Source organism: Candidatus Methylomirabilota bacterium (genome assembly GCA_036005065.1).
In the GTDB taxonomy this organism is placed as follows: Bacteria; Methylomirabilota; Methylomirabilia; order Rokubacteriales; family DASRDR01; genus DASYQW01.
The window spans coordinates 1-56,903 of record DASYQW010000062.1 but is presented as its reverse complement, the minus strand read 5'-3'; the positions used below and the strand labels follow the sequence as shown (position 1 = coordinate 56,903).

The following is a 56,903-nucleotide window of genomic DNA, read 5'->3' as shown; positions in this document are numbered from 1 at the left end:
CATCCACACGCTTGGCGACATGTGCGGCCGGGTCGAGCGGCTGATGAACGTGCGGGAAGAGGACGAGATGCTGCTCGCGGAGCGTCGCGTCCGCAACGACCACCAGCTCGAAGAGACGCTCGTGAGAACCAAGGTCGAGATCCTTTTAGGATCGAAGGACTCGCCGGTGTCCCGGGTGGTCCAGTTCGCGCCCCACTCGGGCTTCAATCCCGCGCTCCTCGAGCAGATTCTGCGAAGCCACCCGGACATCGACACCCTGATCGCGGCCAAGGGCCGGCTCCGGCGCGACCACCCGCTGGTCCGGAAGGCCAAAACGCTGGGACTGAACGTCCTCAACGGAAACTCGCACGGCTACGAGATCTACGAGAACTGGATGCCCCTCGCCGCGGCGCTCGAGTCGCTGCTGCCGGGGATTCCCCTCTATCTGCTCCGAGAACGGGTGACCGCGACGCTGACCACCGGGGTTGGGACTCCCGAGCTCCGGGAGTATGCCCGTCTGATGGCCGACACCCACCTGCTCACGAGCAAAGCCCCGAAATGAAACTCCGCACAAGGAGGAGCGATGGCCCGACGCGCCGCGACCCGCGCGAATCCGGCCGCGCATCGTCTGAAGACGATCCGCGATCACATCCGGCAGGAGAGCACGCAGGACATCGATGGCCTGCTGGCCGGCATGACCAAGGATTGCTCCACGATCGTCATGTGCGCGCCCCGGCCTTACATCGGTCCCAAGGCCGTGGAGCGGCGCTATCGCGAGCAGTGGACGGGCTTCCCCGATTTCAAGGTCCGGATCCGGCGCATCATCGCCATGGGGCCGAAGTACGCGGTGACCGAGAACGAGTGGACCGGCACGCACCTCGGCCCCTTCATGGGGAGAGAGCCGACCGGCAAGCGGGTCCGGGTGCGGACGGCCGTCATCTGGGAATTCAGGGGCGACAAACTCCGCGGAGAGTACATCTACTTCGACCTGGCGACCGTGCTGCGCCAGATGGGAGCGCTCCCCAGGTAGACGGAGGGCCGCGGTGAGCGCGCGTGGCCTGACGCTCGCCCTCGAGGAGACGGACCTCACCCGGGCGCTCGTCTCCGGGCGCGTTACCCGGCCGGACTGCGCGATCCGGGTCGTCGTCGTCCCGACCGAAGAGCGCCACGAGCGGATGCTCCGCCACGAGTTCGACGTGGCCGAATACTCCATCTCTCAGTACCTGGGCCTCCGCGACGCGGGGGACTGCCGGTTCACGGCGATTCCGGTCTTTCCGCGCCGGATGTTCGTCCAGCAGCTACTCTTCTGCCGGACCGATGATCGTATCACCGAGCCCCGGGACCTGTCGGGCAAGCGGGTGCTGATCAGTCGTTACCAGAACAGCGTGGCCCTGTGGTTACGCGGGTACCTTCAACATGAGTTCAGCCTCCCACCGGAGGCCATCGAGTGGATCCGGCTGCGGGACGAAGCCCTGCCCTTCGTGCCACCTCCCGCGGTCCGGCTGCGGTCGGCCCCGGCCGGCAAGGGTCCCGACCAGCTGATCCTGGAGAAGGAGGTGGACGTCCTGGCGCTTCCCATCGTCCCGGACGCGTTCCTCGAGGGCGCCGCCCACATCCGCCGGCTCTTTCCCGATCCCAAACGCGTGGCGATCGACTATTTCCGGCGGACGGGAGACTTTCCGATCCTCCACACCGTCGTCATCCGGGACGCCCTGCTCGAAGAGTTCCCGCGACTGGCCGCCCTCGTCCGTGACCTCTTCGAGGAGTCCAAGCAGTGGTACTTCCGGTACGCGGCCCAGCCGGCCCGGCTGGGTCAGGCGTTCGGCAGCCTGGAGCGAGAAGAGGAGCGGGCGGTGCTCGGCCGCGATCCCTGGCCGTACACCGTCGCCGACAGCCGGCCCTCCCTCGATCGGCTGACGCGCTATGCCTGGGAGCAGGGCCTGACGCGCCGACGCCTCACCGTCGAGGAGCTCTTCGCGCGCGTGTGAGCCGCGGCTCCCGCGCCGGACCCGAGCAGCGCCGGGCGCCGTTCAGGGGCCCTCGAACTGGAGGATGTGGAGGCCGGCGTTGGTGTCGGTCAGGTACATGACGCCGTTCGGGTCGACGTAGCAGTCGCAGGACTGGATCACGCGGGGCCGGTTGGGGCGCGGGTCCATCATGCGCTCGGGATCGGGCGGCACGTAGTACCCCACCTCGCGCGGCTGGAACGGATTGTCGAGGTCGAAGACCCGCACGCCGGCGTTGTAGAAGGTCTCGAAGACGAAGCGGGAGCTCTGGAACGCCCCCGGCCGATTCTCGTGCAGATTGTGGGGGCCGAAGTTCCCTCCCTTGGCGCAGTAGTCGGCCTCCGAGGGCATGGGGAAGGTCGCGATGCTCACCGGATTGCCCGGCTCCCGCACGTCGAAGACCCAGGTGTACCGCAGACCCTGGCTGCAGTCGGCGAAGTTGGCCTCGTCGGCGACCACCAGCAGGTTCCGATCGGGCAGCGGCAGCGGTGAATGCGTCGCCCCGCCGAAGGGCGGGTCCCAGTTCCGGTGGGCGAGGAGCGTCGGCCGGGTCGGGTCGCCGACGTCGAGGACGGTGAGGCCGCCGTCGCGCCAGGCGCCGTAGGCGAGCGGACCGGCCACCAGGGCGTGGTGAAGCGCGTACCGGCGGCCCGGGCGCCAGGTCGGTGTCTCGCCCCCGGCCCGCCACATGCCGGGGAGCCACCACCGGCCGACGACCGAGGGGCGGGTCGGCTCCGACACGTCGACGATGGCGAGGACGTGGTCGGTGAACTCGGCGAAGTGCGCGGAGAGGTAGGCGTAGCGGCCACCGACCCACCAGATCCGGTGCGGGCCCATCCCGTCGATCGGCATGAAGGCGATCTCGCGGGGCTTCTCGGGCCGCGAGATGTCGAACACGCGCAGCCCGGCCGTGAAGTCGGCGCCCCGCTCCCGGAGCGTGTCGGCGGGCGACCCGGCGAAGTACTCCTTCTCGCTCAGGACCTGCATGGTCCACACGCTCGGCAGGTTGGTGGCCAGCAGCAGGTCGTCGTGGGTCTGCAGGTGAATGGCCCGGGTGTTCGGCGGGCAGGGGATGAACTCGACCGCCCTCGGGCGCCTGGGATCGCGCACGTCCAGCACGGTGATGCCGTTGCTGAACGTGTGGCCGATGTAGGCATAGCCGCGGTGGACCATGATCTGGACGCCGTCGCCCCGACCGCCCTGGTCCGAGTGGCTGATGAACTTGATGTTCCGCGACGTGACCGCGTTCATGACGAATGTCCCCTCAGCGCCTGCGAAGGAATGCGCCGGTTGTGGCTCTCGAGCTTACCCTTACCACTCCGCCGCCGGATCTTCCGCTCCGAGCGGCGGCTTCGCCGCCGCGACGATCCTTGGGGTCCCGGAGGGAGTGTTCCGACACCCCCTCCGACCTTCTCAGCGCCCCAGGTAGAGGCGCTTCACCCGCTCGTCGTTCCGGATGGCCTCCCCCGACCCCTCGTAGCGGTTTCGTCCCAGCTCCAGGACGTAGGCGTAGTCCGAGATCTCCAGCGCCTTGGCCGCGTTCTGCTCCACCATGAGGATGGTCTGGCCCTCTCGCCGCAGGCCTTCGATGATCCGGAAGATTTCCCTGAACACCAGCGGCGCCAGGCCCAGGGTCGGCTCGTCGAGGAGGATCAGCTTGGGCTGGAGCAGGAGTGCCCGGCCCATCTCCAGCATCTGCTGCTGGCCGCCGGACAGGTCTCCCGCCCGCGCCTTCCGCCTCTCGCGCAGGACGGGGAAGGTCCCGTACACCCGCTCGACCGCGTCCAGGAGCTCGGGCGAGCGCCGGCGGATGTAGGCGCCCAGGAGGAGATTCTGTTCCACCGTCATCAGGGGAAAGACGTTGCGTCCCTGGGGCACGAAGGCCATCCCCTGGCGGAGGAGCGCCTCGGGGGGGCGATTCGTCACCTCGGCCCCCGCGAACAGCACGCGCCCCCGCCGCGCCGGCAGCAGCCCGAAGACGGTCCTGAAGACCGTGGACTTGCCGGCCCCGTTGGGCCCGATGATGGAGACGACCTGTCCCGCCTCCACCGCGAGACTGACGCCGTGGAGGATCTCCATCTTGCCGTAGCCGGCGTGGAGGTCGCGCACCTCCAGCAGCGCCATCTAGCCGCCTGGTCGGGCCACGGCCCTAGCGCCCGAAGTAGGCATCCATGACGGCCGGGTTGTCATGGATCTCCGCCGGTGTGCCCTCCGCGATCTTCTCGCCCTGGCAGAGGACCACGATGCGGCGGCAGAGCGCCATCACCACTTCCATGTTGTGCTCGATGACGACGAAGGTATATCCCCGGCGGTTCAGATCCCGGATGTGGCTGACCAGGGCCTGGATCATGGTAGGATTCACCCCGGCCATGGGCTCGTCGAGCAGGATCAGCGGCGGGTCGGGCATCAACGCCATCCCGAAGTCCAGGAGCTTCTGCTGCCCGTAGGAGAGGTTCGCCGCCATCTGGTCCTTGACCCCGGAGAGCCCCAGGTAGTCCACCAGGCCGAGCGCCCGGTCCCGCTCCTCCCTCTCGTCCCGCCTGATCAGGCGGCTCCACAGCGTCCCCTTCTGTTCCTGCGCCGCCATGAGCAGATTCTCCAGCACGGTCATCTCCGGGAAGAGCTGGATGAGCTGAAAGGTGCGGGAGATCCCCCGATGGCACACGGCGTCGGCCCTGAGCCGGGTGATGTCCTCGCCCTTGAAGCGCACCTGGCCCGCCGAGGGGCGCAGGACCCCGGTCACGCAGTTGAAGAGGGTGGTCTTGCCGGAACCGTTCGGCCCGATCACCCCCAGGAGATCACCCGGCTCGACGCTGAGGCTCACCAGGCTGAGCGCCGACAGATGGAAGAAGCTCTTGCTGAGCTGGTCGATCTCCAGAAGCGACACCGTGTTGGCTCCGGTCCGCGATTACTTCGGCTCGACGATCGTGGCCGGCTCCGGCGGGGCCGGCGGGTGGGCCGGACCGAGCCCCCGGCGCGTCACCCTCGCGATCAGCCAGTCCCAGACGCCGACCAGCCCTCTCGGCATGAAGAGCATCATGAGGATGACCGACAGCGAGAAGATGATGAGGTAGAGCCCCTCGGAGGCCCGGAGCGCCTCGGGCAGGAGGGTCACCACGGCCGCCCCGATGAACGGCCCCTCGAAGCGCCCCAGCCCACCCATGACCACCATCATCAGGAACTGGATGGACCGGTCCAGGCTAAAGGCTCCGGGGTCGATGTAGCCGAGCAACGGGGCGAACAACGCACCGCCGACCCCGGCGTAGGCCGAGCCGATGGCGAAGGCCATGACCTTGTAGTTCCGCAGACTCACGCCGACCACCTGGGCCCGCATCTCGTTCTCCCGGATGGCCCGGAAGGCCCGCCCCCACCGGGAGTGAAGGATCCAGTGGGCCGAGGCGACCACCAGCAGGGTCCAGCCCAGGATGTAGTAGTAGTACGCGCGGTCCGACTGGAACCCGACGGGGCCCCATCGGGGTCGCGCGATTCCCGAGATCCCGAAGGAGCCGCTGCTGAGCGACTCCCAGTTCCGGAGCACCAGGAACACGATGATGTTGAAGCCCAGGGTCACCATGGCCAGGTAGTGGTGCTTGACCTTGAGGGCCGGGAACCCGAGCAGGCATCCCCAGAAGAACGCGATGAGGGCGCCGGCGAGGAGGCCGGCCTCGAACGGCACGCCCAGGGGGCCGAGGATCGCCACCGCGTAGGCCCCGAAGGACATGAACGCCGCGTGGGCCAGGGAGATCTGTCCCGCGTAGCCCAGGGTCAGGTTCAGGCCGATCGCCATGATCAGGTAGACCAGCGTCAGGCTGGCCAGGTAGAGCTTGTACTGCTCGAGCGCCAGCGGGACCAGCAGGAGGACCGCCGCTCCCGCCAGGACCCCCAGCGTCCGCCAGGCCCGCATGCGCGATGCCGGCCTACGCCCACTCTTCCCGGACGCCCCAGAGCCCCTCGGGCTTGAACAGGAGGACGCCGATCAGGATGACGAGGGCGAAGGCGTCGCGGAACTGGTTCGAGATGTAGGCCGCCGAATAGGTCTCGACCAGCCCCACCAGCAGCCCGCCCAGCAGCGCGCCCCGGATCTGGTTGAAGCCGCCGATGATCGCCGCGTAGAACGCCTTCAGGCCGAGCCCGATGCCGAGGTCGTACTTCACGAGATAGACGGGGGCGATCAGGATCGCCGCCACCGCGGTCAGCGCCGCGTTCAGCATGAAGGTCAAGGCCACCAGCCGGGAGACATTGATCCCCAGCACCGACGCGAGGCCCCGGTTCTGGGCCACGGCCTGCATGGCCCACCCCAGCTTCGTCCGCCGGATGAAGAGCTGCAGGGCCCCGATGACGAGGGCGGCGGTGAGGACGTTCATCAGCTCCTCGGGGGAGACGATCACGCCGCCCAGGCGGATCGGCACCCGGGAGAAGATCGCCGGGAACGGCAAGGCCAGCGGGGTCCAGAACTGCTGGAGCGAGTAGCGGATCAGCATGCTCAGGCCGATGGTGGCGATCACCAGAGGCAAGACCCCGGCCCGGAGCAGCCGGTCCACCAGCACCTTCTTGACCAGCAGGCCGAGAAGCAGGGTCGACACGAGCAGCGTGGCCACGAACGCGGCGGCGAAGGGCAGGCGGAACACGGTCAGGAACAGGACCATCACGAATGCCGGGAGCACGACGAACTCGCCCTGGGCGAAGTTGATGGTGTTGGAGGTCTGCCACAGGAGCACGAAGCCGATCGCCGCCAGGGCATAAATGGCGCCGATGGAGACACCGGCCACGAAGAGCTGGAGGACGTCCGTCATGCTGAAACGCTCCCTGTCACCGGGCGCCGCGGACGAACCGGGCCTGGCGCGGCGACCGGTCCCAGAGGAAAATAACGCACTTCAGGAGGAAAGAGGAGCCCTTTCGTGGCTCGAGGCGCGATGCGCGAGTGACCACCCTCGCCGGCGGACCTCGAGCCGGTGGGCGCCCGGCCGGCAGGGGCCCTTGACCCAAGATTTGATAAAAGATAAAGTGCCGCCGTGATCGCCCTCCAAATCCCTCGGGTCAAGCGATTGAGCCTGGCCGGCCAGGTGTACGGCCGGCTGAGGCGGCTCATCACCCACCATGAGCTGGAGCCGGGCCAGAAGCTGGGTTTGGTCGAGGTGGCCGAGAAGCTCGAAGTGAGCCTGACCCCCCTTCGCGAGGCCCTGTTCAAGCTCGAGCGGGAAGGTTTCGTCGTGCATCAGCCCAATCGGGGTTATTTCGTGGCCGAGATCACGGCCGACGAAGCCCGAGAGCTCTTCGAGGCGCGCGAGGCGATCGAAACCTACGCCGTGACCGTCGGGATCCCGCGCGCGAGCGAGGCAGACCTCAGGGCGCTGAGCCAGGCGACCGAAAACTACGGCCGTGCGGTCGACAAGCCCGAGCGGGATCGGTTCCTGGAAGACAAGAGGCTCCATCTCAGTCTCGTGGCTCTGGCCGGCAACCAATTGCTCCTCCGCATGCTCGAGCAGATCTTCGACCGGATCATCATGAAGCTCCGCATCAGTGAGCTGCCGCGGGAACGGGGTCCCGCCGCCCACAAGGAACACCAGGCGATCCTGGCGGCGGTGACGAGGCGGGATCCCGAGAAGACGACCCGGCTGCTCCGCGCTCATCTGGCCACGTCGAAAGGGTACATCCTGGCGTTCCTCACGCGCCCGGGCGGCGGGCGGCCGCGGGAGCAAGCCTGAATGCCCTCCGCAAGCGGTTGGCCGGTGATCGACAGCCACGGCCACATCGGCGTGAGCTCCACGTGCACGTTCATCGCCGAGGAGGAGCTCATCCCCTGGATGGATCGAGGCGGCATCGACATCCAGTTCGTCTTTCAGGTGAACCAGGGTGCCTGCCACCGCTCGCCGGACTGGAACCCCTACATCGGGAATGATTACGTCGCCAGGATCCAGCGGATGTTCCCCGGTCGTGTGGTCGGTCTCGGAACCATCAACCCGTGGCTCCAGCCGCCGCGGGCCTACAGCTATCCCTGGGATCGACGGGGCCAGGCGTTCGATCGGGTCACGCGCAACATCGCCCTCGAGGAGTGCGAACGGATCATCCAGACCCTCGGCCTGCGGGGCATCAAGATGCATCCGCGCGAGCACGGATACCCCGTCAACCACTGGACCGTGCGGCAGATCATGGAGAAGCTCACGAGCCTCCAAAGCCAGACGGGAACGCCGCTGGCGATCGTCGTCCATGGCGCGGCGGATTCGACGTACAACACGCCGGAGGCGATCGCTGACTTGGCGAAGGACTTTCCGGAGCTGCTCTTCCTGATGGCGCACGCCGGGTATATCTGGGGAGGGAAGACCGTCGCCCACGTGGTGGGGCCGTACCCGAACGTGTTACTGGACCTTACGGCGTGTCCTGAGTGGGCGACCGTCAAGGAAGCCCACGAGTGTTACGGGGCAGCCCGGTTCGTCGCCGGGAGCGATTGCCCGTTCGCGTCACCGGCGGTGAAGCACGCGATCGTGGAGAGCATCTTTGCCGACCCCGACGAACGAGCCCTCGTCCTCGGCGGCAACCTCGCCCGGCGGCTCGGCCTGAAGACCTGAAAGGTCCGGGACTTGGCGATCGACCGTGTAGCGCCCGAGTAGCAGTCTCAACCAGCATCTCTGACGTGGAGGGTGGCATGGGGAACGTGCGGCATCGACCGAAAAAGTGGCCAGCGGGACTCCTTGGCCTCAGCATCCTGGTCTTCTGGGCAGTGTCGCCTCCCGGCGTGAGCTCAGCCGCGGAGAAGATCGTGATCAAGCTGGGGCACGTCGTGCCGGTCGAAAACCCGTATCACCTCGGCGCCGCGGAGTTTGCCCAGAAGGTGGCCGAGAAGAGCAAGGGACGCATCGAGGTCAAGATCTTCCCCAACAGTCAGCTCGGAAACGAGCGCGACCTCGCCGAAGGCCTGCAGCTCGGCACCCTGCAGATGGCGGTGACGGCCAATGCGCCGCTCAGCCGGTACGCGCCTCGCGTGTTGCTCTTCGACCTGCCGTTCATCTTCCGCGACGACGACCACTGGGACAAAGTCGTCGGGGGGCCGCTCGGCAAGGGGCTCCGTGACGAGCTGACCGGCAAGGGCCTGCGGCCGTTGGCGTACTGGGACGGGGGATGGCGCGGCCCCTACGCCCGGCGGCCGATCAAGAGCCTGGACGACATCAAGGGGATGAAGTTCCGGACGATGGAAAGTCCCATGCACATCTCGATCTACACGGCGCTCGGCGCCCGGGGCGTGCCGATGAGCTCGGCCGAGCAGTACTCCGCGCTCCAGCAGGGCGTCGTGGACGGGGGTGACAGCCCGCCCGTCTTCTACAAGCAGTTGAAGCACTACGAGGTCGCGAAGCACCTGACGCTGCTCCCGCTCTTCAAGCTGACGGTGGAGCTCCTGGTGAGCGAGAAGTTCTACAGCGCGCTCAGCCCTGACCTGCAGCGGGCGCTCCAGGAAGCGGCCGATGAGGCCACCCCGTCTCAGCGGCGGGCTCAGCGCGAGCTCGATCAGCGGATCATCGACGACCTGAAGAAGGAAGGCGTCCAGGTCTATACGGTGAGCGCGGCCGAGCGAGAGAAGTTCACGCGCGCCATGGCGGCGGTCTGGAAGGAATACGAGGACAAGGTCGGAAAGGACAAGATCCAGGCGGTGCTCGAGACGAAGTAAGGATCGCCATTCCGCGCCGCGCGCCACGCGACGCGGGCGTCCGGTGGAGGGAGGATTGTGGAGGCCCTGCTTCGCGTCAAGCGCCGGGTGGACGTGGCCGTGGACGGACTCGTGCGGCTTCTGCTGGCGTTGTTTGCCTCGGTGATCTTCGTCGGCGTCATCACGCGGTACTTCTTCAACCTCCCGCTCGCCTGGTCCGAGGAGGTGTCTCGCTTCAGCTTCGTCTGGCTGTCGCTGCTGGGGGCGGAAACGTGTCTGAGGGAGCGCGGCCATCTCGGGGTGGACCTCTTCATGCAGTATGTGCCGGCGTCCCTCGGCCGGGCGGTTGGAGTCGGCGTCCTGGTCGCGATGGGCGTGCTCCTCGGCGTGCTGTTCATCGGCGGGATCGAGCTCACCCGAGTGACCCACGCGCAGGCATCGCCGGCCCTCGGCATGCCCATGAGCTACGTCTACGCCGCGGTGCCCCTCGGTGCGGGGCTGATGCTCCTGGAGATCGGCATTCAGGCCCTGGGCGGCCAGAGCCTTGCCGGGGAACCGACGGGTCCCGGTGAGCGCCGGGCTCCACACGCCTAGGCCCGCGTCACACCCGAGACAGGCGCGATGATCGGGCTGATTCTCTTTGGTGGGATGTTCACCCTCGTCGTGCTCAACATGCCGATCGGCTTTGCCCTCGGGGTGGCGTCCGTCGCCGGGATGCTCTACATCGGCGACCTGCCGATGACCCTGGCTGCCCAGCGGATGGTCGTGGCGCTCGACAGCTTCCCGCTGCTCGCGGCGCCATTGTTCATGCTCACGGGTGAGCTGATGACCGTCGGAGGATCCGCCCGGCGGATCGTCGAGTTCTCGTCGGCACTCGTAGGCCACATCCGGGGCAGCCTGGCCCACGTCACGGTCTTGTCGTCCATGCTATTCTCCGGCATCTCGGGCTCGGCCACCGCGGACACGGCGGCCGTCGGCTCGCTCATGATCCCGGCCATGATCCGGAAGGGGTACGACCCGGATTTCGCCACCGCGATCCAGGCGTCGGCCGGCACGATGGGGCCCATCATTCCCCCGAGCGTCCTGATGGTGATCTTCGGCTATCTGAGCGGCGTGTCCGTGGGGGCGCTGTTCCTGGGCGGCGTGATCCCCGGAATCCTGATCGGGTTGTCGCTCATGCTCGTGACGTACCTGTACGCGCGGACCGGGGGCGCGGCCTATCGGGGTGACCAAGCCGCAAGCCTCCGCCATGTGGTCCGGACCGGGATCCGGGCGCTCCCCGCGCTGGGGCTGGTGCTGATCATCATGGCCGGGATCCTCGGCGGCGTGTTCACGCCGACCGAGGCCGCCGCGGTCGCCGTGTTCTATGGGCTCTTCGTCGAGTTGGTCCTTTACCGTGAGCTCAGAGTTCGCGACCTGCCCGCGATCCTGCGCCGAGCGGCCACCGTCGCCGCCATGGTGATGTTCATCGTGGCGATCTCGGGGTTGTTCGGCTGGGTCATGACGAGTGAGGAGATCCCCCAGGCCTTCACCCGGATGCTCCTGTCCATCTCCTCCAGTACGGCGGTCACTCTGCTACTGATCAATGTCCTGGTGTTGATCGCCGGCACCTCGCTCGAGAGCACCGCGACCCTGCTGATCATCACGCCGATCCTGATGCCCGTCGTGCAGGACCTGGGACTGGATCCCGTCCACTTCGGGGTTGTGCTCGTCGTGGGACTCTGCATCGGCATGGTCACGCCGCCCGTCGCGGTGACCCTGTTCGTGGCGTGCGGGCTGTCGGGCCGGTCGGTCACGACGGTGCTTCGTCCCTTGGCGCCACAGTTGTTGATCATGATCGTCGTGCTTCTGCTGATCACCTACGTGCCCACGCTCGTCACGTTCCTCCCGCGCCTCTTCAACTGACCGAATGCGCAGGCCGGCGGCCCTAGCGGCAGGGCCGCTTGGTGTAGGGCCCGCCCAGCATGGGCACGACCTTGATGACCTTCGACTGCCGGTTCTGCACCTCGACGATGAAGCTGGCCCGGTCGGCGTCTCCCTTCTCGTCCACGTACACGTCCATGAGCAGCCCGGGCTCCTCGGCCGCCGTGAACAGGTTGTTGTGAAGGCAATCCCGGACCTTGGCCTGATCGAATGCGCCCACCCGCTCGATCGCCGCTTTGAGCATGTGGGTACCGATGTAGGCCTTGAATGCGTTGTGATCGGGGACCCGTCCGTACTTCTCCTGGAGCCGCCGGCCCACCTCCACCATGCTCGGGACCGGGGAGAGCGCCGTCATCGGGACGTGGCACTTGGCGCCGTTCATCGCCTCGCCGCCCGCGTCCACGGTGGTCTGGGCGCAGAGGTTGTCACCGACCGCCTCGACGTTGAGGGCCAGCTTGCGGAGCTGGATCATGATCCGCGCGTTCTCCTCCTCGTGGTTGTAGACCATGAGGTGCGTGGCCCCCGAGGCCCGCACCCGCGTCAGCTCCGGGGTGAAGTCCGCCTGCTGCACCTCGGTGGAGATGTCGGCCAGCACCGACTTGCCGCGGTCCTTGAGGAACTTCAGGAGCATCTCCCGGCCGCCCCGGCCGAAGGCGTTGTTCACGTAGATCAGCGCGATCTTGTCCGCCTTGAGATCCTCCACCAGCCAGCGAACCAGCTTGGCGAACCCGACCTGCTGGCTGAAGGACGTCAGGAAGATGTTCGGATTCCCCTTCTGCACGACGAGCACCGACTCCGACCCGCTGATCTGCGGGATGCCGGCCTGGCGGGCGATCTCCATGTTGGCCACGGTGCTGGAGCTGTACACCGTGCCCATGACGGCGAGGGGGTGCTCGTTGATGGCGCGGCGCATCACCGCCACCGAGGTGGGGGGATCCGACTGGGTATCCATGACGAGGCTCTCCAGGCGTCGCCCCAGGATGCCCCCCTTCTTGTTGATGTCCTCCACCGCCAGGATGACCCCGTCGCGCCACATGGTTCCCGAGGGCGCCCCGCCGCCCGTGATCTCGGCCACGATGGCGAGCTTCACCACGTCCTGGGCCGACGCCGGCGGCATCAGGGCCACGAGGATCAGGGTCAGTCCGAGCGCTCCCAGCATCCGTTGCCATCGCATGGCGTTCCTCCTCGGGGCCCGCAAGGCCCCCTCCCACCTCGGTCGTCCCGGGTAAGCCCAGACGGAAAATACCCCGGTTCAAGACGAAAGGGGAGGCCCTTCGTCTCGCCCCACGTCGCCGGCGCCGACGCGGCTCACGCCGGCGCCGGCGCGCCCCGGGGCCCGGCGTGCCGCGGCGTCACGGCGATCGACAGGACCGGAAGGCCCAGGGGCCGCGGGTCCGGGGGCCGCCCCTGCGCGGCGTCCAGCGGAGAACAGACGAGGACCGTCCCGTCGCGCGCCGCCGCCGACCAGCCCGACGGGAGCCGTATGACGAGCCTGCCGTGCTCGTCGGCGTCCAGCAGTGCGCGCGGGAGCACGCGGCCGCCGACGACCACCGCGACCACGGCGTCCAGCGGGCAGCCGCGCAATCGACCCGTCTCGATGTGCAGCTCGTGCTCGCCCTCGGGCGGGGCCAGCCGCAGCAGCACGACCGGCTCCGTCCAGCGGAACGGCCGGTCCCCCAGTTGCTCGAGCCCGTGCACACCCACGATCGTCTCCGGACCGAGGGACTCGACCGGCCATCGGCCGACGGCACGGCGGACCGGAGGGGACCCGTCCTGGCGGCGGACCCAGTCCAGCTGCGCGAGCCGGACAACCCGGGCGTGCGCGCGGAGGAAGCGTGACCACCGCCACGCCGCGGGCAGCGGGAGTCGCCCGACCGCGAGCTCGTCGAAGGCGACGGCGAGGCGGTGCAGCATCATCTGCGGGGTCACGCCCACGACGGCCGGGCTCGCCAGCGATCGTAGGCGGGCGGCCAGCGTCCCGAGCCGGCCAGGCGACGCGACGGCCGCCGCCACGACGGCCCGGACCATGACTCGCGCGGACGCGGGCCGGCAGCGGAGCTGGTTGGCCCAGAGCGGCGCGTGGCCGAAGTACCGCTCGAAGAACACCGGGTCCGTGCGCGAGCGGGCTTCGAACTCACCGCGGGCGTGATTGGCGGAGTCGGCGTGGTGGCTTCGCATCCGCTCGCTGTCTTCGTGCACGATCGCGGCGTCCAGGATGTCTCCGATGGCGACCCCCCGCGCGTGGAGCCGGGCGGACAGGAAGGGAGGAGCGAACTGTCCGTACCGGGGCTCGAAGCCACCAACCGCCTCGAATACCTCAGCGCGGATCGCGAACCCGGCGCGGTGCACGCGGCGCCAGGCGCCCGGCGCCCGCCATTGAGCGTCGATTTCGCCGAACCAACGTTCGCTGAGGCGGGAGAGCAGGGAGTCGCCATCGTGCCGCACCACGAAGTTCGCGGCTCCTTCGACGGGGCCGGTGGTGACCCACCGGGCGACCGCCTCGAGACAGCCGGGGTCAGCCCGGCAGTGCCCTTCGGTGAAGACGAGCCAGGGCGTGCCGGCCCGGGCCGCGCCGGCATTCCAGAGTGCCGCGTCGCACGCGCCCGGCACACGCATCAGCGCGTCCTGAGGGCCGAGCAGCGCCTCGACCTCGCGTTCCTGCGAGGGATCGGCGCCCTCGGAGGCGACCACGACGCGATAGCGCCTGCGTGCCAGCGTCTGTCCTTCTGTCCACGTCCGCACCCGATCCGCGGCGCGCCCCCGGACATCGGTGATCGGGTAGACGACCGTCAGCAGAGCGGAGCGGTGCGGTTTCAGCGTCGTGTCCCCGGCCGGCGTCGGCCGGCCCTCACCCGGGCCCGGATCACGCGCGGGCAGCCGTCGCTCTCCACGAACCCGAGGGTGACCCGCGCGCGCCGGCACGCCAGGACGGCGAGCGCCGCCGCGCTCACCATCCACTCGCGATGGCGGCGGAGCACGTCGGGCGGCCAGTGGCACGACCTTCGGGGCTGAACACCACAGGGTCAGGCGCGTAGTCGGAATAAAGCATCATTTCGAAAGCGCGTCAAGACACAGCCGGGCGGGCAGAGCGCGGCAATGTGGCTGCGGGCCTATGGGAAGGGAGATGCCGAGGCCATGGACCGGCTACATCGCCACCCGGATCAGGTCACACCCGCCTTCCCGATGGCCGGAATCCTGGCACCGAAAGGTCGCCGCTGCAGCTCACGGACGCGCGACAATGAGGTGGGGGTGGCCATGACCTCTCACGACGCAGTGATCGTCACGACTCGGGTCGCAGACGGAGTCGCGGGCCGAATGGTCGCCACCGAACCGCCGTCCCGGGCCCGCCCGCGTATTCTCCGTACAGCCCTGATCGTGGCCACGTGCCTGCTCGCCGCCTTGGCGCGGCCCGGCTTCACCCAGCCGCCCGAGACGGTCTTCCTCGAGGAGTTGACGTGGACGGAGCTTCGGGACCTCGTGCGGACCGGCAAGACGACCATCATCCTGCCGATCGGGGGCACCGAACAGAGCGGACCGCACGTGGCGCTGGGGAAACACAACGTGCGGGTCAAGGCGCTGGCGGGGCGGATCGCGCAACGGCTCGGCACCGCGCTGGTCGGCCCGGTGATGGCGTACGTGCCGGAAGGGGCCCTCGATCCGCCCAGCGGCCACATGCGCTTTCCGGGGACGATCAGCGTGCCCGACGACGTGTTCCGGCGTGTGCTCGAGTCGGCGGTGCGAAGCCTGCGGCTCCATGGCTTTCGAGAGGTGGTACTCCTCGGCGATCACGGGTCCACCCAGGCCGGCCAGCGGGCGGTGGCGACGCGGCTGAACCGTGAGTGGGCGGGGACGCCGGTTCGGGTGCACGCCGTCGAGGAATACTATCGGGCGTCGACGGCCGGAGTTCATGCGCTGCTCAAGGCCCGCGGGCACCGGGACGAGGAACTCGGCCGCCATGCCGGGCTCGCGGATACGGCGTTGATGCTGGCCGTCGACCCTCGCCTGGTGCGGATGGGCCGGTGGCCGGGTGGAGCCGGCCGGCCCGACGTGGATGGGGTCGACGGCGATCCGAGCCGGGCGAGCGCCGAGCTCGGCCAGCCCGCAATCGAGCTGATCGTGACCCGCACGCTCGACGCGATCCGGCAGTCGATCGCGCACCGATGATTTCAGTGACGCCATCGTGTGAGGGAGCAATGCAGAGAACGAATCCGGCTCGCAGTCGCGTGCTCGAGGTCGCCGGGGTCGCGGTCGCGCTCGGGCTTGCCATCATCCTGGTGGCCGCGTCCCGGGCGGTCCCGCAGCCCGCCGCTCCCGTCGCGGTGGTGCCCGGGATGCCCCCGGTGCCCGACCCGGCTAACCTCTACAGCGAGACGCGGGCCGGGAAGCTGAGCCCGGCGGTCGTGACCGCCCTCGCGCGCGTCTACGTGCCCAACCTGCAGTCGAATGAAGTGTACGTGATCGATCCGGCGATCCGCCGGGTGGTCGATCGGTTCCGGGTGGGCGTGAACCCGCAGCACGTCGTGCCCTCGTACGATCTCAAGACCCTCTGGGTCACCAACAACGCGGAGGGGCGGACCGACGGGAGCCTCACGCCGGTCGACCCGACGACCGGCCGGCCGGGCAAGGCCATCCCGGTCGACGACCCGTACAACATGTACTTCACGCCGGATGGCCGGTCGGCGATCGTGGTCGCCGAGGCACTCAAGCGCCTCGACTTCCGCGACCCGCAGACGATGGCGCTCCAGGCGTCACTAGCGGTGCCGCAGTGCGGGGGCATCAACCACGCGGACTTCTCGATCGACGGACGCTTCGCGATCTTCACCTGCGAGTTCCAGGGCAGCCTGGCGAAGGTCGACCTCGTGAACCGCGCGGTCGTCGGCTATCTGAAGCTCTCGAAAGGCGGCATGCCCCAGGACATCCGGATCTCACCCGACGGCCGGACCTTCTTCGTCGCCGACATGCGGGCCGGCGGAGTGTTCCTCGTCGGCGGCCAGGCCTTCACCGAGCTCGGCTTCATCAAGACCGGGGTCGGCACGCACGGCCTCTACCCGAGCCGGGACGGGACCAAGCTCTACGTCACCAACCGCGGCTCGACGCACGTGCACGGGCCCCGGCGCGGCCCGGGCACCGTCTCCGTGCTCGATTTCGCCACCCGCGCCCTCGTGGCCACGTGGCCCATCCCGGGAGGCGGCAGCCCGGACATGGGGAACGTCAGCGCGGACGGCAAGACCCTGTGGCTCTCGGGCCGGTACGACGACGTCGTCTACGCGATCGATACCGAGTCGGGTGAGGTCACGAGTATCCCGGTGGGCAAGGAGCCGCACGGTCTCACGGTATGGCCCCAGCCCGGCCGCTACTCGCTCGGCCATACCGGCAACATGCGTTAGCCCTTCACGCTATCATCCAGGGCGTGGCCCGGGGCCGGTGGGGCGCCGCAGCTTCGTCGCCGGCGAGGAGTGGCGGATGATGGTCGTGGGGATCGACGTCGGCGGCACGTTCACCGACGTGACCGCGGTCGACGACGCGACGGGAGCGGTCCGCCTGACGAAGATCCCCTCCGCTCCCCGGGACGAGGCCCGCCCGGTGCTGAAGGGGCTCGCGGAGCTCGCCATCGCGCTCCCCGCCGTGCGTCGGATCGTGCACGGCACCACCGTCGGCACCAATGCCATCCTCGAGCGCCGCGGCGCGCGGGTGGCGCTGGTCACGACCGCGGGCTTCCGCGACCTCATCGAGATCGGCCGGACCAAGCGCAACATCCCGGCCCTTTTCGACCCCACCTTCGTCCGCCCCAAGCCCCTGGTGCCCCGGCCGCTCCGCTTCGAGGTCGACGAGCGGATCCTCCACGACGGGAGCGTCGCGCGACCGCTGGGCCGGGCCGAGCTCGAGAGCGTGGTGGCCCGCCTGGCGCCGCTCGAGCCCGAGGCGTTCGCCGTGTGCGGTCTCCACGCTTACGCCAACCCGGCCCACGAGCAGGCGGTGGGCGAGGCGCTCCGCCAGGCGTTCCCCGGGCGGCCGGTCTCGCTCTCCTCGGAGGTCGTCCCGGAGTACCGGGAGTTCGAGCGCTTCTCGACGACGGTCCTGAACGCCTACGTCCAGCCGCTCATGGACCGCTACCTCGACGCGCTCGAGCGCGAGCTGATCGCCGCCGGCTCCCGCACGGGCGTCCTGACCGTCGGCTCGAACGGCGGCGCCCTGACCCTCGCCATGGCGCGGCGGCTGCCGATCAAGACCGTCGCCTCGGGCCCCGCGGCCGGGGTGAGCCGGGCGGTGGCCGTGGGGCGGCGGGCGGGGATCCGGGACCTGGTCACCTACGACATGGGCGGGACCAGCACCGACGTCTGCCTGGTTCAGGATCTGGCGCCGCTCGTGACGACCGACACCCTGATCGCCGCCTTTCCCGTGAAGATCCCGCAGGTGGACATCAAGAGCGTCGGGGCCGGGGGCGGGAGCCTGGCCTGGGTGGACGTGGACGGCGCGCTCCAGGTCGGCCCCCGGTCGGCGGGGGCCGACCCGGGGCCGGCGTGCTATGGGCTGGGGGGCCTCGAGGCCACGGTGACCGATGCCGACATCCTCCTCGGCCGCATCGGCACCGCCCGGCCGCTCGGCGGCGCGATCCGGCTCGATCCCGGACTGTCCCGCCGGGCCTTCGAGCGCCTGGCCGTCCGGGTGCCGGGGCTCGACCCCCCCCGGCTGGCGGAGGGCGTGATCCGCATCGCCGTGGCGCGGATGACCGCCTCGATCCGCGAGATCACGCTCCAGCGTGGCCATGACCCGCGCGACTTCACGCTGGTGGCCTTCGGCGGCGCCGGCCCGATGCACGCCGGTCCGGTCGCCGAAGAGCTCGGGATGACGCGGATCCTCGTCCCCGCCTATCCCGGCAACTTCTCGGCGCTCGGGCTCCTCGCCTCCGACATCAAGCTCGACGCCGTGCGAACCCGGATCACCCGGCTCGCCGAGGCCGAGCTTCCCGCGCTCGGGGCGGCCTTCGCCGCGATGCGGGCCGACGCGGCGGCGCGCCTCGCCGCCGAGGGCTTTGGCCTCGAGGCCATGGGCTTCGAGACGGCGCTCGACCTCCGCTACGTCGGCCAGGCCTTCGAGCTCACGGTACCGGTCGATCCGCCATCGCTGACCGTGACCGGCGCGGCCGCGGATTTCCACGCCCGCCACCTCGCGATGTACGGCCACGCCGACGCGGCGGGCGCCGTGGAGATCGTGAACCTCCGGCTCGTCGCCTACGGCGTGGTGGCGAAGCCCGACCTGCTGCCGTACGGCGCGAGAGCCGGCGGCCCGGAGGAAGCCCGGATCGAGGTCCGTCCGGTCCACTTCGAGGGCGAGCTCGTCGCCTGCCCGGTCTATCAACGGGAGCGCCTCGGGCCGGGGGTCCGGCTGGCCGGGCCGGCGATCGTCGAGGAGTTCGGCGCCACGACGGTACTGTTCCCCCACTGGCACGCGACGGTCGATCCCGTCGCCAACCTGCTGCTCGAGCGGTCGCCGTGAGCCTGGAGGGCGCGGTGATCGATCCCATCACGCTCGAGGTCGTCCGCGAGGCCCTGTCCTCGATCGTGCGCGAGATGCGCGTGACCCTCGTACGGACCGCCTACTCCTCCATCATCTACGAGGGCGAGGACTTCTCCTGCGTGCTGATGAGTGAGGACGCCGAGATCGTCGCGATGTCCCGCGGACAGGACCACCCGCTCCACATCGTGCCCATCGCCTGGTCGATGCGGGCCGTGCGCGAGAAGTTCGGCGAGGACATCCACCCGGGCGACATCTTCCTCCACAACGATCCCTACACGGGCGGGACGCATCTGAACGACGTCGCCATGATCTATCCCTTGTTCGCCGAGGGCCGCCTCTTCCTCTGCCCCGTCGTCCGGGCCCACTGGGGCGACGTGGGCGGGATGACCGCCGGGAGCCTCTCCGGCGCCGTGACGGAGATCTACCAGGAGGGGATCCGCATCCCGCCGATCAAGATCGTTCAGCGGGGGCGCCCCGACCAGGCAGCGCTCGATCTGCTGTTTGCGAACATGCGGGTCTCGCGGGACCGGGAAGGGGACTTCCGGGCCATGCTCGGGACCTGCCGCAAGGCGGCCGAGCGGGTCGAGGCGCTCATCGCGCGGTACGGGATTGCGCCACTACGGGCGTGCGTGGTCGAGCTGCTCGACCGCGCCGAGCGGCGGATGCGCCGGAAGATCCGGGAGCTGCCGGACGGCGAGTACCGTTACGAGGCCTACCTCGAAGGCGGCCGCCAGCGGCTCGAGCCCATCCGGATCCGTGCGCGCCTGGTCGTCGCCGGCGACGCGGTGACCGTCGACCTGTCCGGCTCCGCGCCCCAGACGGCCGGGCCGACCAACGTGGGTCCCGCCATGGCGCCCACCGGCGCGTTCACGATCCTCAAGGCGTTCCTCGATCCCGGCGGCGAGATCAACTCGGGCGCGCTGCGGCCCATCACCGTCCTCGCCCCCGAGGGCACGGTCGTCAACGCGCGGCTGCCGGCGCCGTGCGGCGGGATGGTGGAGATCAAGTACGCGGTGGAGTCGGCGGTGATGGGGGCGCTCGCCCAGGCCATCGCGGGGAAGGTGACGGGCGACCTCAAAGGGGGCGGGAACCACTGCTACGTGGGCGGCGTCGACCCGCGCGCGGGGGCGACGTTCATCTTCTACGAGTACCCGGCCGGTGGGACCGGCGCGTTCGAAGGCGGCGACGGGAACAACGCCGTGCGCGCGTTCACCGAGAGCGACATGACGACGATCCAGCCCGTCGAGGCGGTCGAGCAGAAGTATCCGCTCCGCGTGGAGCGGACGGCGCTGCGTGTCGACTCGGGCGGCGACGGGCGGTGGCGAGGTGGCCTCGGCCTGCGCCGCGAGATCCGCGTGCTCGCGCCGGGCGCGCAGCTCTCGGTCCTCTCGGAACGGAACCTGCTCCCGCCCTACGGCGTCTGCGGCGGCCGGCCGGGCGCCCCGAACCGGTTCTACGTCCTCCGCGACGGAGCGGCGATCGAGCCCTCCCCGCTGCCGGGCAAGGTCAGCGGCTTCCCCTTGCAGGCGGGCGACGTCGTGGTGATGGAGAGCTCAGGGGGTGGCGGCTATGGCGATCCGCTGGAGCGCGATCTCGGGGTGGCGGCGCGCGACGTCGCCGAGGGGCTCGTGAGCCTCGAGCGGGCCGACGCGGCCTACGGGCTGGTGCTTCGAGGCGGCGCCATCGACGCGGATGCGACGCGCGATCGTCGGGCGCGCCTGGCCCGCGCCCGCCCCTGGCTCGTGGTGCGGGTGCGGCCGCCCGGCCACACCCCGGACGCCGTCAGCCACCTCGTGATCCGCCTCGGCGGCGCTGCCGCCGCCCGCCTCGGCGTCACCGGCGGCGCCGTGGTCGAGCTGGTCAACCCGCGCGGCGCTCCCCTCCGGGCGTGGGTCGACGTCGCGCCGGGCGACGACCGCGACCACGGCGAGCTGCCGACCGACGCGCTGGCGATCCTCGGCGTCCCCGACGGCGCCGCCGTCGAGGTCCGGCTACTCCGCCCGGCGCCGGCCGACGGATCCGCGGAATAGGCTCGAATCTCCGGGCTACCGCGGCTGGATCGTCGTGGTGGGGTCTCCGTCGACGCGGACGCGCGACGCCGCTTCGGGATGCCGGCCCGAAGGACCTTCGGCCCCGAACGCGGTGGCGGACCCGAGACGGCGCGAGCGTGAGGCGGGCGAGTGCTGGCGACGCGCGAGGTGTGCGCGCCCTCCGGGGGACCGAGGAACGCGCCGTGTCACCCGAAACGAAGCCGGATGCCAGGGTAACGGACGGTCAGAGGCTCCGCTTGCGCGCCCGGATGCCGCGGCGGCTCCCCTTGCTCCTGAACGGCCTCTTCGAGGGCGGCGGGGCACCGTCGCCGCGGGAGCCCGCGCCGAAGGAGCCGGAGGGCCGATCGGTGCGAAAGCCGCCGGCCCGCGGCGGCCGATCGTCGGCCATGTTGACCCGCAGCTTCCGGCCATCGAGGTCCCGATCGTTGAAGAGCCGGATGGCGTCGGCCGCCTCGGCCTCGCTCGAAAACTCCACGAACGCGAAACCACGAGGCTGGCCCGTCTCGCGATCGCTGGGAAGGTGGACCCCTACGACGTTGCCTGCCGCCGACAGGAACTGCGTGAGCTGCTGCGCGGTCGTCTGGAAGCTCAGGTTGCCTACGAAGATCCTTGGTGGAATGGCCGCCTCCTCTCTCGTGTTGTGGCGGACCGATCAGGTCCGCTGTGACCGGGCCTCACGCGGCGCGTGGTCATGGCCGACAATCCACTAGTCGCCATGCGAGCGCCGGGCCGCCCGTCGCCGCCGCTTCCGGGCCTCGGCTTGCTTGCGCTTCCGCCTCACTGAAGGCTTCTCATAGTAGGCCCGTCGCTTCATCTCCTTGAACAGGCCTCCGGTGGCCATCTCTTTCTTGAGCGCCTTGAGCGCGGGCTCGATCTGGTTGTCGAATACCTCGATCTTCATCGAGGCCTCCCCCCGCCCCGGGGCGCTCGGGCGGCCACCGAGGGCTTCTCCGGCGCGCTACGCTTCACGCCGGGTTTCCGTACAGAGATCGTGTTCGCATTGGCACGGGGCACCGATCGATCCGCGCCCGGCGCCGACGGCGGCGCAGGAGTCGCTACAGTACCGCCGTTCCGGACGGGCAGAGCAGCGGCAGGCGGGATGCCGACAGGGCGCCTCGCGATAGGCGGAAGCGGGTCCCGGGCTCGAGAGGCGATGGAACGGACGCGGTGCCTGGTGACTCACGCGGGAGAACCCCCCTGCCACCAGCTCCGCTGGAATGCCTGGCGACACTCCACAGAATAGCGGTTGTTCGCAGCCTTGGCAAGGCGGTCGGCTGAAGGTGCGGCTGAAGGGGCCGGCTCGGCGGCGCCCGCGATCTCGGCTGGACGCACGCCGAGGGCGCCCGGGACGCGCGCGCCGCTATCGTGCCGGGCGCGCGCGGCCGGCCGACGCCCGCGGGCGCGGCGTTCGGCCCGGAGCCGGCGCCCGGGGCAGGGTCGCCGGCTGCGCGGAGTGCCAGCGGGCCACCTCCTCGCAGGTGGTGAACCACACGCCCGAGGATCGGCGCATGTAGCGGACGAGCTCTTCGAGCATGGCGATGCGGGAGGCGCGGCCGATGATGAACGGGTGGCACGTCAACACGAAGCAGCCGCTCTCGGCGTGCATCCCGGCGAACTCGCGGCTCCAGAGCGTGAAGACGCGAGCCGGGTCGGCGATCGCGTTGGTGGCCCCGTAGACGTGGCGGAAGAGCGGGGCATCGTCGAGCAGCCACTGGACCGGCACCTCGACGAGCGGCCCGTGAGCGGTGTCGATCTCGTAGGGCACGTCGTTGCCCATGAGGGACGTGTCGTAGAGGAACCCGTGGGCCTTCAAGATGTCCGGGGTCCACACGTTGACGTCCCACGACGGGGAGCGGTAGCCGGCCGGGCGGACGCCGAGGTGGTCCTTGAGGATCGCCAGCTGGGCCCGCATGATGGCCTCCTCCGGCTCGCGCTCCATCCCGTCGACGGCCTCGTGGACGTTCCCGTGGGCGCCGATCTCGTGGCCGGCGTCGCGGATGCGCTTCGACTCGGCCAGGTGATTCTCGACGGTCCAGCCGGGGATGAAGAAGCTCGCGCGGAGCTTCACCCGATCGAGCAGCCTCAGGATCCGGTCAACCCCGACCCGGGGCCCGAACCGGCGCTCCTCGAGGTCCGCCAGGCTCCGTCGCGCCTTCTCCGGCTGACGGAAGAGAAACCCCGATTCGGCGTCGAAGTCGAACGAGAGCACGACGGCCGACCGCTTGCCCTTCGGCCACGCGTAGCGCATTGCCCAGCCTCCTTTTGGTCAGCGTTGGGCCAGCGTCGGGTCGATCGCGTCCCGCAGCCCGTCGCCGAACCAGTTGTAGCAGAGCACCGTGACGAAGATCAGGACGCCCGGCATCACCGCGAGGCCCGGCACCGTGCGGAGGTACCCGCGGGCGCCGCTCAGCATGTTGCCCCACGACGCCGCCGGCGGCTGGACCCCGAGGCCCAGGAACGAGAGCGACGACTCCAGCAGGACCACGAACGCGACGCCGAGCGTCGCCGCGACCGTGACGGTCGGGATCGACTGCGGCACCACGTGCCGCGCGAGGACCCGCAGGCGGCTACATCCGATCGCCCGGGCCGCCAGCGTGAACTCCAGCTCGCGCGTCCGCAGCACCTCGGCCCGCACCGCCCGCGCCACCGTCATCCACGACGACAGCGCGATCACGAGCACCAGGTTCACGAGCGTGGCGCCCAGCATCGCGAGCGCCATCAACGCGATGAAGAAGAGGGGAATCGCCAGCATGGCGTCCGTGATCCGCATCAGAACCGCGTCGGTCGGCCCGCCGGCGTACCCTCCGATCGCCCCCACCGCCACCCCGAGGACGAGCGACGCCGCCATCGAGGCGAGCGCGACGGCCAGCGACACCCGCCCGCCATAGAGGAGTCGGGTCAGGACGTCCCGGCCGTACTCGTCGGTGCCGAGCCAGTGCGCCCGGGTCGGGGGCTGGAGCCGCTCCAGAAGGGACACGGTCTCGGGGCTGTAGGGCGCGAGCCAGGGCGCCAGCAGCACGAGCGCATGCACGAGAATCAGCACGCCGAGGGCGGCTACCGCCAGCCGGTGGCGCCCGAAGCGGGCGAGCGTCCGGCTGGCCGGGGCCCTGACGGGGAGCGCGACCGGGAGGTCAATCGTAGCGGATGCGCGGATCGACGTAGCCATAGAGGAGATCGACCAGGAGGCTCGAGGCCGCCACGACGGCCGAGATGACCAGGGTGATCCCCATGATCATCGGATAGTCGCGCTCGAAAGCCGCGCGCACGGCCAGGCTCCCCATCCCCGGCCAGGCGAAGACGGTCTCGGTGATGGCGGCGCCGGCCACCAGCCGGGGGAGCTGGAGGCCGACCACGGTGACGATGGTGAGGAGCGCGTTCCGGAGGGCGTGGCGGTAGAGGACGGCGCCCTCGGTCAGCCCCTTGGCGCGGGCGGTGCGGACATAGTCCTGGCGGAGGACCGCCAGCGTGGAGGAGCGCGTGTAGCGGGCGAAGAGCGCCATGTTGGCGGTCCCCAGCACGACGGCCGGCAAGACGAGGTGCCGGACGAGGTCGAGGACCGACGACGGGGCGCCGATGGTCTGCATGCCGCCAGGCGGGAGCCAGCCGAGGACGATGGAGAAGAGGACGATGAGCATGAGCCCGAGCCAGAAGGTCGGTATCGAGATCCCGAACAGGGCCAGGAGCGTGACGGCGTGGTCGGTCGCCGAATAGGGCCGCGCCGCCGAGATCACCCCGGCGGGGATCGCGACCGCGAGCGACAGGATCAGCGCGGCGGCCGACAGCACGAGGGTGTTGGGGAGCATCTGGCCGATGATCTCGAGGACCGGTATGCCGGCCTGGTAGGAGACGCCGAGGTTGCCGCGGAGGACCTGGCCGAGCCAGCGGACGTACTGGACGTGGAGCGGCTGGTCGAGGCCGAGGAGGGCACGCATCTGGGCGATCTCGCTCGGCCCCATGTTGCGGTCGAGGAGGATCCCGGGACCGCCGGGCGCCCGGGTGACGAGAGCGAAGACGACGAGGCTCACCACCAGGAGCAGGACCACCGTCTGCCCGACCCGGCGGATCAGATAGCGTGTCACGTTCGGTCGCGCCTCGGCAGAGACGGTGAGGCAGGGCAGGGACGAGGTGGCGTCAGCGGGCGGCCGAGACGCCGACCATGTGCGTCAGCGCGTCGCGGTAGCCCATCGGGACCCAGCCCTGGATGCGCCGGGCGAGCGCCTGGATCTCGGCCGGGTAGACCAGGTAGAGGACGGGCGCGTCGGCGGCGATGAGCTTCTGCGCCTGCTGGTAGATCCGGGCCCGCTCCTTCTGGTCGAAGGTCGCGCGCCCCTTCTCGAGGAGCTGATCGACCTCGGGGTTCGCGTAGCCGAACTCGTTGAGCGTGCCCTGGCTGTGGTAGTAGCCGAGGAGGTCGGCCTCGGGCGGCGTGATGTACCACAGCACCCAGGCCTGGAGCGGGTTCGGCCGGGTGCGGATGCGCGACAGGAAGGCGTTGAACTCGCTGACGCGCAGCTCGACGTCGACGCCGATGTCTCGCCAGTATTGGCGGACCACGACCGCGGTCTGCTCGCGGACCGGGTTGCCGCGGTCGAAGTCGAGCGTGAAGCGAAGGGGCTGCCCGCCCTTCCGGCGGATTCCGTCGGAGCCCCTGGTCCAGCCCGCCTCGTCGAGGAGCCGCTGGGCACGCGCCGGGTCGTAGGGATACTGGTCCACCGCGTCGGTGTAGGCCCACCCGACGAGCGGGTTGATGGGTCCGGTGGCGAGGCGCCCCTTGCCCAGGTAGATCCTGTCGAGGATCGCCTTGCGGTCGACGGCGAGGGCGAGTGCCTGGCGCACCTTTCGGTCGCCGAAGGGCTCCGCCTTGTGGTTCAGGCCGACGAACGCGTAGTTGACCTGGGGGGCGTCCACGATCTGGACGTTCGGCATGCGCTGGACGGTCGGGACCTGGTGCGGCTCGATGATCATGAGGTCCAGCTGGCCGGTCTGGAGCTGGGCGAGCTGCTGCTCGACGTCGGCCACGACACGGAAGACGATGGCGTCGAGCCGGGGGCGGCCCAGGAAGTAGCGGTCGTAGGCGACCAGCCGGATGTGGGAGCCGAGCACGGATTCGCCGAAGCGGAAGGGGCCGGTGCCGATCGGGCTCCGCAGGAAGTCGACCGGGTTGCGGAGCTGGTCGGGGGTGTAGCTCCCCAGGACGTGCTCGGGGAGGATGTTGGCCAGGTACCCCAGCATGACGGGCAGCGTGGCGAAGGGCACCTTGGTCGCGATGCGGACGGTGTGGTCGTCGACGACGTCGACGCGGCTGATGTCCTGGACGTTGGCCCGCTGGAAGAACGGCACCTGGGGATTGAGCCAGAGCCGCTCGATCGTGAACTTCACGTCGCGGGCGGTGAGGGGCTTGCCATCGTGCCAGGTGACGGCCCGGCGGAGATGGAAGGTCCAGGTGAGCCGGTCCTCGCTCACCGTCCAGCGCTCGGCCAAGTCGCCGACCGGCGTCCAGTCCTTGGGATCGTACTTGACCAGCGTGCTGTAGACGACCTTGTTGACCAGGATGTTGGGGAGCCCCCCCACTAGCGGCCACATCCGGGCGTTGTCGATGAGCGGGAGCGAGAAGGTCGCGCCCTGCGCCGACGCCGGCCACGCCGAGGCCAGAAGAGCCAGCAGGACCAGCCCGGCGACCAGGGCGGTGCGCATCGTGTCGACCTCCGCTCGCCGATTCGTTGGTGTCGCGCCGGCGGGGCGGCTAGTTCTTCGGGAGGGTCTCGGAAGACCCCCCCGATGGCCGGCCGTCCAGCACGGTCTCGCGCGTCTGGACCTCGAGGCTGGTCACCGCCATTGCTCCGGCATCATACGCCAGGCCTGTCCTTCCGCCCAGGGGTCGGAGGTACCGACGTTCATGAGGCCTCCCGCGAGGCGGCTCGCTCAGGCGGGAAGCAGGTCGACTTCATATCGCGCGAAGTGCGGGTCCGAGGTCAGGATGGGGATCGCCTCGACTTGCGCCTGCGCGATGAGGATGCGATCGAAGGGATCCCGATGGTGCGGCGGGAGCTGCCCCACGCGGAGCGCATGGCGATGATCGATCGCGAGCGGCAAGGTTCCTGTCGCCGCGAGCCGGCTCGGCACATACTCGGCCGGCTCCATGGGCAGACGTAACCGCCCGAGGGCATGCTTGATCGCGATCTCCCAGGCACTGCCCGCGGACAGAAGCAGCTCGTTCTCGGGCGCCGTGAGGTGAGCCCGCCCCTCGGAAGAGAAGCGTTCCGGCGCGATGAGCATCCAGAGCCAGCACTGCGTGTCGAGCAGGATCCTCACGTCTCGAAGGCCGCCAGCGTGTCTTCCGGAAGGGGGGCGTCGAAATCGTCACCGATGACCGCCCGTCCCCGGTCCAGGCCGAGGACCCGTTGACCGGCGGCGGGGCCCACCGGCACCAGCCGGGCAATGGGCTTTCCCGCCTTGGCGATGACGATCTCCTCGCCATGCGCGACGCGCGCAAGTAGGCGCGAGAGGTGCGTCTTTGCCTCGTGAACGTTCACTGTCTTCATGATGGCAACGGTAGACTAAGGCATAGACTTAGTCAAGCCGGTGAGGACGCTTCGCGAGAGGTGTCGGAGGGAGCCGTCGAGGCCCCCTCCCAGGATCCAGGAGCCTGTCGGAGTAACCCGACCCGGCGCCGACCACCGAGCCCGCGGTGCATCGAGGAGTGCTCCGAGCGGCGGCTTCGCCGCCGCCACGAGGGGGGCATCGGGGGGATCTTCCGAGACCCCCCCGAGTAATGATCTAGCGGATCCAGACCTGCTTCAGGACTCGGAGGGCGTTCCCGCCGACCGCCTTGACGATGTCCTCGTCCTTGTAGTCGTGCTTGACCAGCCACCGCACGATGTTGGGATAGTCGGCGGGGTTCTCGAGCCCGTCGACATACGGCACCTCCTGGAACTTCTTCCCCGCGTGCGCCTTGCCGATCGAGAGGTGCGCCGCGTAGGCGTGGTGGAGTCCCACGTGATCGCCGAAGAGCGTGTCGGGGCCGAAGCCGACGTGATCGATCCCGAGCAGCTTCACGGCGTACTCGAAGTGCTCCATGTAGGACTCGATGCTGTGGAGGGGATGGCGGTCGGTGAGGGTCGTGTGCGGGGCCGCCTCGATCCCCAGCACGCCGCCCTTCCTGGCCATCGCCTCCAGCACCTCGTTCGGCTTCATGCGCCGCGTGTTCCAGAGGGCGCGGCAGCCGGCGTGCGAGATGACGATGGGATGCTCGCTCGCCTCGATGATGTCGAGGGTCGTGCGATCACCGCAGTGGGCGGCGTCGATCTGCATGCCGAGCTTGTTCATGCGCCGCACGACGGCTCGGCCGAGGTCGGTGAGCCCCCCGTCCTGCGGCTCCCGGAGCCCGCTGCCGAGGGCGTTCGCCTCGCTGTAGACGAGGCCCATGCTGCGGACGCCGAAGCCGTAGAGGATGTCCACGCGGTCTACCTCGTTCTCGATCGGCGTCGCGGCCTCGAAGGTGGGCACGAGGGCGACCCGCCCCTCCGCGTGGGCCTTCAGGATGTCCCGCATCCCGTCGGCCACGATCACGAAGTCCTGGTGGGCCAGGTCGCAGAGCCGCATGCCGAGGTCGTGGAGGACGTCGGTCCACTTCCAGCCGGCCGGGGAGGTGATGGTGCAGATCCCGTCCATCAGGTTGTCGAAGACGCAGTCGAGGCCGGAGGCGGCCAGACCCTGAAAACCCGTGAAGTCGCGGCCGCGCCGCTTCTGCTCGAAGATCTGGGTGATGTCCTCCGGGGACACGACCGGGTGGTCGTGCATGGAGACGACGACGTGGTCGGCGAGCAGGCGCTGGACCCGCGCCTCCTCGTCCGGCGAGACCTCGACTCGCCGAGAGGGCACGCGGCCCAGCTCCCTGGCCAGGTGGAAGCCGCGATAGTCGACGTTCTCCTCGAGGTACTGGTAGGACCGATAGCCCGCGGATTTCTTGTTCGTCCCCACGGTTGCCTCCCTTTGGCCCGCCACTATAGCACCGGATCTCGGCTTCGGGCTGACTCGCCGTCGCCTACGGCCGCGAAGAGACGATCCGGTCGTAGAGCGCGATCTGCGCGAAGAAGTGGCGGAGCACGTAGTGCTCGTTGACGTCGTGCTGCTGGTTGTCGCTGTTGGCCGACGGGATCACGAAGGTCGGGATCCCGAGGAGCTGGGTGAAGACCCAGGTCGGGAGCGTGCCGCCGAGGGTCGGCAGCGCCACCGGCGGGCCGTCGCCCTGCTCGCCCAGCAGGCGGAGGAGCCAGGCGAACTCGGGGCGGTCCGGCGAGGTGTAGCTGGCCGGCTGGCCGGTGGTCCGCACCTGGAAGGTGACGCCCTCGGCGGATTTCTGATGGTCGGCGACGGCCCGGTAGACGAGCGCCGACATGGCCTCGGGCGAGGCGTCGGGCGTGAGGCGGATGTCGACCCGCGCGTGGGCGGCCCGCGGGATCACCGTGCGGCGCTGCTCGAGCGAGGTCCCCTCGGTCGCGAGGTGGTTGGCGTTGACGTAGGGCCACAGGAACGGCTTCCACACGGCCTCGCGCTCCCACCGGGCGAAGGCCGCCTCGGCCGCCTGCCGGAAGGCGCCGTTGTCCTGGGCGAACTCGCGCACGCGCCCCTGGAGGTCCTCGATGAGCCGGGCCAGCGGCAGCACCGGGTTGGCCACGATGTTTCCGTAGTTCCCCGAGTGGACGGCCGTCCGCTGGCCATTTTCGACCGTGAGGTGCACCTCGAGCATGCCCCGCACGCCCATCACGAGGGTCGGGCGGTTCTTCTGCTTGGGGCCGTCGGAGCAGATGACGACGTCGGCGGCCAGCCGCGCGCGGTGGGCGCGGGCGATCTCTCCGAGGTGGGGGCTCCCGTGCTCCTCCTCGCCGTCGAGGATGATCCGCACGCGCCAGCGGAGCGTCCCGGCGCGGGCGGCGTCGAGGGCGCCGAGGACGTTGGCGAGGTGCTGACCCTTGTTGTCGGCCCCACCCCGCGCCACCATCGTGACCGCGTCGAGCGCCGCGTCGTCCACGGTCGCCGGGTCGACCCGCCGGCCGTCGTGGAAGTACGTCGGCGCGAAGGGCTCGCACGGCACCCCGTCCCAGACCCACCGGGCGAGGTCGCCCGTGGGCTGGACGTCGTAGTGGCCGTAGAGGAGCACGGTGGGGGCGCCGGCCGGGCCGGGAATCTCCCCCCAGAGGGCCGGCGTGCCCTGATCTCCGGGCGGGGAGAGCGGCTCCAGGGCGAGACCCTGCTCCTGCCAGAAGGCGCGCACGTGCTCGACCATCTCCGGCGTCACGCGCCGGCTCACGGTGGGGATGCGCACGTAGCGGTCGAGCCGGGCCACCCGAGCGTGTCGCGAGGTCATGGCCACCACGCCACGATAGGCCATTCGGCCCCGTCTGACCAGCGGCATCGCATCTCGCGGTGCCGTGGTGACCGTTGGCCCGGGCCAGCGCTCCCCCAAAGACTTGACGGCCGCCGGCGGTCGGCGTTGAATGGGGCCGATGCGACACCATACGATCCGGCTCCTCACGCTCGCCCTGGTGGTCGCGCTCGTCGGCTCCGCCCCGGCCGGCGCCGACGTGCTGCACCTCCGCAACGGGGGCCGGATCGAAGTCCGCGCCTGGCGGGACGCCGGCGATGCCGTCGAGTTCGAGCGATTCGGCGGCGTGGTCCGCATCCCCCGGGAGGACATCGAGCGCATCGAGCGGGACCCGCGCACGCCCGGCGCGCCCGGGGGGATGGGTGCGCCGCCTTCCGGCGGGCCGGTGCCGATCGGCAGCACCGCGAGCATCACCGAGCCGGAGGTACGCGTGTTCATGACCGAGGAGGACGGCGCGGCGTCCATCGGCGAGTGGAAGCGGCGGACGCGCCTCCTCGACAAGGTCGCGGATACCGCCCGGATGACCATCACGTCCGGCGGTCGGCAGATCACGCTCTCCGGGGCGGAGTACAAGCGGTGGGCCTGGGCGGGATATCGCGACGACGCGCAGATCACGATCCGGACCACGGTGGAGGCGGTCTCCATCCACGGGGACACCGCCGAGGTGACCTACGCGGTGGAGACGACCGTCGTCGATCGGGTCACCCGCCGGCCAGCCACCGTCACCGAGTCCGGCACGCTGACCCTACAGAAGCGGGGGGGCCGGCTCATGGAAACCGCCCGGCAGGCCTCCCTGCAGCCGGCGCGGTAGGGGAAGGGGCCGGGTGACGCCCTGACGTTCCCGAGGCAGGGCGAGGAGGATGACATGGTGGCGATGACCGGGGCCGAATGGGAGACGCGCGTGCAGCTGGCCGCCTGTTACCGGCTGCTGGCCAAGTTCCGGATGACCGACCTCACCTCGACGCACGTGTCGGCGGTGGTCCCCGGCACCGAGGGCCAGTTCCTGCTGAACCCGTTCGGCCTCCTCTTCGAGGAGGTCACGGCCTCCAGCCTGGTCAAGTGTGACCTCGACGGCAAGATCCTCGACGACACGGCGTACGGGCTGAACCCCGCCGGCTTCGCGATCCACGGCGCGATCCACCGCGCCCGGCCGGACGCGTTCTGCATCGTCCACACCCACACCCGGGCCGGCACCACGCTAGGGGCCCTCGAGGGCGAGCTCTTGCCCCTGAACCAGATCAACCTGATCTTCTACGACCGGGTCGCCTACACGGACTACGTCTACGTCGAGGCGATCGACGAATGCGCGCAGATGGTCGCGGATCTCGGGGACAAGTGCGCGCTGGTCATGCGCAACCATGGCCTCCTCACCATCGGGCGGGCGGTCTCCGAGGCCTTCGTGCTCATGCACTATCTGGAGCGGGCGTGCGAGATCCAGGTTCAGGCGCTGGCCACCGGGCGTCCCATCCGGCTTCCACCCCCCGATGTGTGCGAGGACGCGTCCCGGCGCTACTGGACCTGGTACAAGGGCGAGCCCTTCGGGCAGCTCGACTGGGACGCGCTCGTCCGGCGCCTCGACGCCGAGGACGCCTCGTATCGGCTCTAGCGCGACGGGACCGGGGCGGCGATGAACCGGACGGCATTCCTCTTCGCGGTGCTCATGGGCGCCTCGGCCGCGACGTACACCATCGGCGTGAAGCTCGCCTCGGCGCGGATCAACCCCGCCCTGGGGGCGATGATCGTGACGGCGGGCGCCTTTGTCGTGAACCTGGCGGTGCTGCTCGTCATGCGGGCGCGCGGAGCCGAGGTCGTCGTGAGCGGCGAGAGCGTGGCCTGGCTCCTGATCGCCGGGCTGGCGGCGGCCGGCGTCGATCTCTTCGGCCTCCTCGCCTTCTCCCACGGCCTCGAGGTGACGGCGTCGTTCATCGTCGGGGGCGTGCACACCAGCCTCATCCTGCTGGTCGGCTTCCTGGTCCTCCGGGAGGCGTTCAGCTGGACGAAGGTGCTGGCCGTCCTGCTGATCGCGGTCGGGATCGTGCTCCTCCAGCGCCCGAGCCTCTGAGGCCCGGCGCCGCTCAGAAGCGGACGGCGAGGCCGACGCTGAGACCCTGGGCCCAGAAGTCCGAGCCCGAGAACCGGAAGGCCGGCCGAGCCGGCCCCACCAGAGGACTCGGCTGGGTCCCGGTGAAGGACGCGCTCTGGCTCGGGTTGATCCCCCGGTCCACGTGGTCGCCCGGCCGCACCACGTCGCTCGCGTAGAGGATGGTGTAGCCGACGAAGACCAGCGCCCAGGACGTCACCTGGTAGCCGACGCTGATGGTCGCCTCGGGCACGACGGCGAAGACGTCCCGCCGGTGGGTGCCCATGTTGGTCGGCTGGGCGAAGTAGCCGCCGGGGAAGGCCTGGGGGGTCCCGAATCCGTTGAAGTCGTTGGTGACGAGGACGCCGTCGATCTCGACCTTCTCGCGCATCGCCCCCAGAGCCACCTTGGCGCCGCCACTCACCCGCCAGCGTCCCAGGGCATAGCGCCCGCGCAGGCCGACCTGCCCGCCGTAGAAGCGGTTGTCGGCGTCGAACGCATCGCGGGTCTCGAAGACGTCGACGGGTTGGGGCGGCACCCCCGGCGTGTTGGTGTCGAAGTGGTATCTCTCGCTGAGGCCGAGGTGGCGCACGCCGGCCAGGAGGTCGAGTCCCCACCGCTCGGTCGCGGTCAGGGTCAGGATCCCGTTCACTTCCTCGCCGCCGAGCCGGCTCGTCAGCCTCTCGGTCGCGGTCCCGGCGAACCGCCCGGGCACCGCCAGCCCGGTCGTGCTCTCGCCGGGACGCGTGACGTCGAAGAAGGGGATGGAGAGCTCCTGGGAGCCGACCGTGCCGGGCGCGCTCACGCTCCGGCGCGTGGAGGTGCGCGGCAGGAAGAGATGACTGCCCTCGATGCCCCACCGGCGGTCGTCGGTCAGCCGGTAGCCGATGGTCACGCGGGCGCCGTGGTGCTCGCCGGTGTCGATGTCCTGGCCCCCGAGCAGCACGCGCGACCGGGGATCGCCGAGGGGGCCCGTGCTCACGAGCGGTGTAGGAGCCGGACTGTCCTTCGTCCACCACAGGAGGTACTCGCCGCTCACGGAGAGGCGCCCGCTCTCGGTCGCCACGGGCGCCTGGGCGCGGCCCGGCGCGGCGGCCAGCACGAGCCCCGCGAGGATCACGAGCCGCGCACCCAGTGTCACGGGTCTCGTCCTGCCGAAAGGCCCCGCTGACGACATCGTCCTCCCCCCGGACTCGATCCCGGCGACACGGCGGATGCCCGGTCCCGCTCCCGAGGGCCGATCCTGCGGCAGACGGAGCCACGAGTCAATGCCGGGCGATCGGTGCCGGGCAGAGCTCTCGGAAGGGACCGCCACGCCCCCTCCGGCTCGCCTATCGCTTGAAGGCGTTGATCACCGCACGGGCTCCGTCGACGCCGATGGGAGGAACCAGGATGGGGAGATCGACGCCGGCGGCGCGGAACGCGGCGAGCTGCTCCCGGCAACGGGCGAGGGGACCGAGGAGACAGACCGCATCGAGGAGGCGGTCGGTCAGCGAGGCGCCCCCGCCCCCCTGTTCCATCTCGGCCGCCTCGGCCGCGAAGCCGCTGGCCCTGAACAGTCGCTGGAAGAAGGGAAAGGTGGTATAGAGGGCGAGGTTCTGGCGGGCTGCGTCGCGCAAGGCCTCGAGGTCGTCGCCGATGAAGGTCGGCAGCCCGAGGGTGACGTCGAGCTTGCCGAGCCCCGAGGCCCTGGCCCGGCCGCGGGCGGTCCACGCCTTGCTCTTGGTGACGCGCGCCGCCGACCACAGAAACGGCATGATCCCATCCGCGAGCTCGCTGGCGAGCTCGACGGTCTTGGAGGTCACCGCGGCCACGTAGAGCGGCACCGGCTGCGGGGCCGGCCGCTGGGGCAGATGCGTCGCCGGGCCCTCACCCTTCAACCAGCCGCGGACCGCCGTCACGTAAGACCTGAGAGCCCGGGGCGGATCCTGCATGTCGATCCCCAGCGCCCGGTTCACCGGCGGGTGGCTGACCCCGAGCCCGAGGATGAAGCGCCCGCCGGTGGCATCGGCGACGAGGGCCGCGCCCTGGGCACAGACGTAGGAATGTCGCAGGTAGATGTTGGCGATCCACGTGCCGATCTGGATTCGCTTGGTGGCCGCGCCCATGAGCTGGGCCGTGGCCAGGACGTCGTTGTTCACCTCGGCGGCGAAGATCGCGTCGAAGCCTGCCTCCTCCGCTTCGCGCGCGATCGCCTGAATCTCACGGGCCTTCCAGCCCACTCCCGGAATGACGCCCAACCCGAGTCGTTCAGCCATCACGTTCCCCCTTTTCTGAGAGCCCCCTGGCCGGCTGGGAGCGTGGCGACCCGCCGGCGCTCGTCCCATCGGGGCGATCAGTAGCACCCGGAGACCAGAGCCGTCAACTGCGCGTCGGGTCGGGGGCGCGCGCGCCGCGCATGACGCGCGTCCGCGCCGACGGGCAGCCCTTGACGCCCGTCCAGGCCTGGCGTACGGTCGTCCCGATTTCGGAGGACTGTCAGGGCAAACCGGTGAGGATCGCGCGGCCCGAGGGCCTGTCCATGCGGCGCCACGTCCGTGCCGGCCGCCTGTCGCGCGGAGACGGCGCGTGCTGAGTCTCGTCCTTCGCGGCGGCCGGGTGGTGGACGGCACCGGGCGCCCCGCCTACGACGCGGACGTCGGCCTGGCCGGCGACACGATCGTCGCGATCGGACCCGGTCTGCCGGCGGCCTCCGTGGAGATGGACGCGCGCGGGCAGGTGGTGGCGCCGGGGTTCGTCGACATCCACACCCACTCGGACTACACGCTGCTCCTCAACCGGAACGCCGAGAGCGCCGTCCGCCAGGGCGTCACCACCGAGCTGGTGGGGAACTGCGGCATGTCCTGCGCGCCGCTCGCCGATCCGGTTCACCTGCCGCTCGCGATCATCGACTACCTGCCCGGGGTCGACATCGGCTGGCGCCGGTTCGCCGAGTGGCTGGAGGCGCTCGGCCGGGACGGCGTGTCGATCAACGTGGGCGGGCTCGTCGGGCACGGAGCCCTGCGGCTGGCGGCCATGGGGCCCGAGCCCCGGCCGGCCACCCCGGCCGAAGTGGGCCGGATGGTCGGGCTCCTCGAGGAGTCGCTGGAGGCGGGGGCCTTCGGGCTGTCGTCGGGCCTCGAGTACCCGGTGGGAAAGACGGCCACCTCCGAGGAGCTGGTCGCCCTCGCGACCGCGGTGGGGCGGCGCGGGGGCCTCTACGCCACTCACATCCGCAACCGGGACTACTCCTACGAGACGGCGATCGACGAAGCACTCGACACGGCCCGCGCGGCCCGCGTGCGGCTTCAGATCTCCCACGTCTCCCCCCGGTGGGGCGTGCGGGAGGGCGGGGCCGAGGCGGCGATGGGGGCGATCCGCCACGCGCGGGCGGCCGGCCTCGACGTCGCCTTCGACAACCATCCCTACTTGCTGGGTCGGGGGCTCGTGATGGCGGCGCTCCCCCCGTGGGCCTTCGAGGGCGGCGTGCGGCGGCTCCGGGAGCGGCTGCGCGATCCGCGGGAGCGGGCCCGGATGCGCGCCAACGAGAACCCGCAGTGGAAGCACGTCCACCAGGGTCGCTGGGACCTGCTGTCGGTCTACGACGCGCCGGCCAACCGCGATCTCCACGGTCAGACGATCCAGGAGCTGGCGGCCGCCCGGCGATGCGACCCCTGGGACGTCGTCTTCGACCTGCTCGCCGACGAGGGGGACAACCCGAGCAGCCTCTTCTGGTCGGCTCCCCTCCATCGGCAGGAAGACGTGGACGCGACCTTTCGCGACCCGGACTGCGTCGTCATCTCCGACGGCTCGACGGTGGCGCCCTACGGCCCCTGCCGGGACGTGCGGCACATCTACTCCTACGGCTGGGCGAGCCATCTGCTGCGCCGCTACGTTCGCGAGCGCGGGGTGCTGACCCTGGAGGGCGCGGTCCACAAGCTGACCGAGGGCCCCGCTCGGCGGATGGGACTGACTGATCGCGGCACGCTGGGACCGGGCCAGAAAGCTGACCTGGTGGTCTTCGATCCGGCGACGGTCGTCGACCGCGCCAGCTTCGAGCACCCGATCGCCTTTCCGGCGGGCATCCGGTACGTCTTCGTCAACGGCGTGCTGACCGTGCGGGACGGAGAGCACACCAGCGCCCGGGCGGGCCGACTCCTCCGCCGGGCGGGCTGATCACGATGCTTCGACACGATCGACGGATCCAGGCCGCCCTGGCCGCCCACGGACTCCGCGCCCTGGTCGCCAGCTCGGCCGAGAATGTCCGGTACCTGACCGGCTACGACTCTCCGGCGCTGTACATCTACCGCTATCCCGGCGCCTACGCGGTCGCGCTCCCGGGGCGCGAGCCAGTCCTGATCGTCGGCATGTCAGGCCTCGAGTACACCGTCGAGCGGCCGGTGGCCACCAAGGCCATTCGGACCACCGGGACCTACCACGTGGAGCGGCGGGCCGGCGCGACTCTCTCGCCGGCGGAGGCGGTCGTCCAGGACCTCCGCCAGAGCTGCCCGCACCATGCGACGGCCGAAGAGGCGCTGCTGGCGATCCTCGCCGAGGACGGTGGGGCCGGCGCGGTGGGCGTCGACGAGGGCGGCCTGAGCCCGGCACTCTGGCGGGTGCTGGCGGCACGGCTTCCCGCCGGCGCCCTCGTCGAGGCCCGAAGCATCCTCGCCGAGATCCGGCGGATCAAGACGGCGGACGAGCTCGACCTCTTGCGCCAGGCCATCGCGATCAACGAGCGGTCGGCCGCCCGGGCCTTCGCCGTGGCAGCCGAGGGGCGGCCCGAATCCGAGATGGAGGCGGCGTTTCGAGCTGAAGCGGCGGCGGCGGGCGCCGATCCAGGCCACTGGGAGACGACGCTCGGGCCTCGAAGCAGCGGGTCGTTTCACGCCGCGTCGTACGTCGGCGCGCCGGGCGATCTGATCCGGTCCGACTCCAGCCTGCGCTATCGTGGCTACTGGTCCGACATCGGGCGGACCCGAGTCCTCGGCCGGGCGTCAGCCGATCACCTCCGGACCTACGCGGCCATCCGGGCCGGGCAGGACGCGGCGGTGGCCGCGGTGCGGCCGGGCACCCGGGTCGGTGACCTCTTCGCCCTCGCCGTCGACACGATTCGGCAGGCCGGCATCCCCCACTTCCGCCGCCACCACGTGGGTCACGGCATCGGGCTCGAGATGTACGAGGCGCCGCTCATCGTCGAGGGCTCGGACGAGCGGCTCGAGGCGGGGATGGTGCTGAACGTCGAGGTGCCGTACTACGAGTCGGGCTACGGCGGATTCCAGATCGAGGACACGGTCCTGGTGACCGAGGACGGATGCCGGATCCTCACGGCGGCGGATCGCGGCCTCGCCTCGGTCGGCCCATGAGCGCCGCCTATTCGGCCGCGACCGGGCTCGCCTGCACGCAGTGCGGTGCCGCTCACCCGTGGGGGCCGCAGCTCTCGGGCTGCCAGAGCTGCCGGGCGGCCGGCCGGGCGGGCGCGCTGGCGGTCACGTATGCGTTCGAGCCGGCGGATGCCGGCCGCCTCACCGGCGGGACGCACTTCTGGAGCTTTCACCGGTTCCTCCCGGTGACTCGCCAGGAGGCGACGGTCACCCTCGGGGAGGGACAGACGCCGCTGGTCGCGATGGAGTGGGTCGCGCGGGAGCTCGGGCTCGCTGAGGCGGCGGTCAAGCTGGAAGGGGCCAACCCGACCCTGTCGTACAAGGATCGAACGAACGCGGTGGCGGTGGCCATCGCCCGCGAGCTCGGCTACGACCGGATCTGTTGCACCTCATCGGGGAACCACGGGGTCTCGATGGCCGCGTATGCGTCGGCAGCCGGCCTCCGGAGCCTGGTGCTGTTCCCGCCGGACGCGCCTCCCTCGGTCGTCGCCGAGGTGCGTCACTACGGAGGGGAGGCGGTGATCGTAGAGCCGGATCGTGGCCCGGGCTCGCCCCTGACGCTCCTGGAGGCGCTCCACCAAGACCACGGCTGGTTCGTCTCGAACCGGAACGCCCCGCTCGTCGAGGGCCGGCGCGTCGGGAACCCGTTCGGGCTCGAGGGCTACAAGACCATCGCCTACGAGATCTGGCAGCAGCTCGGCCGCCGCGTGCCTGCCTGGTGCTGTGTGCCGGTCGGGGGCGGCGACGGCATCGCCGGGGTGTGGCGAGGATTCCGCGAGCTCGTCGAGCTCGGGCTCGCGCCGACCGGACCTCGCATGGTCGCCTGCCAGCCGGAGGCGGGCGACTCGGTGGTCGCCGCGTGGCGCGCCGGATGGCCGGACGTGAGGCCGGTCAGGCCTCGGCCGACCATCGCGTTGTCGCTCGTCGACCGTCTCAGCGGCGACCACGCCCTACGCGCCGTCCGCGAGTCCGGCGGCTCGGCGGTCGCGGTGACGGACGAGGCGATCCGGGACGCCGGCCGAGAGCTGGGCCAGCATGGCCTCGCCCTCGAACCCTCCTCCGCCACCGCCCTGGCCGGCCTGCGCGCCCTGGGCAAGGAGGGGGTCCTTCGGCCGGCCGAGACGGCGGTCGTCCTCGGCACCGGGGCCGGCCTCCGCTGGCCGGCGACCTACGACCGCCCCGGGACGACTGACGTGCCGCGGATTCCACCCAACCTGACGATGCTGGGGGCCGTCGTCCCCCTGTGAGACGGGGGACGGCCCCCCGTCGGGGTGGTCGGGCCCTGGCCCGAGGGCCGCCAGGCGCCGCGCAGCGCCTGAATCCCGAGGAAGTAGGCCGCGCCGCCGAGCTTGAACCGCGACGAAGACCGGCTCGGACGCGGCGAGCAGCGTCGTGACGCCCACACTCGTCGCCAGGGCCCAGGTAGCCTGTCCGGCCGCGACACCCATCGCCGTGAAGACACCGCCCCGGCGCCCGCCCAGCAGCGTGTTGCGAATGGTCAGGGCCGTGTCCGGCCCCGGCGTCACGATGACGACGACGGCGACCACGAGAAAGGCTGCAAGGGTAGGAGGGGCTCATGGCCCACCCATTTCTTGCCGATCAGGGCTGACCGATGCCGTCGGCAATCCGGCGGGGCGACGACACCGCGGCTCGCTTGCCAGGCCGGGGCCTCGGTGCTATCGTTCCCGCCCAGGACCGCGCGGCCCTCGGTGGCTTCGCGGTCCCGACAGGACCTACGAGCCTCGACATGAAAGTGACGCGGGTCGAGATCACGCCCGTCTCGGTGCCGTTCCGCGAGCCGGAGACCTGGGCGTGGGGCGAGCGACGCGGGATTTCGCGCGTCATCGTGCAGGTCCACACCGACGACGGGCTGGTCGGGCTCGGAGAAGCCGTGGGCGCGCCGTCCACGCCGATCATGCTCGAGGCGCTGAGACACCTCGCGGGCCTGATCGAGGGCCACGATCCCTACCGTGTCGAGCAGTGCACCCGCATGCTGTACGGGCGGGGCGGCTGGCACTACTTCCGCCGCCTCGGGAACTACGCGATCGCCGCGGTCGAGATGGCGTTCTGGGACCTCATCGGTCAGGCGGCCGGCCAACCGGTGGCCCATCTCCTCGGCGGCCCCGTCGTGGACCGAGTGCCCTTCTACTATCCCATCGCGCGAAAGCCCCTGGCCACGATGGCCGAGGAGGCGGGGGCGGCGGTCGAGCGCGGCATGCGGACCGTGTACCTGAAGATCGGGCTCGACGAGGAGGCCGACGTGGAGACGGTCGCGACGGTCCGCCAAGCGCTCGGCACGCGGGCCAAGCTCCGGGTCGATGCCAACGAGGCGTGGACGGCCGGCGAGGCCATCAGGGTGATCAAGAGGATCGAGCCGTTCGACCTCGAGTTCGTCGAGCAGCCGGTCTCCATGCTGGATCTGGATGCGATGGAGCGGGTGCGCGATGCCGTCGACGTGCCGATTGCGGCCGATCAGGGCGCCTGGCTCGAGTCCGATGTGCTGGAGGTCGTGCGCCGGCGGGCGGCGGACGTCATCCTGACCGGGCCCCACCGCGTCGGGGGTCTCCTGGCGTTCAAGAAGGTGTGCGGTCTGTGCGAGGTCGCCAACATTCCGGTCGCCAAGCAGAGCCCGGGTGACCTCGGGATCGCGACGGCGGCTGCCCTGCAGGTCGTCAGCACGTGCCCGAACGCGGTGGGGCTGGCGAGCCAGACCCATCTCTCGCTCCTGGTCCACGACATCGTCCGGCCGGAGCACGTGTTCACCGACGGGACGCTGCCGGTGCCGATGGCGCCCGGCCTCGGGGTGACCCTGGATCCCGAGCGGTTGGCCGAAGCCCACCGGCGGTACCTCGAGGCCGGCTCCTACACGAGTCACGGTGACCCCCGGGGCGAGACCCGGTGAGCCCGGGGCGCCCCCACCCGGTCAAGATCGGGAGGATCCGACCATGATGCGTCGCTCGTTGCTCGCGTGCGGGATCGCCACGCTCCTCGCCTTCGTGACCACCGGCCTGCTGGGGACGCTGCGGCTGGCTCACGGACAGACCCCGGTGGAGCTCGAGCTCGCCACCTGGTGGTGGGCGGTGCCGACGCGGGGCGACGCGCTGCGGAAGATCACCGCGGCCTTCAGTGTCGAGTACCCGCAGGTGAAGATCAAGGAATTCAGCATTCCGTACCCGCGGTTCGAGGAAACGCTGATGGTACGGCTGGCGGCCGGCAATGCGCCGGACGTCGTGACGGCGTCGGACACCATGTTCTTCTCTTTCATGACGCGCGAGCATCTGGCCCCGCTCGACACGATGGTCAACCTGGCCAGGTTGAAGAACGAGTTCCTGCCGGCTCAGCGGATCGGTGAGGTGAGTGGGCGGACGTATGGCGTCCTGGTCGACTATGTCTCCTACGCGCTGCTGATCAACAAGCGCCTGTTCCGCGAGGCGGGCATCGCTCAGCCGCCGCGCACCCCCGAGGAGTTCCTTTCGGTGGCCAAGAGGCTGACCCGGGCCCCGGACCAGTTCGGCTACGGCGTCCGTCATACGATGGATCAGGAGGCGGGTTGGTGGTACGAAGCGTCCTTCTGGGTCATCGGGTTCGGCGGCCGGTGGGCCGTGGATGGGAAGCCGGCCGTGAACTCTGCGCCCGTGGTGGCGGCGGTCCGGTTCCTGAAAGAGATGTACGATGCGGGAATCTTCCCGAAGGGCGTCGACTCGGCCACCTATCGGCGCATGTTCTATCACGAGAAGGTCGCGATGCTGACCGACAACCAGAACCACATCGTGATCTCCCGGACACAGAATCCCGCCATCGAGGTGGAGGCGGTACCCCCGCCGTTCAAGCAGCCGGTCACTCATGTGGAGTCGGTCTTCCTGACGATTCCCAAAGCCGCCCGCCATCCGAAGGAGGCCGCGGCCTTCCTGGAGTTCTTCCAGCGACACCTGAAGGACTATGGCCTGGCCGCCCGGAACATCGTGAACTCGAAGTCCGCGAACGAGGCGATCTTCAAGGAGGCGCCGCACCTGCGGACGTTCGTCGAGCTGCCGGTGGTTCCGGATGCCATCCTGCCCGCGGGATTCGAGACCCGGCTGCCCGAGTTCCGGAACATCGTGCTGAAGCACGTGAGCAACGTGCTCGTGCGCAACCTCGATCCCAAGGCGGAGATGGACGCGGCCCAGGCCGAGCTGGAGGAGAAGGTCGTGAAGAAGCCGTAGCGACGCCCGAGCGGTGGTGTTGGGCACGTCCGGCGGCCGACTCGCAGCAGCGCCGCGCCCTCCCTCCGCCGTCTGGCGGGAGGCCGCCCTCCCGTATCTGCTGATCGCGCCCGTCACCCTGCTGATGGGCGCGCTGGTGCTCTACCCGATGGGTCGTGGCTTGCTCCGCAGCCTCTATGGAGGCCGCGACCTCCTTCCGCGGGCGGCGGACTTCGTGGGCATCGCGAACTACCGGGACCTGGCGCGCTCGGCCGAGGTCGCGAACAGCGTGTGGATCACCGTGATGTACACGACGGGGATCGTGGGACTGACCCTGGTGATCAGCATGGCGTGCGCGCTGTTGCTCTGCGACGAGTTCAAGGGCCGAGGACTGGCGCGGGCGGCGTTGACGGTCCCCTGGGGCACTCCCCTGGTGGCCAGCGCGCTCATCTGGTACTGGATGTACGACGCCCAGTACGGCCTCGTGAACTTCATCCTGGGGCGCCTCGGGATCATCCGGGCGAGTGTCGGCTGGCTGGTGTCGCCGAGCTGGGCCCTTCCCGCCGTCATCCTGGTGGACGTGTGGCGATTGTTCCCGCTGGGGGCGGTCGTGCTGCTGTCGGCCCTGACGGCCGTGGACCGCTCCCTCTACGAGGCGGCGCGGATCGACGGCGCCGGCGGCGCCGCGACCTTCCGGCACGTCACCCTGCCGAGCATCCGGCCGACCTTCGGCGTGCTGACGCTGCTGTTCACGATCTGGGCGCTGAAGCGCTTCGCCACCGTCTGGATCCTCACCCAGGGCGGCCCGGCCGGCGCCACGGACGTTCTCGCGGTCGAGATCTACCGGGAAGCCTTTCGGAATTTTCGGATGGGGACGGCCTCGGCGCTGGCCATGGTCGGCATCGGCATCTCGGCGATCATCGCCGTCGTCTACCAGGTCCTCGAGCGACGCGGTGGAGCGGCCGCGGTCTAGTTCATCGGAGGGGGCCTCGGCGGCCCCCTCCGAGACCTCCCCCAGGAATGGGTTGCGCCGGCGAAGCCGGCGCTCGGAGCGGACAACCAGACCCGTGTGGCCGGGCCTCAGGCGGCGCGCGGTTGCTCGGAGAGCCTCCTGAGATGTCGAGCGGGCCGGCGTCGGCGTGGAGCGTTCGCCGGACGATACGGCGGGGAGGCCGATACGGGCTCGTCGCGCTCGCCTTGAGGTTCTCGCTGTTGCCCGTCTACTGGATGCTGGTGACGGCGATTCAACGGACGGCGGACCTGTACGGGTGGCCGCCGCGGGTGGCCCCCAACTTCGCCGAGATCGCCGTGTTCGGCCGGCTCTTCGCGACTCAGCCGATCGGGCGCTGGCTGGCCAACAGCTTCGTGGTGGGGACCGGCGCCGCGGTGCTGGCGGTCACGGCGTCGGTGTTCGGCGCCTACAGCCTGTCGCGCTTCCGCTACCGCGGGCGGGGCACCGTGGGGTTCCTCCTGCTTCTGACACAGATGCTGCCCACCGCGGTGCTCATCGTCCCGCTGTTCGTGCTGTTCAATCGGGTCGGCCTGCTCGACAGCCGCCTGGGGCTGATCCTGGCGAACGCGGCGATCACCGCCCCCATCACGGTCTGGATCCTCAAGGCCTTCTTCGACGCGATCCCGGTCGAGATCGAGGAGGCCGCCCTGGTGGACGGCTGCTCCCGCGTGGGCGTCCTCCGTCGCATCACGATACCCCTGTCGACCCCGGCGCTGGTCACGGCCTTCGCGATCGGGTTCTTCGAGGCGTGGAACGAGTTCGTGTTCGCCGTGACCTTCGTCAGCGACCAGTCCCTGTGGGTCACGTCGGTGGGGCTGGCCTCGTGGATCGGGTACCTGGAGACGCCGATCGAGATCATGATGGCCGGCGCCGTCGTGTTCACGCTCCCCTCGGTGCTGGTCTCTCTCGTCTTGCAGCGCCGGCTGGCGACCGGCCTGGTCGCCGGGGCGGTCAGGTAAGGGCCATGTCTCTTGACCGACTTCACATCTCGTGTGAGCTGAGTCGCCGGCAGCTTCTGGCCGGCCACGTCGCCACCTGGATGGGCTACTGGCCGGGTGTGCTGGTGATGGTGGCCATCACGGCATTCGTCTTCGCCATGGCCTGGTGGGCGTCTCCCTGGTTCCTGTTGTCGTTGGTCGTCCTCTTCCCGGCGTGGAACAATGTTGTCCTGTGCGTCGCCGGGTTCGTGCGCCCCTTGCTCTTTGGTCCGATGCACGTGGACGTCGTCGTCGAAGAAGACCGCATCGGCCAAAGGGTCGGCCAAGCGTGGCACTGGCTACCGCTCGAGAAGGTTGATCGCGTCGCGCGATTCGGCGGCGTCTGGGCGATCCTGAGCCTCAGCAACATCAGCATCTACATCCCCGCTTCTGCGATTGACGAGAAGTACATCGCTCACGTCCGGGCCGTAATGGGGAAGAGCCGCCAGGGCTGAGGCGATTACGCGTCGAGACCGGGAAGCGACGCGGATCCCGCTCTGGCCTTGGCAGCGGAGGGTTCGATCATGCCGAAGACGATCCAGCAGAGCGTGACGTTGCCCGCCACGGCCGCCGCACTGTACCGCATGTATCTGAATCCCAGGAGTCACGCGGCGATCACCGGAGGCCCGGTCAAGATCAGCGCGAAGCCGGGCTCCGCCTTCCGCGCATTCAACGGAGCCCTCTCGGGAAAGATGCTGGGCACCCGACCCGGGCGCATGATCGTCCAGACCTGGCGATCGACGAACTTCGGCTCCAAGGATCTCGACTCGATCCTGATCCTCACGTTCTGGCCTCGCGGCAAGTCCGGGCGCATCCGCCTCGTCCACGCCAACGTGGCGGACCGGGACGTCCGGGGGGTCACCGCGGGGTGGAAGAAGTACTACTGGAAGCCGTGGCGAGCGTACTTGACCAAGAGGTGATAGGCTTCGGGTGTCCGCGCCCCGAGGGGGAGCGCGGGCGCGAGGTCGCCCGGTCGATCCGTCACTCCTGGTTTCGGGAGGCGCCTGAATGTCGCAGCCGTCGCTGATCGGACGCTCCATCCGCCGCGTGGACGGCGGGGAAAAGGTGGTCGGCCTCACACGCTACGCCGCCGATCTGCAGCTGCCCGGCATGGTTCACGCCCGCCTGGTCCTGAGCCCCCATGCCCACGCGCGCATCGCGCGACTCGACACCGCGGCCGCGGCCGCCGTGCCCGGGGTCCTGGGCGTCTTTCAGGCCGGGGATCTCCGTCTCGCCAAGGTCGATGAGAATGCGCGCGCCAAGTGCCCGCTGGCGGTCGACCGCGTGCTCTTCGCCGGACATCCCGTGGCGGCGGTGGTGGCCGAGACGGCGGCCGTGGCCGAAGACGCCGCGGGCTTGGTCGAGGTCGAGTACGAGGTGCTCCCGCCGGCGGTCGACGTCGCCGAGGCCATGCGCAAGGATGCCCCGCGCGTGCGCGGGAAGGGGGGCGCCAGCGGCGAGGAAGAGCTGGCCATGCACGGCGCCGCGGCGGGAGGCCAGCGACTCCAGGAAGACGTGGGACCCAACGTGGTGAACACGCAGCGCTTCAGCCGGGGTGACGTGGCGCGAGGCTTCGCCGAGGCCGATGTCGTCGTCGAGCGCCGGTACACGACGTCGACGGTGCACCAGGCCTATCTGGAGCCTCAAGCCGCGCTGGCCGCGGCGGATCCGCTGGGGGCCCTGACGATCTGGACCAGCACTCAGGCGCTGTTCTTCACCCGGTCGGAAGTCTGCGAGGTGCTCGGGTTGCCCGAGCACCGGGTCAAGATCATCGCCACCCCGCTGGGCGGCGCCTTTGGCGGAAAATTCGTCCTGCTGGAGCCGCTGGCGGGCGCGCTGGCCTTGCGACTCCGGCGGCCGGTGTCCGTCGTGCTGACCCGCACCGAGGAGTTCCTTGCCACCACGCCGGCGCCGGCGGCGGTGTTCGAGCTGAAGATGGGCGTGAAGCGCGACGGGATGCTGGTGGCCCTCCAGGGCCGGGTCGTGTTCGACGCCGGCGCCTTCGCGGGTGCTCCGGTGGGAATCGCGCTCATGCTGATGGGGAGCTACTACCAGATCCCCCACGTGGATCTCCGCGGCTACGAGGTGCTCACCCACAAGACCGGCAACGGCGCCTACCGCGCGCCGGGCGCCGTGCAGGCGACGTTCGCCCTCGAGTCGCACATGGACGAGCTGGGCCGGGGCATCGGGATGGACCCGCTGGAGCTCCGGCTGAAGAACGCCTCCCGGCCGGGCGATCCCATGATCTCGGGGCAGCCGTGGCCCAAGATGGGCCTGCGCGAGTGCCTGGAGCGCCTGCGGGCGGAGCGCGATCGTCGCGCGCTGTCTCCCGCCGACTCGGGGAACGGACGCCTCCGCCGCGGCGTGGGCGTCGCCGTGGGGGGCTGGCTGGGCGGCATCGAGCCCGCCAGTGCCGTGTGCCGGATGGATCGGGACGGCACGATCAGCATCGTGGTGGGCACGGTCGACATGAGTGGCACCAACACGGCTTTCGCCCAGATCGCGGCCGAGAGCGTCGGGCTCCCCGTCGAGGCCGTCCGCGTGATCAACGGCGACACGGAGACCGCGCCCTACGGGGGCGCCAGCGGGGGCAGCAAGATCACCTACACCGCGGGGCTCGCCGTGGAGCGCGCGGCCCGGGACGCGCAGCGCCAGATCCTCGCCATCGCGGCGGACAAGCTGGAGGCGGCGATGGACGACCTCGAGATCGTCGACGGAGCCGTCCGGGTGCGGGGCGTCCCCGGCCGCTTCGTGACCCTGGGCGACGTCGCCAAGGCCAGCATGCAGTTCGGGGCCAAGTACGAGCCCGTCTTCGGCCGGGGCGCCAGCGCCACGCTCGCGCGGTCGCCGGCCTTCGCGGCCCACCTGTCGGAGGTGGCGGTGGATTCCGAGACGGGCCGCGTCGAGGTCCTCGGCCACCTCGTCGTCCAGGACGTGGGGCGGGCCATCAATCCGGCCGCGGTCGAAGGCCAGCTTCACGGCGGCGTCGCCCAGGGCATCGGATGGGCGCTCTTCGAGCGGATGCCCTACGACGCCCAGGGCCAGATGCTGGCGGGCACGCTGATGGACTACGCGCTCCCGCAGAGCGACCAGGTTCCGTCGATCGACACGGTGATCGTCGAGGTCCCGTCCGACCACGGCCCGTTCGGGGCCAAGGGAGTCGGAGAGCCGCCGGTCATCGCGGCCCCGGCGGCCATCGCCAACGCGATCGCAGACGCGACGGGGACGCGCTTCACCGAGCTGCCGATCACGGCGGAGGCGATCTGCCGGGCCTCCCGAGGAACCCCTCCATGGCGCTCTGGGACGGACTGATCCCCGATGCGGAGCAGGAGGTCTACCATCGGGCCGGGTACGGCCGGCTCCGGGGCTTCGGCACGCGCGGCGCCCTCCTCGTGGTGGACATGGAGTACAATTTCACGGGGGAACAGCCCGAGCCCGTCTGGCAGGCGATCGAAAAGTTCAAGGACAGCTGCGGCGTCTACGCCTGGACCGCGCTCCCATTCATCCGCCGGCTTCTCGACCTGTCGCGCGAGGCCAGGCTCCCGGTCTTCTTCACCCACGGCGTGCCCAAGGGGGGCCGGGCGGGCGAGGCCGACCGCGGGACGGCCATCGTGGACGAGGTGAAGCCGGCGCCTGGTGAAGTCGTCATCGCCAAGGACGTCCCCAGCGCGTTTTTCGGGACGCACCTGGCGAGCTACCTCATCGAGCGGCGCATCGACACCGTGATCGTCACCGGCTGCACCACCAGCGGGTGTGTCCGGGCCACGGTGCTCGACAGCTATTCGTATCGGTTCAAGACGGTCGTGCCCATCGAGGCGGTCTTCGATCGGGCGGAGACGCCACATCGGGTCAACCTCTTCGACATGGCGATGAAGTATGCCCACGTGGTGCCGTCCCGCGAGGTGGAGGATTGGATCACCGCGCAGATGGCTCGGGGGGCGGACGGGTGACGTCCCGAGCCGGGTACGTCGAAAGGAGCAGAGGCGGTGCCCAACATCGCGATCGAGCTGGATGGAATCGTGGCCAGGGCCGTACTTTTCCCCGAGAAGGCCCCGCGGACGTGTGAGAAGGTCTGGTCGCTCCTGCCGATCGAGGACCGGACGATCCAGGTCCGATGGTCCGGCGCGGCGTGGCGCACCGAGAAGAACTACCCGTTGAACCTGGGAGAGGTCGAGAACCCGGTCACCGTGCTCCAGGCCGGCGACATCATCTACTACGACGATCCTCGCTACCAGCTCTACAAGATCGGCATCGCCTACGGGCAGGCGGCCTGGCGCGACTTCAAGGGGGACCTGCCCGTCGCGCACATCGGCCGGATCATCGAAAACGTGGAACCCTTCGCGAAGAGCTGCGAGCGCATCATCTTCGAAGGCCCCAAGACCGTGCGCATCCGACGGGCGGGGTGACCGGACACCGGGATGTCCGACGCGCACCGGATGCGGTTCACGCGAGGGTACGCCTGAGGACCGTGGACCCGGCGATCGGAACAGGAGGCTAGCGATGCGGCGATCCAGCAAGCACTCCGCTCGACACCTGACCCCGGCCCTGGTGGTGGTCGCCCTGCTGCTGGCGACGGCCGCGCCGCTCCTCGCCGGCGCCGCCGAACCGGTACGCGGCGGGACCCTCCGGGTGGGCTGGATTCCGCAGACCCGGACCTTCGATCCCCAGCTCTCCGTCCAGTGGCCCGAGCGGTTCGTCCTGTACGCGATCTTCAACACCCTGGTGGGCGTGGACAGCACCTTCAACATCGTTCCCGAGCTGGCCCGCTCGTGGCAGTTCTCCCCCGACGGCCGCAAGATCACCTTTCAGTTGCAGCGCGGGGTCAAGTTCCACGATGGGACGGACTTCACCGCCGAGGCGGTGAAGTGGAACATCGAGCGGATCCTCGACCCCAAGACGAAATCGCCCCAGCGGAGCCAGCTCGAGCCGACGATCGAGCGGGTAGGGGTGATCGATCCCCAGACCGTGGTCTTCGAGCTGAAGCGACCGTTCGCCCCCCTCCTGGCCGCGCTGGCCGAGCGCCCCGGGTTCATCGTCTCGCCGGCCGCCGTGCAGAAGTACGGTGAGGACTTCGGCCGCAATCCCGTGGGCACGGGCCCCTTCCGATTCGTCGAGTGGGTCACCGATTCCCATCTCACCCTGGAGCGGTTCGCCGGCTACTGGGACCCGGGGAAGCCGTACCTCGATCGGATCGTGTACCGGGTGGTGCCGGACCCGACCGTGCGGATCACCATGGTGCGCACCGGGGAGGTCGACATCGCGACCGACGTGGATGCCAAGGACGTGCCGACGCTCTCGCGCGAGAGCGCCATCAAGGTGAGCGAGCTCAAGCCACCGGCCCGGTGGAACGCGTTGCAGTGGTGGGTGGACAAGCCGCCCTTCAACAACAAGGCGCTGCGGCAGGCGATCGCGCTGGCCATCGATCGGAGCGAGCTTCGCGACGTCTTCCTGCTGGGGTTCGGCGAGCCGGCCCGCGGACCGGTGGTGCCCGGGGTATGGTGGTTCGACCCGAACTTCAAGGGATACGGCTATGACCTCGAGCAGGCCAAACGCAAGCTGGCCGAAGCGGGGTATCCCAACGGCTTCCGGCACAAGTTCACGGTCACGAACACGCCCCAGTGGATCCGGCAGGGCGAGTTGCTCCAGGAGCAGCTCAAGAAGATCAACGTGACACTGGAGTTCGAGCCGGTGAACCCGGCGGACTCCTACGCTCTGGTGGTCCAGAAGAAGACGAACTGGACGCACACCAACTGGACCCAGCGCGCCGACCCCGACGGCCTGTTGCGCATCCTGTTCCACTCGAAGGGCTTCGCCAACACGACCGGGTACAACAACCCCCGGGTGGACGAGCTGCTCGACCGCGCCGCCGCGATCTTCGAGGCCGAGAAGCGCAAGCCGCTCTATCACGAGGCCGAGCGGATCATCGTGGACGACGCGCCGTATGTCTTCCTGAACTACACCGCCGAGTTCGCGGTGATGAGCCGCCGGGTGCAGAACTGGAAGTGGGTCCCCGATCTGGTGCCGCGCTTCCGGGAGCTCTGGCTGGAGAAGTAGCGAAGGCTCGACAGGCGCCGCAGTGTGGACGTTCGTGGCGCGCCGCACTCTGGCGATGCTGTTTGCGATCGTGTTCCTGACCGCCCTCATCTTCCTGCTCATGCGGGCGGTCCTGGGCGATCCCGTCGTGCTGATGCTGGGCCGCGACGCCGACCCCGACACGATCGCCCGGCTGCGGCAGGATCTCGGCTTCGATCGCCCGCCGTACGTCCAGTACCTCGACTGGCTCGGCCGGCTCCTCGGCGGCGACTGGGGGCGGTCCTTTCGCACCTCGGAGCCGGTGTTTCGGGCCATCCTGGCCCGCCTCCCCGTCACGCTCGAGCTGACGGCGCTGTCGCTCCTGCTGGCGGTGGGGCTGGCGCTCGCCCTGGGGATCCTGGCGGCGGTCCGCTCGCACACGAAGGTCGACCTGGGGATCGCGCTCCTGACCGGCCTGGGGATCGCCATGCCCAATTTCTGGATCGCCATCCTCTTGATCTTCCTGTTCTCGCTTCAGCTTCGGCTGCTGCCGTCGTCGGGCACGGTGCCCTTCACGGAAGACCCGGTGGGCAACCTCACGCGCATGGCTCTGCCGGCGGTCACCCTGAGCGCCGCCTACTTCTCGAACCTGGCCCGGCTGACGCGGACCAAGATGCTGGAAGCGCTGGAGAGCGATTACGTGCGGACGGCCCGCGCCAAGGGCATCTCGGAGACGCGCGTGCTCTGGGTGCACGCCCTGCGCAACTCGCTGCTTCCGGTGCTGAGCGTGCTGGGGATCAGCATTTCCCGGCTCTTCGGGGGGGCGGTCGTCACCGAGACGGTCTTCGCGCTGCCGGGGATCGGGATCCTGCTGGTCGACTCGATCCTCGGGCGCGACTTTCCGGTCGTGCAGGGCGTCATCATCGTGGTGACCGTCGGGGTGTTCGTGACGAACTTCCTCGTCGAGCTGGCCTATGGGATCGTGGATCCCCGGGTTCGCCTCCAGTAAGGCGGGCGCCGAGGTCGCGCTGGGGGCCGGCATCGTCGCGGCGGCGTTCCTCTGCGCGGCGCTCGGCGCCCGGATGGCCCCGTACGACGCGTCGCGCTACAGTCCGCGCGAGACCCTCCGGCCGCCCAGCGCGACTCACGTGCTCGGGACCGACCCGCTGGGGCGCGACGTCTTCAGCCAGATCATCGTCGGCGCCCGGATCTCGATGGTGGTGGGGATACTGTCGGTGGTGGCCGGGATGGCGGCGGGCACGGCGCTCGGGCTGGTGGCGGGCACCTTCCGCGGCGCCGGGCCCGACCTGCTCATGCGGGTGATGGACGCGTTTCTCGTCTTCCCCTCGCTCGTGCTGGCTCTCGCCATCACCGCCTTCCTCGGGGTGAGCCTCTGGAACGTGATCGGGGCGCTGGCCATCACGTTCATTCCGAGCTTCGCCCTCCTGGTCCGGGGTGAGGTCGTGTCGCTGCGCGAGCGGGAGTTCATCGCGGCCGCGTGGGCCCAGGGGGCGAGCGCCGGCCGCGTGATGTGGCGCCACTTCCTGCCGAACGTGAGCGACGTCCTGCTCGTCCAGGCCTCGTTCGGGGTCGGAACGGCGATCCTGACCGAGGCGAGCCTGAGCTTCCTGGGGCTCGGCGTTCCCCCTCCCGCACTGTCGTGGGGCCGCATGCTGCGGGAGGGCTATTCCTACCTGGTCCTGGCGCCGTGGATCTCCATCGCCTCGGGCGCGGCGATCTTCCTGGTGGTGCTGGCCTTTCAGGTGCTGTCGGATGGCCTCCGCGACCTGGTCGGTCGCTGAGGGGGGGCACGATGCGCTTTGGCGTCGGCTTGCCTACCTGCCGGGAGGGCACGGCCTATCCGGTCCCTTACGTCCGGCCCCAGGATTTCGCCACGCTGGCCGCCCGCGCCGAGGAGCTCGGCTTCTACTCGCTGTGGGCGAACGACCATCTGACGACGCCCCACGTCATCCAGGCCACCCAGGCGGACGCGCCCAACTTCTACGAGCCGCTGATCACCTACGCCTCGCTGACGCACGTGACGCGGCGGTTGCGCCTGGTGCTGAGCGTGCTCGTGCTGCCCCACCGCGACGTCGTCGTGGTGGCCAAGCAGCTGGCGACGCTGGACGTGCTGACGGGCGGGCGCGTCATGCTGGGACTCGGGATCGGGGCGTACCGCGAGGAGTTCGAGGCCGTCCGGCCCGAGCTCCGGGGGGCGAACCGCGGCGCCCTCCTCGAGGAAGGCATCCGGGCGCTCCAGCTCCTGTTCACGCAGCGGCGGGCGAGCCTTCAGGGGACGCACATTCGTTTCGCCGAGATCGAGCTGGCTCCCAAGCCGATGCAGCGGCCGTTCCCGATCTACGTGAGCGCCCACGAGGCGGCGGGCTTTCGGCGGGCCGGCCGGCTGGGGGATGGGTTGATCGTCGCCGGGCTCGCCCGCGATCGGATCGGCGAGGCCCGCGCGACCATGACGGCGGCGGCCGTGCAAGCCGGCCGGGACCCGGCGCGGTTGTCGGTGCACTTCCAGATCTGGCTGAGCTTCGGCCGGGACCGGGCGGAGGCCGAGGCGAAGCTGCGGCAATCTCAGCACTTCCGCCGGACGGTGGCCAGGGACCCCGAGCGCTCGGAGGAGAAGGCCCTCGCGCAGTACCGGGCCGGAAATCTATTCGGCCATCCCGACGACGTGATCCAGCAGCTGCGGGAGTTCGAGCGCCTGGGCGTCGCCCACGTGGGGGTCGTGTTCCTCGGCAGCACCCGAGACGAGCTCCTGGCGGACATGGAGCTCTTCGCCGAGCGCGTCATGCCCGCGTTTCCGGAGGCCGAGCCCGCCGGCGGCGAGCGATCGTGACCCGCCTCGCGATCCTCGACGACTATCAGGGCGTCGCCGTCCACCTGGCCGACTGGCGCCGCCTTCCCGCCGACGTCGAGGTGGTGGCGTTCCGGGACCACCTCGCCGACCTCGACGCCGTCGCCGCCCGGCTGGCCGATTTCGACATCGTCGTGGCCATGCGGGAGCGGACGCCGTTCCCGGGAGCGCTCCTCGCCCGCCTGCCCCGGCTCCGCCTCCTCGTCACGGCCGGGATGCGCAACGCGGCCATCGACCTGCCCGCGGCGGCCGCGCGCGGCGTCCTCGTCTGCGGCACGGCGGGCCTGCCGTATCCGACGGCCGAGCTCGCCTGGGGGCTGATCCTCTCGCTGGTCAGGCGCATTCCCACCGAGGACCGGGCGACCCGGGCGGGTCGCTGGCAGGAGAGCGTCGGGCTCGGGCTCAACGGCAAGACCCTCGGGGTGCTCGGACTTGGCGGGCTCGGCTCGCGGGTGGCCCGGATCGGGCACGCGTTCGAGATGCGGGTGCTGGCCTGGAGCCAGAACCTCACCGCCGAGCGCGCCGCCGAGGTGGGCGCCACCCTGGTCGGGCGCGACGAGCTCCTGGCGCGATCGGACGTGGTCACCATTCACCTCGTCCTCAGCGAGCGCACCCGCGGTCTCCTCGGCGCACGCGAGCTGGCCCTCCTGAAGCCGAGCGCGTACCTCGTCAACACGTCCCGCGGTCCCATCGTGGACGAGGCCGCGCTCGTCCGCGCGCTCCGCGACGGCATCATCGCCGGCGCCGGCCTCGACGTCTTCGACGAGGAGCCGCTGCCGCTCGACCACCCGCTCCGCCGGCTCCCCAACACGGTGATCACCCCGCACCTGGGTTACGTGACCGAGGAGACCTACCGGATCTTCTACGGGCAGGCGCTCGAGGACATCCAGGCCTACCTGGGCGGCGAGCCGATTCGGGTGCTGCGCCCGTAGCCTCGCGTCTCGACGCCACCCGGCCTGCCTTGCCCTTGACTCGCCCTCCGCGTGTGGTAGGGTACAGGCGGTTTTGGGGGGATTGGGCAGGGAAGTCCGAGAATTGGCCTCTATGTCAGCGGCGTTCTATTCGGAGGAATGCCCATGATTTCGAGCACGCGACAGCCCTCGCAACGAAGGGTGCTGCCTGTCGTCGCCCTCACGATTGCCACTCTGTTCGTGCCGGCCGTGGCCAAGGCGCAGAGCACAGTAGGACCCGACACGCTTCCCATCGCGAGCGCCCAGCCCGAAAGCGTCGGCATGTCGCCGGATCGACTCGCGCGGCTTACAGCCATCTTCAAGAAGGAGATCGAGGACAAGAGACTGCCTGGCGCAGTCATGATGATCGCGCGCAAGAGCAAGCTGGTCTATGCGACCGCTGTTGGTCTGCGTGACCCGAAGGGCACCGATCCCATGCGGGTCGACACCATCTTCCGCATCTACTCGATGACCAAGCCCATGGTCTCGGTCGCCGCCATGCTTCTGGTCGAGGACGGCGCGCTGCAGCTCATGGATCCGGTCGCCAAATGGCTTCCTGCCTTCAAGGATGTCAAGGTCTGGACCAGCGGCGGTGAGGTCGCGGCAGAGCGTCCCATGACGGTGCAGGATCTCTTGCGTCATACCGCTGGCCTTCCATACGGCGAGCTGACGCAGAACGCTGCCGTCAAGGACGCCTTGATCAAGGCCGGTCTGTTCAAGCCCGGCGTGATCGATTTCGACGTACGCGATATGACTGGCGCGGAGCAGGTCGAGCGCCTCTCCAAGATTCCATTGCTCTATCAGCCCGGCACGACCTGGGAGTACAGCCTTGCCTCCGATGTGCTCGGGCGCGTCGTGGAAGCGGCGTCGGGCAAGCGCCTCGGCGATTTTATGAGCGAGCGCGTGTTCAAGCCGCTCGGAATGGGCGACACCGGATTCTGGGTGCCGGAGGCCAAGATCGGGCGTGTCGCCGAACCCTTTGAGAAGGATCCCCTCGCCGGCACGGCGATCAAGCTGATCGACGTGTCGAAACAGCCAGGAAACGACTCCGGCGGCGCGGGCGGCGTAGCGACCGCGGGCGACTACTTGCGCTTCGCGCAAATGCTGGCGAACGGCGGCATCCTGGATGGCCAGCGTGTGGTGAGCCGCACCACCATCAAGCACATGACCGCCGATCATCTGGGATCAGGCCTGCCCGTGGCAGCGACGCCGGGCGGGTCGGTGCTGCGAGCATCGACCTATACCTTCGGCCTCGGCTTTGCCGTGCGGCCCTCGGACGGCATCGCCCCTGTTCCAGGGTCAGCCGGTGATTTCAACTGGGGCGGTTATGCCGGCACCCTCTTCTGGGTTGATCCGAAGGAGCAGCTGGTCGCCGTTTTCATGGTGCAATCGGCAGGCGCCTTGCGCTTGTACCATCGCACGCTCTTCAGGCAGCTCGTTTACCAAGCGATCGTCGACTGACCAGGAGCGCCTCTTCTCTGGGACCAGCCGGGCGGTCACCAGAATCGGCGCCCGGGCGACCGGGAGAGCGTAGCCTTCGGGATCAATGCTCGGTGCCAGATGGTGGGACAGTCGGCGTGGGGGTGCGCTTGCGCCGGTGATAGGTGGCGCGCATCCGCCGCGGCTGGCGCCATGCCTCGCGAATGATCCCGGCTAGAGCCAGCGGTCTTCGATGCTGTAGACGACGTAGGCGCCGGCCAGGTACGCCCGGCGCAGGAACGGGAGCGGGAAGCGCGTCAGCCCCGCCGCCGTGAGGGGCGTGTCGCGGGCGACGTCCTTGCCGGCGACGAGATCGGCCGCGAGGCCGCCGCAGTGGGTGGCCATGGCGACGCCGCTGCCCTGATACGCCATGGCGTAGGCCACGCTGGGGTCGCCGTCGACCCTGTTCACGTGCGGCATGAGGTCGTACGAGAGGCAGACGTTCCCGGACCAGAAGTACTCGCTCCCGACCCCGCGCAGGACCGGCCACTTCGCGGCGAGCGCGGCCTCGAGCCGCCGGCGCCGCTTGGCCAGCGCAGCCGGGGCATGGAGGATGCCGCCCCGGCCGCCGAAGAGGAGCCGCCCGTCGGGGAGGCGCCGCCAGGAAAAGAGCAGCTTCCGCGAGTCGGAGAAGACCTGGGTCGTCAGCATGCCGACCTCGCGCCATTCGGCCTCGGCCAGCGGGCGGGTGACGACGATGCTGCTGATGGCCGGCAGGACACGCCCCCCGAAGAAGGGGTGGAGTCCTTCGGGCGTGTAGCCGTTGGTGGCCACCACGACCTTGCGGGCGCGCACGGCGCCGGTGGGGGTGACCAGCACGTGTTCTCCGCCCTCTCGCCGCCAGGCCACGACGGGTGACCGGTCGCAGAGCACGGCGCCCCGCCGCATCGCCGCCGCGGCGAGCCCGCGGACGTACTTCATCGGATGGAGGCCGAAGGCGTTCCGGACGCGGAGCGCGCCGTGGGCCGCCGGCCCCCGCAGGTACCCGTCGCGCTCGAGCCGGGCCCGGTCCAGGAACTCGACCTCCCGGAAGTCGAGCACTTCGCGGTAGAGCCGGACGCGCTCCTCCAGGTCGGCCACCGCCCCGGCGCGGTGCGCGGCCAGGAGCCAGCCGTCCGGCTGCGGGTCACAGGCGATCTGCTCCCGGGCGATCAGCTCGCGCACCGTCTCGACGGCCTCGACTCCCACCTGGACCGCGCGCCGCGCCGTCTCCAGCCCCCACTTTCGGATCCGCTCGGCGAGGCCGAGCTTCCCGAGCGAGGTGAGCGCGAATCCGCCGTTGCGCCCGCTCGCGCCCCAGCCGATCCGGTGGGCTTCGAGGACCACGGTGTCCAGGCCGTGGGTGCCGGCCAGGCGATAGGCCGCCGCGAGCCCGGTGTAGCCGCCGCCGATCACGGCGACCTCCGCGCGCCGGTCGCCGGCGAGGGTCTGCACGCCCGCGGGCTCGGGCCCGGCAGTCGCGGCCCAGTAGGAGGGCACGTG

General features: G+C 70.1%; 54 protein-coding genes and 1 pseudogene (1 of these 55 running past the window's edge). 33 read left to right on the top strand and 22 right to left on the bottom strand.

Annotation, left to right across the window (positions count from 1 at the left end):
• The 3 genes in view from VGW35_04640 to VGW35_04630 are tightly spaced (at most 21 nt apart) and all read left to right on the top strand, a layout consistent with a single transcriptional unit that may run on beyond the window.
• A protein-coding gene (locus VGW35_04640) for a Nif3-like dinuclear metal center hexameric protein (GenBank protein HEV8306931.1) crosses the window boundary here: on the top strand, window positions 1-541 show its 3' portion. 479 nt of this gene lie to the left of the window's left edge; the window shows 541 of its 1,020 coding nt (coding positions 480-1,020); its start codon lies off the left edge, out of view; the stop codon is at window positions 539-541.
• Window positions 542-562: 21 nt separating this feature from the next.
• A complete protein-coding gene (locus VGW35_04635; GenBank protein ID HEV8306930.1) occupies window positions 563-1,009 on the top strand; it encodes an ester cyclase in 447 nt (148 codons plus the stop codon).
• Between the two features lie 13 nt (window positions 1,010-1,022).
• Complete coding sequence (locus VGW35_04630) at window positions 1,023-1,967, top strand: hypothetical protein (protein HEV8306929.1); 945 nt, start codon at window positions 1,023-1,025, stop codon at window positions 1,965-1,967.
• Between the two features lie 42 nt (window positions 1,968-2,009).
• Here the strand turns inward: VGW35_04630 and VGW35_04625 are convergent, their stop codons facing one another.
• The 5 genes from VGW35_04625 to VGW35_04605 all read right to left on the bottom strand — a co-directional run bounded on the left by VGW35_04625 (window position 2,010) and on the right by VGW35_04605 (window position 6,778).
• Window positions 2,010-3,236, bottom strand: coding sequence for a hypothetical protein (locus tag VGW35_04625; protein ID HEV8306928.1), 1,227 nt, complete (start codon window positions 3,234-3,236; stop codon window positions 2,010-2,012).
• Between the two features lie 162 nt (window positions 3,237-3,398).
• Window positions 3,399-4,109, bottom strand: a complete 711-nt coding sequence (locus tag VGW35_04620) for an ABC transporter ATP-binding protein (protein HEV8306927.1) — start codon at window positions 4,107-4,109, stop codon at window positions 3,399-3,401.
• Between the two features lie 25 nt (window positions 4,110-4,134).
• The gene (locus VGW35_04615) at window positions 4,135-4,872 is read right to left on the bottom strand and encodes an ABC transporter ATP-binding protein (GenBank protein ID HEV8306926.1); all 738 of its coding nucleotides are present in this window, start codon (window positions 4,870-4,872) and stop codon (window positions 4,135-4,137) included.
• A 21-nt stretch (window positions 4,873-4,893) separates the two neighbouring features.
• Window positions 4,894-5,889: a branched-chain amino acid ABC transporter permease gene (locus VGW35_04610; GenBank protein ID HEV8306925.1), complete on the bottom strand. Its 996-nt coding sequence runs from the start codon at window positions 5,887-5,889 to the stop codon at window positions 4,894-4,896.
• A 13-nt stretch (window positions 5,890-5,902) separates the two neighbouring features.
• Window positions 5,903-6,778 carry a branched-chain amino acid ABC transporter permease gene (locus tag VGW35_04605; GenBank protein ID HEV8306924.1) on the bottom strand — a complete coding sequence of 292 codons (876 nt, stop codon included), beginning with the start codon at window positions 6,776-6,778 and terminating at the stop codon, window positions 5,903-5,905.
• Window positions 6,779-6,997: 219 nt separating this feature from the next.
• Between VGW35_04605 and VGW35_04600 the strand changes: the two genes are divergently transcribed.
• From VGW35_04600 to VGW35_04580, 5 genes are all read left to right on the top strand, one after another.
• Window positions 6,998-7,690: a GntR family transcriptional regulator gene (locus tag VGW35_04600; protein HEV8306923.1), complete on the top strand. Its 693-nt coding sequence runs from the start codon at window positions 6,998-7,000 to the stop codon at window positions 7,688-7,690.
• Entirely contained in the window at window positions 7,691-8,551 is an 861-nt protein-coding gene (locus tag VGW35_04595; GenBank protein HEV8306922.1) for an amidohydrolase family protein, read from the top strand.
• A gap of 191 nt (window positions 8,552-8,742) precedes the next feature.
• Window positions 8,743-9,645, top strand: a complete 903-nt coding sequence (locus VGW35_04590; GenBank protein HEV8306921.1) for a TRAP transporter substrate-binding protein — start codon at window positions 8,743-8,745, stop codon at window positions 9,643-9,645.
• 57 nt (window positions 9,646-9,702) lie between these two features.
• Window positions 9,703-10,218, top strand: coding sequence for a TRAP transporter small permease (locus VGW35_04585; GenBank protein HEV8306920.1), 516 nt, complete (start codon window positions 9,703-9,705; stop codon window positions 10,216-10,218).
• Between the two features lie 27 nt (window positions 10,219-10,245).
• Window positions 10,246-11,529, top strand: a complete 1,284-nt coding sequence (locus tag VGW35_04580; GenBank protein ID HEV8306919.1) for a TRAP transporter large permease — start codon at window positions 10,246-10,248, stop codon at window positions 11,527-11,529.
• Window positions 11,530-11,551: 22 nt separating this feature from the next.
• On the opposite strand, the gene VGW35_04575 is transcribed toward VGW35_04580, so the two are convergent.
• The 3 genes from VGW35_04575 to VGW35_04565 all read right to left on the bottom strand — a co-directional run bounded on the left by VGW35_04575 (window position 11,552) and on the right by VGW35_04565 (window position 14,525).
• The gene (locus VGW35_04575) at window positions 11,552-12,721 is read right to left on the bottom strand and encodes an ABC transporter substrate-binding protein (GenBank protein HEV8306918.1); all 1,170 of its coding nucleotides are present in this window, start codon (window positions 12,719-12,721) and stop codon (window positions 11,552-11,554) included.
• 134 nt (window positions 12,722-12,855) lie between these two features.
• On the bottom strand, window positions 12,856-14,289 hold the full coding sequence (locus tag VGW35_04570; protein ID HEV8306917.1) for a hypothetical protein: 1,434 nt from the start codon (window positions 14,287-14,289) through the stop codon (window positions 12,856-12,858).
• Window positions 14,290-14,360: 71 nt separating this feature from the next.
• Window positions 14,361-14,525 (bottom strand): hypothetical protein, encoded by a 165-nt coding sequence (locus VGW35_04565; protein HEV8306916.1) that lies wholly within the window; start codon window positions 14,523-14,525, stop codon window positions 14,361-14,363.
• A 397-nt stretch (window positions 14,526-14,922) separates the two neighbouring features.
• Here VGW35_04565 and VGW35_04560 point away from each other — a divergent pair, with 397 nt between their 5' ends.
• From VGW35_04560 to VGW35_04545, 4 genes are all read left to right on the top strand, one after another.
• Window positions 14,923-15,711: a creatininase family protein gene (locus VGW35_04560; protein HEV8306915.1), complete on the top strand. Its 789-nt coding sequence runs from the start codon at window positions 14,923-14,925 to the stop codon at window positions 15,709-15,711.
• 167 nt (window positions 15,712-15,878) lie between these two features.
• A complete protein-coding gene (locus tag VGW35_04555) occupies window positions 15,879-16,934 on the top strand; it encodes a YncE family protein (GenBank protein ID HEV8306914.1) in 1,056 nt (351 codons plus the stop codon).
• Between the two features lie 76 nt (window positions 16,935-17,010).
• Complete coding sequence (locus VGW35_04550; GenBank protein ID HEV8306913.1) at window positions 17,011-19,044, top strand: hydantoinase/oxoprolinase family protein; 2,034 nt, start codon at window positions 17,011-17,013, stop codon at window positions 19,042-19,044.
• Window positions 19,041-21,095 (top strand): hydantoinase B/oxoprolinase family protein, encoded by a 2,055-nt coding sequence (locus VGW35_04545; protein ID HEV8306912.1) that lies wholly within the window; start codon window positions 19,041-19,043, stop codon window positions 21,093-21,095. The genes VGW35_04550 and VGW35_04545 overlap by 4 nt, the downstream gene beginning before the upstream one ends.
• A gap of 244 nt (window positions 21,096-21,339) precedes the next feature.
• Here the strand turns inward: VGW35_04545 and VGW35_04540 are convergent, their stop codons facing one another.
• The 10 genes from VGW35_04540 to VGW35_04495 form a co-directional block, all read right to left on the bottom strand.
• A complete protein-coding gene (locus VGW35_04540) occupies window positions 21,340-21,723 on the bottom strand; it encodes an RNA-binding protein (GenBank protein ID HEV8306911.1) in 384 nt (127 codons plus the stop codon).
• Between the two features lie 99 nt (window positions 21,724-21,822).
• A complete protein-coding gene (rpsU, locus tag VGW35_04535; protein HEV8306910.1) occupies window positions 21,823-22,017 on the bottom strand; it encodes a 30S ribosomal protein S21 in 195 nt (64 codons plus the stop codon).
• A gap of 459 nt (window positions 22,018-22,476) precedes the next feature.
• Window positions 22,477-23,364 (bottom strand): polysaccharide deacetylase, encoded by an 888-nt coding sequence (locus tag VGW35_04530; protein HEV8306909.1) that lies wholly within the window; start codon window positions 23,362-23,364, stop codon window positions 22,477-22,479.
• 18 nt (window positions 23,365-23,382) lie between these two features.
• Complete coding sequence (locus VGW35_04525; protein HEV8306908.1) at window positions 23,383-24,282, bottom strand: ABC transporter permease; 900 nt, start codon at window positions 24,280-24,282, stop codon at window positions 23,383-23,385.
• Window positions 24,248-25,195, bottom strand: coding sequence for an ABC transporter permease (locus VGW35_04520; GenBank protein ID HEV8306907.1), 948 nt, complete (start codon window positions 25,193-25,195; stop codon window positions 24,248-24,250). The genes VGW35_04525 and VGW35_04520 overlap by 35 nt, the downstream gene beginning before the upstream one ends.
• 52 nt (window positions 25,196-25,247) lie before the next feature.
• Complete coding sequence (locus tag VGW35_04515) at window positions 25,248-26,810, bottom strand: ABC transporter substrate-binding protein (GenBank protein ID HEV8306906.1); 1,563 nt, start codon at window positions 26,808-26,810, stop codon at window positions 25,248-25,250.
• A gap of 228 nt (window positions 26,811-27,038) precedes the next feature.
• Complete coding sequence (locus VGW35_04510) at window positions 27,039-27,428, bottom strand: type II toxin-antitoxin system VapC family toxin (protein HEV8306905.1); 390 nt, start codon at window positions 27,426-27,428, stop codon at window positions 27,039-27,041.
• Window positions 27,425-27,658 (bottom strand): type II toxin-antitoxin system Phd/YefM family antitoxin, encoded by a 234-nt coding sequence (locus VGW35_04505; GenBank protein HEV8306904.1) that lies wholly within the window; start codon window positions 27,656-27,658, stop codon window positions 27,425-27,427. The genes VGW35_04510 and VGW35_04505 overlap by 4 nt, the downstream gene beginning before the upstream one ends.
• 235 nt (window positions 27,659-27,893) lie before the next feature.
• Window positions 27,894-29,096 (bottom strand): membrane dipeptidase, encoded by a 1,203-nt coding sequence (locus VGW35_04500; protein HEV8306903.1) that lies wholly within the window; start codon window positions 29,094-29,096, stop codon window positions 27,894-27,896.
• 64 nt (window positions 29,097-29,160) lie between these two features.
• Window positions 29,161-30,507 carry a M20/M25/M40 family metallo-hydrolase gene (locus VGW35_04495; protein ID HEV8306902.1) on the bottom strand — a complete coding sequence of 449 codons (1,347 nt, stop codon included), beginning with the start codon at window positions 30,505-30,507 and terminating at the stop codon, window positions 29,161-29,163.
• 115 nt (window positions 30,508-30,622) lie between these two features.
• Here VGW35_04495 and VGW35_04490 point away from each other — a divergent pair, with 115 nt between their 5' ends.
• Genes VGW35_04490 through VGW35_04480 form a run of 3 tightly spaced genes read left to right on the top strand, consistent with a single transcriptional unit; the run spans window position 30,623 to window position 32,563 of the window.
• Entirely contained in the window at window positions 30,623-31,312 is a 690-nt protein-coding gene (locus VGW35_04490) for a hypothetical protein (protein ID HEV8306901.1), read from the top strand.
• Between the two features lie 54 nt (window positions 31,313-31,366).
• A complete protein-coding gene (locus VGW35_04485) occupies window positions 31,367-32,107 on the top strand; it encodes a class II aldolase/adducin family protein (protein ID HEV8306900.1) in 741 nt (246 codons plus the stop codon).
• 21 nt (window positions 32,108-32,128) lie between these two features.
• Window positions 32,129-32,563, top strand: a complete 435-nt coding sequence (locus tag VGW35_04480) for an EamA family transporter (GenBank protein HEV8306899.1) — start codon at window positions 32,129-32,131, stop codon at window positions 32,561-32,563.
• Window positions 32,564-32,576: 13 nt separating this feature from the next.
• Here VGW35_04480 and VGW35_04475 read toward each other — a convergent pair whose 3' ends face one another.
• Together VGW35_04475 and VGW35_04470 are read right to left on the bottom strand one after the other, a co-directional pair.
• Window positions 32,577-33,722 carry a BBP7 family outer membrane beta-barrel protein gene (locus VGW35_04475; protein ID HEV8306898.1) on the bottom strand — a complete coding sequence of 382 codons (1,146 nt, stop codon included), beginning with the start codon at window positions 33,720-33,722 and terminating at the stop codon, window positions 32,577-32,579.
• Window positions 33,723-33,912: 190 nt separating this feature from the next.
• The gene (locus tag VGW35_04470; protein ID HEV8306897.1) at window positions 33,913-34,839 is read right to left on the bottom strand and encodes an LLM class flavin-dependent oxidoreductase; all 927 of its coding nucleotides are present in this window, start codon (window positions 34,837-34,839) and stop codon (window positions 33,913-33,915) included.
• Between the two features lie 310 nt (window positions 34,840-35,149).
• On the opposite strand from VGW35_04470, the gene VGW35_04465 reads away from it, so the two are divergent.
• Genes VGW35_04465 through VGW35_04455 form a run of 3 tightly spaced genes read left to right on the top strand, consistent with a single transcriptional unit; the run spans window position 35,150 to window position 39,191 of the window.
• Window positions 35,150-36,736, top strand: coding sequence for a D-aminoacylase (locus tag VGW35_04465; protein ID HEV8306896.1), 1,587 nt, complete (start codon window positions 35,150-35,152; stop codon window positions 36,734-36,736).
• A 5-nt stretch (window positions 36,737-36,741) separates the two neighbouring features.
• Window positions 36,742-37,926, top strand: coding sequence for a Xaa-Pro peptidase family protein (locus VGW35_04460; protein ID HEV8306895.1), 1,185 nt, complete (start codon window positions 36,742-36,744; stop codon window positions 37,924-37,926).
• Window positions 37,923-39,191: a threonine synthase gene (locus VGW35_04455; GenBank protein HEV8306894.1), complete on the top strand. Its 1,269-nt coding sequence runs from the start codon at window positions 37,923-37,925 to the stop codon at window positions 39,189-39,191. The genes VGW35_04460 and VGW35_04455 overlap by 4 nt, the downstream gene beginning before the upstream one ends.
• Window positions 39,192-39,356: 165 nt before the next feature.
• Here VGW35_04455 and VGW35_04450 read toward each other — a convergent pair.
• Window positions 39,357-39,470: pseudogene (locus VGW35_04450) on the bottom strand (LysE family transporter).
• A 221-nt stretch (window positions 39,471-39,691) separates the two neighbouring features.
• On the opposite strand from VGW35_04450, the gene VGW35_04445 reads away from it, so the two are divergent.
• From VGW35_04445 to VGW35_04375, 15 genes are all read left to right on the top strand, one after another.
• Window positions 39,692-40,846, top strand: coding sequence for a mandelate racemase/muconate lactonizing enzyme family protein (locus tag VGW35_04445; protein ID HEV8306893.1), 1,155 nt, complete (start codon window positions 39,692-39,694; stop codon window positions 40,844-40,846).
• Between the two features lie 43 nt (window positions 40,847-40,889).
• On the top strand, window positions 40,890-42,146 hold the full coding sequence (locus VGW35_04440) for a sugar ABC transporter substrate-binding protein (GenBank protein ID HEV8306892.1): 1,257 nt from the start codon (window positions 40,890-40,892) through the stop codon (window positions 42,144-42,146).
• 16 nt (window positions 42,147-42,162) lie between these two features.
• Window positions 42,163-43,098, top strand: coding sequence for a sugar ABC transporter permease (locus VGW35_04435; GenBank protein ID HEV8306891.1), 936 nt, complete (start codon window positions 42,163-42,165; stop codon window positions 43,096-43,098).
• A gap of 239 nt (window positions 43,099-43,337) precedes the next feature.
• Window positions 43,338-44,096 carry a carbohydrate ABC transporter permease gene (locus VGW35_04430; protein ID HEV8306890.1) on the top strand — a complete coding sequence of 253 codons (759 nt, stop codon included), beginning with the start codon at window positions 43,338-43,340 and terminating at the stop codon, window positions 44,094-44,096.
• Window positions 44,097-44,101: 5 nt separating this feature from the next.
• On the top strand, window positions 44,102-44,569 hold the full coding sequence (locus VGW35_04425; protein ID HEV8306889.1) for a hypothetical protein: 468 nt from the start codon (window positions 44,102-44,104) through the stop codon (window positions 44,567-44,569).
• A 69-nt stretch (window positions 44,570-44,638) separates the two neighbouring features.
• A complete protein-coding gene (locus VGW35_04420; protein HEV8306888.1) occupies window positions 44,639-45,034 on the top strand; it encodes a hypothetical protein in 396 nt (131 codons plus the stop codon).
• A gap of 88 nt (window positions 45,035-45,122) precedes the next feature.
• Window positions 45,123-47,426 (top strand): xanthine dehydrogenase family protein molybdopterin-binding subunit, encoded by a 2,304-nt coding sequence (locus tag VGW35_04415; GenBank protein ID HEV8306887.1) that lies wholly within the window; start codon window positions 45,123-45,125, stop codon window positions 47,424-47,426.
• Window positions 47,405-48,064, top strand: a complete 660-nt coding sequence (locus tag VGW35_04410; protein HEV8306886.1) for an isochorismatase family protein — start codon at window positions 47,405-47,407, stop codon at window positions 48,062-48,064. Before VGW35_04415 ends, VGW35_04410 begins: the two co-directional genes overlap by 22 nt.
• Before the next feature lie 36 nt (window positions 48,065-48,100).
• Window positions 48,101-48,520, top strand: coding sequence for a DUF3830 family protein (locus VGW35_04405; protein ID HEV8306885.1), 420 nt, complete (start codon window positions 48,101-48,103; stop codon window positions 48,518-48,520).
• Window positions 48,521-48,614: 94 nt separating this feature from the next.
• On the top strand, window positions 48,615-50,168 hold the full coding sequence (locus VGW35_04400) for an ABC transporter substrate-binding protein (GenBank protein HEV8306884.1): 1,554 nt from the start codon (window positions 48,615-48,617) through the stop codon (window positions 50,166-50,168).
• A 34-nt stretch (window positions 50,169-50,202) separates the two neighbouring features.
• Window positions 50,203-51,135: an ABC transporter permease gene (locus tag VGW35_04395; protein HEV8306883.1), complete on the top strand. Its 933-nt coding sequence runs from the start codon at window positions 50,203-50,205 to the stop codon at window positions 51,133-51,135.
• Window positions 51,101-51,928, top strand: coding sequence for an ABC transporter permease (locus tag VGW35_04390; GenBank protein ID HEV8306882.1), 828 nt, complete (start codon window positions 51,101-51,103; stop codon window positions 51,926-51,928). Before VGW35_04395 ends, VGW35_04390 begins: the two co-directional genes overlap by 35 nt.
• Before the next feature lie 11 nt (window positions 51,929-51,939).
• Window positions 51,940-52,974: a TIGR03619 family F420-dependent LLM class oxidoreductase gene (locus tag VGW35_04385; protein HEV8306881.1), complete on the top strand. Its 1,035-nt coding sequence runs from the start codon at window positions 51,940-51,942 to the stop codon at window positions 52,972-52,974.
• Complete coding sequence (locus VGW35_04380) at window positions 52,971-53,924, top strand: D-2-hydroxyacid dehydrogenase family protein (GenBank protein ID HEV8306880.1); 954 nt, start codon at window positions 52,971-52,973, stop codon at window positions 53,922-53,924. The genes VGW35_04385 and VGW35_04380 overlap by 4 nt, the downstream gene beginning before the upstream one ends.
• 144 nt (window positions 53,925-54,068) lie before the next feature.
• A complete protein-coding gene (locus VGW35_04375; protein HEV8306879.1) occupies window positions 54,069-55,403 on the top strand; it encodes a serine hydrolase domain-containing protein in 1,335 nt (444 codons plus the stop codon).
• Between the two features lie 192 nt (window positions 55,404-55,595).
• Here VGW35_04375 and VGW35_04370 read toward each other — a convergent pair.
• The coding region (locus VGW35_04370) for an FAD-binding oxidoreductase (protein HEV8306878.1) at window positions 55,596-56,903 on the bottom strand (1,308 nt) is incomplete at its 5' end.

What these genes read in the sequence shown, in the direction of transcription:
- VGW35_04505 (HEV8306904.1), bottom strand. Translation starts at nt 27,658, where the DNA reads ATGAAGACAGTGAACGTTCACGAGGCAAAGACGCACCTCTCGCGCCTA.
- VGW35_04440 (HEV8306892.1), top strand. Translation starts at nt 40,890, where the DNA reads ATGATGCGTCGCTCGTTGCTCGCGTGCGGGATCGCCACGCTCCTCGCC.
- VGW35_04595 (HEV8306922.1), top strand. Translation starts at nt 7,691, where the DNA reads ATGCCCTCCGCAAGCGGTTGGCCGGTGATCGACAGCCACGGCCACATC.
- VGW35_04410 (HEV8306886.1), top strand. Translation starts at nt 47,405, where the DNA reads ATGGCGCTCTGGGACGGACTGATCCCCGATGCGGAGCAGGAGGTCTAC.
- VGW35_04415 (HEV8306887.1), top strand. Translation starts at nt 45,123, where the DNA reads ATGTCGCAGCCGTCGCTGATCGGACGCTCCATCCGCCGCGTGGACGGC.
- VGW35_04625 (HEV8306928.1), bottom strand. Translation starts at nt 3,236, where the DNA reads ATGAACGCGGTCACGTCGCGGAACATCAAGTTCATCAGCCACTCGGAC.
- rpsU (HEV8306910.1), bottom strand. Translation starts at nt 22,017, where the DNA reads ATGAAGATCGAGGTATTCGACAACCAGATCGAGCCCGCGCTCAAGGCG.
- VGW35_04635 (HEV8306930.1), top strand. Translation starts at nt 563, where the DNA reads ATGGCCCGACGCGCCGCGACCCGCGCGAATCCGGCCGCGCATCGTCTG.
- VGW35_04480 (HEV8306899.1), top strand. Translation starts at nt 32,129, where the DNA reads ATGAACCGGACGGCATTCCTCTTCGCGGTGCTCATGGGCGCCTCGGCC.
- VGW35_04400 (HEV8306884.1), top strand. Translation starts at nt 48,615, where the DNA reads ATGCGGCGATCCAGCAAGCACTCCGCTCGACACCTGACCCCGGCCCTG.
- VGW35_04620 (HEV8306927.1), bottom strand. Translation starts at nt 4,109, where the DNA reads ATGGCGCTGCTGGAGGTGCGCGACCTCCACGCCGGCTACGGCAAGATG.
- VGW35_04580 (HEV8306919.1), top strand. Translation starts at nt 10,246, where the DNA reads ATGATCGGGCTGATTCTCTTTGGTGGGATGTTCACCCTCGTCGTGCTC.
- VGW35_04525 (HEV8306908.1), bottom strand. Translation starts at nt 24,282, where the DNA reads ATGGCTACGTCGATCCGCGCATCCGCTACGATTGACCTCCCGGTCGCG.
- VGW35_04610 (HEV8306925.1), bottom strand. Translation starts at nt 5,889, where the DNA reads ATGCGGGCCTGGCGGACGCTGGGGGTCCTGGCGGGAGCGGCGGTCCTC.
- VGW35_04425 (HEV8306889.1), top strand. Translation starts at nt 44,102, where the DNA reads ATGTCTCTTGACCGACTTCACATCTCGTGTGAGCTGAGTCGCCGGCAG.
- VGW35_04420 (HEV8306888.1), top strand. Translation starts at nt 44,639, where the DNA reads ATGCCGAAGACGATCCAGCAGAGCGTGACGTTGCCCGCCACGGCCGCC.
- VGW35_04445 (HEV8306893.1), top strand. Translation starts at nt 39,692, where the DNA reads ATGAAAGTGACGCGGGTCGAGATCACGCCCGTCTCGGTGCCGTTCCGC.
- VGW35_04530 (HEV8306909.1), bottom strand. Translation starts at nt 23,364, where the DNA reads ATGCGCTACGCGTGGCCGAAGGGCAAGCGGTCGGCCGTCGTGCTCTCG.
- VGW35_04550 (HEV8306913.1), top strand. Translation starts at nt 17,011, where the DNA reads ATGATGGTCGTGGGGATCGACGTCGGCGGCACGTTCACCGACGTGACC.
- VGW35_04455 (HEV8306894.1), top strand. Translation starts at nt 37,923, where the DNA reads ATGAGCGCCGCCTATTCGGCCGCGACCGGGCTCGCCTGCACGCAGTGC.
- VGW35_04605 (HEV8306924.1), bottom strand. Translation starts at nt 6,778, where the DNA reads ATGACGGACGTCCTCCAGCTCTTCGTGGCCGGTGTCTCCATCGGCGCC.
- VGW35_04390 (HEV8306882.1), top strand. Translation starts at nt 51,101, where the DNA reads ATGGGATCGTGGATCCCCGGGTTCGCCTCCAGTAAGGCGGGCGCCGAG.
- VGW35_04470 (HEV8306897.1), bottom strand. Translation starts at nt 34,839, where the DNA reads ATGGCTGAACGACTCGGGTTGGGCGTCATTCCGGGAGTGGGCTGGAAG.
- VGW35_04385 (HEV8306881.1), top strand. Translation starts at nt 51,940, where the DNA reads ATGCGCTTTGGCGTCGGCTTGCCTACCTGCCGGGAGGGCACGGCCTAT.
- VGW35_04485 (HEV8306900.1), top strand. Translation starts at nt 31,367, where the DNA reads ATGGTGGCGATGACCGGGGCCGAATGGGAGACGCGCGTGCAGCTGGCC.
- VGW35_04515 (HEV8306906.1), bottom strand. Translation starts at nt 26,810, where the DNA reads ATGCGCACCGCCCTGGTCGCCGGGCTGGTCCTGCTGGCTCTTCTGGCC.
- VGW35_04490 (HEV8306901.1), top strand. Translation starts at nt 30,623, where the DNA reads ATGCGACACCATACGATCCGGCTCCTCACGCTCGCCCTGGTGGTCGCG.
- VGW35_04375 (HEV8306879.1), top strand. Translation starts at nt 54,069, where the DNA reads ATGATTTCGAGCACGCGACAGCCCTCGCAACGAAGGGTGCTGCCTGTC.
- VGW35_04495 (HEV8306902.1), bottom strand. Translation starts at nt 30,507, where the DNA reads ATGGCCTATCGTGGCGTGGTGGCCATGACCTCGCGACACGCTCGGGTG.
- VGW35_04575 (HEV8306918.1), bottom strand. Translation starts at nt 12,721, where the DNA reads ATGCGATGGCAACGGATGCTGGGAGCGCTCGGACTGACCCTGATCCTC.
- VGW35_04460 (HEV8306895.1), top strand. Translation starts at nt 36,742, where the DNA reads ATGCTTCGACACGATCGACGGATCCAGGCCGCCCTGGCCGCCCACGGA.
- VGW35_04555 (HEV8306914.1), top strand. Translation starts at nt 15,879, where the DNA reads ATGCCCCCGGTGCCCGACCCGGCTAACCTCTACAGCGAGACGCGGGCC.